Annotated in this window: 37 protein-coding genes (1 of these 37 cut by a window edge); 27 read left to right on the top strand and 10 right to left on the bottom strand. The window is 68.2% G+C overall.

Going from position 1 to position 40,973, the window contains the following annotated elements; translation table 11 throughout:
- Positions 1-111: 111 nt before the first annotated feature.
- The 4 genes from ACWCO2_RS17995 to ACWCO2_RS17980 all read right to left on the bottom strand — a co-directional run bounded on the left by ACWCO2_RS17995 (position 112) and on the right by ACWCO2_RS17980 (position 4,225).
- Entirely contained in the window at positions 112-981 is an 870-nt protein-coding gene (locus tag ACWCO2_RS17995) for a TIGR03619 family F420-dependent LLM class oxidoreductase (RefSeq protein ID WP_450128852.1), read from the bottom strand.
- Positions 978-2,138 (bottom strand): thiolase domain-containing protein, encoded by a 1,161-nt coding sequence (locus ACWCO2_RS17990; protein WP_450128851.1) that lies wholly within the window; start codon positions 2,136-2,138, stop codon positions 978-980. Before ACWCO2_RS17990 ends, ACWCO2_RS17995 begins: the two co-directional genes overlap by 4 nt.
- A complete protein-coding gene (locus ACWCO2_RS17985; protein WP_450128850.1) occupies positions 2,138-3,187 on the bottom strand; it encodes a thiolase domain-containing protein in 1,050 nt (349 codons plus the stop codon). Before ACWCO2_RS17985 ends, ACWCO2_RS17990 begins: the two co-directional genes overlap by 1 nt.
- Before the next feature lie 81 nt (positions 3,188-3,268).
- Positions 3,269-4,225, bottom strand: coding sequence for a Zn-ribbon domain-containing OB-fold protein (locus ACWCO2_RS17980; protein WP_450128849.1), 957 nt, complete (start codon positions 4,223-4,225; stop codon positions 3,269-3,271).
- Between the two features lie 88 nt (positions 4,226-4,313).
- Here ACWCO2_RS17980 and ACWCO2_RS17975 point away from each other — a divergent pair, with 88 nt between their 5' ends.
- The gene (locus tag ACWCO2_RS17975) at positions 4,314-5,363 is read left to right on the top strand and encodes an LLM class F420-dependent oxidoreductase (RefSeq protein ID WP_450128848.1); all 1,050 of its coding nucleotides are present in this window, start codon (positions 4,314-4,316) and stop codon (positions 5,361-5,363) included.
- A 238-nt stretch (positions 5,364-5,601) separates the two neighbouring features.
- Complete coding sequence (locus ACWCO2_RS17970; RefSeq protein ID WP_450128847.1) at positions 5,602-7,152, top strand: acyl-CoA synthetase; 1,551 nt, start codon at positions 5,602-5,604, stop codon at positions 7,150-7,152.
- A 149-nt stretch (positions 7,153-7,301) separates the two neighbouring features.
- On the opposite strand, the gene ACWCO2_RS17965 is transcribed toward ACWCO2_RS17970, so the two are convergent.
- Positions 7,302-8,105, bottom strand: a complete 804-nt coding sequence (locus ACWCO2_RS17965) for a crotonase/enoyl-CoA hydratase family protein (RefSeq protein WP_450128846.1) — start codon at positions 8,103-8,105, stop codon at positions 7,302-7,304.
- 144 nt (positions 8,106-8,249) lie between these two features.
- Here ACWCO2_RS17965 and ACWCO2_RS17960 point away from each other — a divergent pair, with 144 nt between their 5' ends.
- Positions 8,250-9,875: an acyl-CoA synthetase gene (locus tag ACWCO2_RS17960; RefSeq protein ID WP_450128845.1), complete on the top strand. Its 1,626-nt coding sequence runs from the start codon at positions 8,250-8,252 to the stop codon at positions 9,873-9,875.
- A gap of 108 nt (positions 9,876-9,983) precedes the next feature.
- Positions 9,984-11,087, top strand: coding sequence for an NAD(P)H-dependent flavin oxidoreductase (locus ACWCO2_RS17955; protein ID WP_450128844.1), 1,104 nt, complete (start codon positions 9,984-9,986; stop codon positions 11,085-11,087).
- Positions 11,088-11,196: 109 nt separating this feature from the next.
- Here the strand turns inward: ACWCO2_RS17955 and ACWCO2_RS17950 are convergent, their stop codons facing one another.
- Genes ACWCO2_RS17950 through ACWCO2_RS17940 form a run of 3 tightly spaced genes read right to left on the bottom strand, consistent with a single transcriptional unit; the run spans position 11,197 to position 15,055 of the window.
- Positions 11,197-12,759: a long-chain-fatty-acid--CoA ligase gene (locus ACWCO2_RS17950; RefSeq protein WP_450128843.1), complete on the bottom strand. Its 1,563-nt coding sequence runs from the start codon at positions 12,757-12,759 to the stop codon at positions 11,197-11,199.
- A gap of 1 nt (position 12,760) precedes the next feature.
- The gene (locus tag ACWCO2_RS17945) at positions 12,761-13,855 is read right to left on the bottom strand and encodes an acyl-CoA dehydrogenase family protein (RefSeq protein ID WP_450128842.1); all 1,095 of its coding nucleotides are present in this window, start codon (positions 13,853-13,855) and stop codon (positions 12,761-12,763) included.
- A 21-nt stretch (positions 13,856-13,876) separates the two neighbouring features.
- The gene (locus tag ACWCO2_RS17940; RefSeq protein ID WP_450128841.1) at positions 13,877-15,055 is read right to left on the bottom strand and encodes an acyl-CoA dehydrogenase family protein; all 1,179 of its coding nucleotides are present in this window, start codon (positions 15,053-15,055) and stop codon (positions 13,877-13,879) included.
- 367 nt (positions 15,056-15,422) lie between these two features.
- On the opposite strand from ACWCO2_RS17940, the gene ACWCO2_RS17935 reads away from it, so the two are divergent.
- The 13 genes from ACWCO2_RS17935 (at position 15,423) to ACWCO2_RS17875 (ending at position 28,762) form a co-directional block, all read left to right on the top strand.
- Positions 15,423-16,511: a Zn-dependent alcohol dehydrogenase gene (locus ACWCO2_RS17935; RefSeq protein ID WP_450128840.1), complete on the top strand. Its 1,089-nt coding sequence runs from the start codon at positions 15,423-15,425 to the stop codon at positions 16,509-16,511.
- A gap of 41 nt (positions 16,512-16,552) precedes the next feature.
- Complete coding sequence (locus ACWCO2_RS17930) at positions 16,553-17,440, top strand: 3-oxoacyl-ACP reductase (protein ID WP_450128839.1); 888 nt, start codon at positions 16,553-16,555, stop codon at positions 17,438-17,440.
- Between the two features lie 39 nt (positions 17,441-17,479).
- The gene (locus ACWCO2_RS17925; RefSeq protein ID WP_450128838.1) at positions 17,480-18,988 is read left to right on the top strand and encodes an aldehyde dehydrogenase family protein; all 1,509 of its coding nucleotides are present in this window, start codon (positions 17,480-17,482) and stop codon (positions 18,986-18,988) included.
- A gap of 219 nt (positions 18,989-19,207) precedes the next feature.
- On the top strand, positions 19,208-19,954 hold the full coding sequence (locus tag ACWCO2_RS17920; RefSeq protein WP_450128837.1) for a glucose 1-dehydrogenase: 747 nt from the start codon (positions 19,208-19,210) through the stop codon (positions 19,952-19,954).
- A gap of 112 nt (positions 19,955-20,066) precedes the next feature.
- Positions 20,067-20,798: an MlaE family ABC transporter permease gene (locus ACWCO2_RS17915; RefSeq protein ID WP_450128836.1), complete on the top strand. Its 732-nt coding sequence runs from the start codon at positions 20,067-20,069 to the stop codon at positions 20,796-20,798.
- Between the two features lie 4 nt (positions 20,799-20,802).
- Entirely contained in the window at positions 20,803-21,651 is an 849-nt protein-coding gene (locus ACWCO2_RS17910) for an MlaE family ABC transporter permease (protein ID WP_270951234.1), read from the top strand.
- Positions 21,648-22,970 (top strand): MCE family protein, encoded by a 1,323-nt coding sequence (locus ACWCO2_RS17905; protein WP_450128835.1) that lies wholly within the window; start codon positions 21,648-21,650, stop codon positions 22,968-22,970. Before ACWCO2_RS17910 ends, ACWCO2_RS17905 begins: the two co-directional genes overlap by 4 nt.
- Positions 22,967-24,001, top strand: a complete 1,035-nt coding sequence (locus tag ACWCO2_RS17900; protein WP_450128834.1) for an MCE family protein — start codon at positions 22,967-22,969, stop codon at positions 23,999-24,001. Before ACWCO2_RS17905 ends, ACWCO2_RS17900 begins: the two co-directional genes overlap by 4 nt.
- The gene (locus ACWCO2_RS17895) at positions 23,998-25,014 is read left to right on the top strand and encodes an MCE family protein (protein ID WP_450128833.1); all 1,017 of its coding nucleotides are present in this window, start codon (positions 23,998-24,000) and stop codon (positions 25,012-25,014) included. The genes ACWCO2_RS17900 and ACWCO2_RS17895 overlap by 4 nt, the downstream gene beginning before the upstream one ends.
- On the top strand, positions 25,014-26,213 hold the full coding sequence (locus ACWCO2_RS17890; protein ID WP_450128832.1) for an MCE family protein: 1,200 nt from the start codon (positions 25,014-25,016) through the stop codon (positions 26,211-26,213). The genes ACWCO2_RS17895 and ACWCO2_RS17890 overlap by 1 nt, the downstream gene beginning before the upstream one ends.
- Positions 26,214-26,227: 14 nt before the next feature.
- Positions 26,228-27,457: an MCE family protein gene (locus tag ACWCO2_RS17885; RefSeq protein ID WP_450128831.1), complete on the top strand. Its 1,230-nt coding sequence runs from the start codon at positions 26,228-26,230 to the stop codon at positions 27,455-27,457.
- Entirely contained in the window at positions 27,457-28,602 is a 1,146-nt protein-coding gene (locus ACWCO2_RS17880) for an MCE family protein (RefSeq protein WP_450128830.1), read from the top strand. The genes ACWCO2_RS17885 and ACWCO2_RS17880 overlap by 1 nt, the downstream gene beginning before the upstream one ends.
- Positions 28,603-28,627: 25 nt before the next feature.
- Positions 28,628-28,762 carry a hypothetical protein gene (locus tag ACWCO2_RS17875; protein ID WP_450128829.1) on the top strand — a complete coding sequence of 45 codons (135 nt, stop codon included), beginning with the start codon at positions 28,628-28,630 and terminating at the stop codon, positions 28,760-28,762.
- Here ACWCO2_RS17875 and ACWCO2_RS17870 read toward each other — a convergent pair whose 3' ends face one another.
- Positions 28,763-29,593: a class I SAM-dependent methyltransferase gene (locus ACWCO2_RS17870; protein ID WP_450128828.1), complete on the bottom strand. Its 831-nt coding sequence runs from the start codon at positions 29,591-29,593 to the stop codon at positions 28,763-28,765.
- Between the two features lie 88 nt (positions 29,594-29,681).
- Here ACWCO2_RS17870 and ACWCO2_RS17865 point away from each other — a divergent pair, with 88 nt between their 5' ends.
- The 8 genes from ACWCO2_RS17865 to ACWCO2_RS17830 all read left to right on the top strand — a co-directional run bounded on the left by ACWCO2_RS17865 (position 29,682) and on the right by ACWCO2_RS17830 (position 37,890).
- Positions 29,682-30,248 carry a helix-turn-helix domain-containing protein gene (locus ACWCO2_RS17865; protein WP_450128827.1) on the top strand — a complete coding sequence of 189 codons (567 nt, stop codon included), beginning with the start codon at positions 29,682-29,684 and terminating at the stop codon, positions 30,246-30,248.
- A 120-nt stretch (positions 30,249-30,368) separates the two neighbouring features.
- The gene (gene dnaK, locus ACWCO2_RS17860) at positions 30,369-32,192 is read left to right on the top strand and encodes a molecular chaperone DnaK (protein WP_450128826.1); all 1,824 of its coding nucleotides are present in this window, start codon (positions 30,369-30,371) and stop codon (positions 32,190-32,192) included.
- Positions 32,193-32,304: 112 nt separating this feature from the next.
- Positions 32,305-33,141: an ESX secretion-associated protein EspG gene (locus ACWCO2_RS17855; protein ID WP_450128825.1), complete on the top strand. Its 837-nt coding sequence runs from the start codon at positions 32,305-32,307 to the stop codon at positions 33,139-33,141.
- A 126-nt stretch (positions 33,142-33,267) separates the two neighbouring features.
- Positions 33,268-33,675, top strand: coding sequence for a hypothetical protein (locus tag ACWCO2_RS17850; protein WP_450128824.1), 408 nt, complete (start codon positions 33,268-33,270; stop codon positions 33,673-33,675).
- The gene (locus ACWCO2_RS17845; protein ID WP_450128823.1) at positions 33,672-34,253 is read left to right on the top strand and encodes a DUF3558 domain-containing protein; all 582 of its coding nucleotides are present in this window, start codon (positions 33,672-33,674) and stop codon (positions 34,251-34,253) included. Before ACWCO2_RS17850 ends, ACWCO2_RS17845 begins: the two co-directional genes overlap by 4 nt.
- Before the next feature lie 39 nt (positions 34,254-34,292).
- A complete protein-coding gene (locus tag ACWCO2_RS17840; protein ID WP_450128822.1) occupies positions 34,293-35,573 on the top strand; it encodes a PPE domain-containing protein in 1,281 nt (426 codons plus the stop codon).
- Positions 35,574-35,677: 104 nt separating this feature from the next.
- Positions 35,678-36,622, top strand: coding sequence for a YdcF family protein (locus ACWCO2_RS17835; protein WP_450128821.1), 945 nt, complete (start codon positions 35,678-35,680; stop codon positions 36,620-36,622).
- A 164-nt stretch (positions 36,623-36,786) separates the two neighbouring features.
- Positions 36,787-37,890, top strand: coding sequence for a VanZ family protein (locus ACWCO2_RS17830; RefSeq protein ID WP_450128820.1), 1,104 nt, complete (start codon positions 36,787-36,789; stop codon positions 37,888-37,890).
- Here the strand turns inward: ACWCO2_RS17830 and ACWCO2_RS17825 are convergent.
- Complete coding sequence (locus ACWCO2_RS17825; RefSeq protein WP_450128819.1) at positions 37,883-39,097, bottom strand: sensor histidine kinase; 1,215 nt, start codon at positions 39,095-39,097, stop codon at positions 37,883-37,885. The genes ACWCO2_RS17830 and ACWCO2_RS17825 overlap by 8 nt on opposite strands.
- A gap of 166 nt (positions 39,098-39,263) precedes the next feature.
- On the opposite strand from ACWCO2_RS17825, the gene ACWCO2_RS17820 reads away from it, so the two are divergent.
- On the top strand, positions 39,264-40,511 hold the full coding sequence (locus ACWCO2_RS17820) for a heparan-alpha-glucosaminide N-acetyltransferase domain-containing protein (RefSeq protein ID WP_450128818.1): 1,248 nt from the start codon (positions 39,264-39,266) through the stop codon (positions 40,509-40,511).
- 63 nt (positions 40,512-40,574) lie between these two features.
- Positions 40,575-40,973 carry the beginning of a LysR family transcriptional regulator gene (locus ACWCO2_RS17815; protein ID WP_450128817.1) on the top strand. 459 nt of this gene lie beyond the right edge of the window, so the window shows 399 of its 858 coding nt (coding positions 1-399); the start codon lies at positions 40,575-40,577; the stop codon falls past the right edge of the window.

Raw genomic sequence — 40,973 nt, 5'->3', positions numbered from 1 at the left:
GTCGACAACCCCGACGGGGTCTGACTCTCCACCATCCAGAGTGAGAAGCCCACCGGCCCCGACCGGGCCGGCCAACTGGGCGCGAAATTGACCCATCCCCGGGTGAACGGCTCAGAACTGGCTGAGGATTTCGTCGGCGAACTTGCGGATGGAGTCCTGCTTGGTGCTCAGATCGGCGTCGAAGCCGTGGCCGTCGAACAGCCAGGGGACCACGATCGCGTCCGTCACGCCGATTTCGGCCTGCTCGCGGTAGCCAGAAGCGCCGAAGCGGTCCACGCACACCGCCTGGATCTCGAACGGTGCGTCCGAACGGTCGTGGGAAGCGCGGAGTTCGGCGAGGCGGTCGATCGTGGTGCGCAGCTCCTCCAGCGTCATCATCGCCGACGCCCAGCCGTCGCCGATCCGGGCTGCTCGACGCAGCGCGGCCTCGGTGTGTCCGCCGATGTAGATCGGCACCGGACTGGCCGGCGCCGGGCTCATCTGCAGGCGGTCGAAATCGAAGAACTCGCCGTGGTGCTCGACCATCCCGCCGCCGAGGATCAGTCGCAGCACCTCGATCGCCTCGTCCACGCGCGCACCGCGCTTGGCGTACGGCGCGCCGCACCACTCGAACTCCTCCGGCGCCCAACCGAGCCCGATGCCCAAGCCGAAGCGGTCGCCGGTGAGAGCCGCGACCGACGCCAGCTGCCGGGCCAGCAGCACCGGATTGCGCGGTCCCAGCTTCAGCACCGAGGTGTAGAAGCGGATCCGTGAGGTGACCGCGCCCATCGCCGCGGCCGCGATAAGCGGGTCCGCCCAAGGGGTTTCGGCGTTCCACATCCGCGAGCCGTCCGGGGTGTACGGGTAGGCCGCGGAGACCTGCTCGGAGTAGAACAGCGAATCGGGCAGGGCGATGGCATCGAAGCCGCACTCCTCCGCGGTGCGGGCCAGCCCGGTGAGCTGGTCCAACGGGCTCATCGCCACCGACATCGTGAACTTCATCGTTCCCCCGGTTTCCGGGCGCCAACCACCCACATCGAGAAGTACTGCGAGCCACCGCCGTAGGCGTGGCCGAGCGCGGTGCGCGCGCCGTCCACCTGGTGCTCGCCTGCTTTACCGGTCACCTGCATCGCCGCCTCGGCGAACCGCAGCATGCCGGAGGCGCCGATCGGGTTGGACGACAGCACCCCGCCGGAGGGGTTCACCGGCAGCCGTCCGTCCAGCGCGGTTTCGCCGGCCTCGGTGAGCTTCCAGCCCTGGCCTTCGGCGGCGAAACCGAGGTTCTCCAACCACATCGGCTCGAACCAGGAGAACGGCACGTAGATCTCCGCAGCGTCCACTTCGGACAGCGGATCGCTGATCCCGGCCTCCCGCCACAGCGCTGCCGCCGCGTCCCGCCCGGCCTGCGGGTTCACCTGGTCGCGCCCGGCGAAGGTGGTCGGTTCGGTGCGCATCGCCGTCGCGTGGATCCAGGCCGCGGACCGCCCGGCCGCGCTCTCGTCGCCGATGACCACCGCGCACGCCCCGTCGGAGGACGGGCAGGTCTCGTCGTAGCGGATCGGATCCCACAGCACCTGCGAGGCCAGCACCGATTCCAGGGTGATGTCGCTCTGCTTGAGGTGCGCGTACGGGTTGCGCGCGCCGTTGCGGCGATCCTTGACCGCCACCATCGCGCCTATGTGCCCGGGCGCGCCGGAGCAGCGGATGTAAGAGCGCACGTGCGGCGCGAAGTAGCCGCCCGCTCCCGCGCCGACCGGCATGCTGAACGGCGGCAGGATCGACAGCGCCCACATCGCGTTGGACTCGGACTGCTTCTCGAAGGCCACCGCCAGCACCCGCCGGTGCACCCCGCCCTGCACCAGACTCGCCGCCACGTTGGCCGTAGAGCCGCCGACCGATCCGGCCGTGTGCACGCGGATCAGCGGTTTCCCGGTCGCACCAAGGGAATCCGCGAGGTGCAGCTCAGGCATCATCACGCCCTCGAACAGGTCGGGGGCTTTGCCGAGCACGACGGCGTCGACGTCCGGCCAGTCCAAGCCGGCATCGGCCAGCGCGCGCTCGGCGGCTTCCCGGCACAGCCCGGCGATCGAGACGTCGAGGCGTTTGCTGGTGTGGTGCGTCTGGCCGGTCCCGAGGACCGCCGCCAACCGCTTGCCCATCAGGACCTTCCCTCCATCACGCAGACCAGGTTCTGCTGCAGCGCCGGTCCGCTGGTGGCGTGCGCCAGCACCCGCGTCGCGGCGCCGGACATCACGCGGGAGGCGGCTTCGCCGATGCGCGCCAACCCTGCGGCGAACATCGGATTGCCGCACAGCGGGCCGCCTGACGGGTTGATCGCCACGTCGTCGCCGAGCCCGATCGCCCGGCGCAGCACGATTTCCTGGTGGGTGAACGGCGCGTGCAGCTCGGCGATCTCGACATCACCGACGTCGGCGGCTTGGGCTGCGGCGGTGGTCGACGGCGATCGGAGCAGGTCGCGGGCACCAAGGCTGCCGGATTCGATCCGGTGCTCCAAGCCGGTGATCCACGCCGGACGTTCGTGCAGTTCTCGGGCCCGTTCGGCGCTTGCGAGCACGACCACGCAGGCTCCGTCGGTGATCGGCGCGCAGTCGTGTTTGCGCAGTGGATCCGCGATGTGGGGCTCGGCCAGCAGGTCTTCGATTTCGACTTGGCCCGGGCGTTGTGCGTCTGGTCCGGCGGAAGCTCGGCTGCGGGCGGCGACTTCGGCCATGTCCCGTTCGGTCCACGCGCCGGAGTCCAGACCGAGGCGGGCCTGCAGGCCGGCGATGCTCACCGAGTCGGGCCACAGCGGCGCCGCGGTGTACGGGTCGAGCTGCAGGGCGAGCGTCCGGCGCAGGTCACCGGCCGAGGACTTGCCGAAGCCGTAGACCAGCGCGGTGTCGACCTCGCCGGTGCGGATCTTCACCCACGCCTCGTACAACGCCCACGCCGCGTCCATCTCCACGTGCGACTCGTTGATCGGGGGGAAAGCCCCGATGGCGTCGACCGCCGCGATGAACGAGAACGCCCGTCCCGCCAGGTAGTCCGACGAACCGGAGCACCAGAACCCGATGTCCTCGGTGCGCAGCCCGGTGCTGGTGAGGACGTCCCGGAAGATCGGGACCAGTATCTCGACCCCGTTGGTGGTGCCGTGGGTGGCGCGCACGTTCGGTGCCTGCGCGAACCCGATGACGGCTACGTCTACCACGGTGAACTCCTCGGCGTTCGGTTGCCACTCGGCCGGGTGAGCGCTGGTCAATTTCGCGAGAAATTGACCACCCGGCCAGGGCTAGAGGTGTTGGGCGTAGGTCTCGAACGGGGCATCGGGTTCGCCGGTGGGGCGGAAGTGGTCGATGTTCTGGAGCGTGTAGTTCCACTCCTCGCGGGGTTTCCACTCCGCGCGGACCCGCATGCCCATGCGGACTTCGTCGGCGGCGCAGCCCAGCACCAGGTGGAGGAAGGGGATGTCGGCGCCGTCGAGCAGGACGTAGGCCGACACGTACGGCGGTTTGATGCGCTGGCCCAGGAAGGGCACGTTGACGATGCAGAACGTCGTCACGATCCCGGTGTCGGGCAGCTCCACCTCTTCCTCGGTCGGCACACCGTCGGTCGGGCAAGCGCCGCGCGGCGGGATGTAGACCTTGCCGCACTCCGGGCAGCGCTGGCCGAGCAGCCGGCCCTCGGCGAGTCCGCGCAGGTAGCGGCTCTCCTCGGGGGACGCCGAGTGCTGGTAGTGCAGGTGCACTGGCGAGGTGATCATGGTGACCGGTTCGGGACTTTCCTCGGGCACGGCGGGGGATTCGCCGACCGGCTCGAAGCAGACGATGTCCCGAATCCCGTTGCCGCGCTGCGGTGACCAGCGGACCTGCACCCGCATGCCGGTGCGGATGGCGTCGGGTGAACCGACGTCCACGGCGTGCAGCATCGGGGTGTCCGCGCCGTCGAGCAGCACGAACGCCCAGGCGAACGGGTGCTGCAGCGGTTGGCCTTCCATCGGCTGCGGCATCCACGACCAGCTCAGCACGGTTCCGCTGGTGCCGACCGGGACGAACTCGTCGAGTGCGGCGGCGGTGTCCGGGTCGTACTCGACCGGGGGCACGTGCACCCGACCGTCGCTGCCGCGCACGCCGACTATGCGGCGGCCGCCCAGTTCGGTGGCGAACCGGCGGTGGACCGGTCCTAGGGAGCGGGTGTAGTCGAAGCCGACTTCGAGCGGTGCGCTGAGTGGTTCGGAGAGCCCAGTCACGAAACGCAGTGAAACATGTTCTCGATTTTGGGGCAATATGCGGGCAGGATGAGAACCGGTGGATCCATCGGGACGAGGAGGATCGCTGATGAGAATCGGACTTCAGCTCGGCTACTGGGGCGCGGCGCCGCAGTCGAACGCGGAGGAACTCGTTCTCGAAGCCGACCGCGCCGGGTTCGACTCGGTCTTCGCCGCGGAGTCCTGGGGTTCGGACGCCTTCACGCCGCTGGCCTGGTGGGGATCGCGGACCAGTCGCGTGCGGCTGGGCACGTCCGTGGCGCAGGTCGCCGCGCGCACCCCGGCTTCGTGTGCGATGCACGCGTTGACCTTGGACCATCTCTCGGGCGGTCGGTGCGTGCTCGGGCTCGGGGTGTCCGGGCCGCAGGTGGTGGAAGGCTGGTACGGCACGCCCTTCGCGAAACCCCTTGCGCGGACTCGGGAATACGTCTCGATCGTGCGCCAGGTGCTGGCACGCGAGGCCCCGGTGTGCAACGACGGGCCGCACTACCGGTTGCCCTACGACGGGCCGGGCTCGATCGGACTGGGCAAATCGTTGCGTCCGATCACCCATCCGCTGCGCGCTGACCTGCCGATCTGGCTCGGAGCGGAAGGTCCGCGCAACGTGGCGCAGACGGCCGAGATCGCCGACGGGTGGATCGCGGTCTACTTCTCGCCGCGCGTGGCCGGGATGTACGAGGACTGGCTGGGGGAGGGCTTCGCTCGGCCGGGCGCTCGCCGCAGTCGCGCGGACTTCGAGGTCGCCGCGAGCTGTCAGGTGGTGGTGACCGACGATCCGGCCGCCGAACGGGCGAAGCTGAAGCCTTCGCTCGCGCTCTACATCGGCGGGATGGGGGCACCGGGCATGAACTTCCACGCCGAGCTGTTCCGCCGGATGGACTACGACGAGGTCGTGGACGACGTGTTGCGCCTGTTCGGCGAGGGGCGGCGCGAGGAAGCAGCGGCCGCGGTGCCGGATGAGATGGTCGACGACATCGCGATCATCGGCGACGCGGAGACCGTGCGAACCCGGGTGGCGGAGTGGGAGAAGTCCGGAGTGGACACCTTGCTCGTCGGCTGCCGCACCGCCGACCACATCCACAACGTGGCAACAGCCCTCGGCCTCGCCGACGTCTGGTGAGGTTCCGCTCACGCTGGCGGGGGACAGGTGGTCAATTTCCGCGAAATTGGGCCAGCCCCTCGCCCGACCGCCGCCCCCAAGGTGACGCTTCGCGCCGATGTCATTTAGACCCAGAGGGTGGGTGTTTGGCTTTGCGAGTCCTAAGTGGATGGAAATGAGGGCTTGCTCCTGAGATGGAACAGGTTCTAGATTTGGGTAGCGTTTCCGATTCCCGCGTCGCCGTTGACAGGAGTTCGCCGTGTCCGACATCGGGCTGTGGAAGATCGCAGAGCAGGAGCCGAACCGGGTTGCCGTGATCGCCCCCGACGGCGGTGAGCTCACCTACGCCGAACTCGCCGCTGCGGCGGACCGCTACGGCCGCGGGTTGCAGAGCATGGGACTCGACGTGGGCGACAGCGTCGTGCTGATGCTGCCCAACGGGCCGGACCTGCTGGCCGCCTACTTCGCCGCGATGCAGTGCGGCCTGTACGCGGTCACGGTGAACTGGCACCTGGTCGGCGCCGAGGTCTCGTACCTGATCGAGGACAGCGGCGCGAAGGCGTTCATCGCGCACGAGCGCTTCAGTGCAACGGCTTCCGACGCCGCCGCGCGCTGCGGACTTCCGGGTTCGGCGCGGTTCGCGGTGGGGGAGATCCCGGGATTCCAGCAGTTGTCCCAGCTCGGCGCGCAGGAACCGCGGAATCGGCCGGACGTGCGCACCATGGGCTCGCCGATGCTCTACACCTCCGGGACCACCGGCCGGCCCAAGGGTGTCCGGCGGCCGCTGACCGGCGCTGATCCCGATGTGGTGCCGGCTGCGGCGACGTGGTTCTTCGGCATCTTCGGGATCGAACCCTTCGACGGGCACGTGCACCTGTGCGGCTCGCCGCTCTACCACACCGCAGTGCTCAACTTCGTCACCCACTCCATCCAATTGGGACACGCCGCGGTGCTGATGGACCGATGGGATCCGGCCGAGATGCTGCGGCTGATCGAGCAGCACGGCGTGACGCACACGCACATGGTGCCCACCCAGTTCCACCGGCTCTTGGCGCTGCCGTCCGAGGTCCGGCAGCGCTACGACGTGTCGTCGCTGCGCGCGGCGATCCACGGCGCCGCACCGTGTCCGCTAGAGGTCAAACGGGCAATGCTGGAGTGGTGGGGGCCGGTCGTGGTCGAGTACTACGCGGCGACCGAGGGCGGCGGCACGGCGATCGGCGCGGCGGAATGGCTGGACAAGCCGGGATCGGTCGGGAAGCCGTGGCCGGGCTCGACGGTCAAGGTCCTCGGTGACGACGGCGCGGAGCTGCCGCCGGACGAGATCGGTACGGTGTACATGCGGATGGGCGGCTCGAGCTTCGAGTACCACCGGGATGTCCGCAAGACCGAGCAGGCGCGCGTCGGTGACCTGTTCACCCTCGGCGACGTCGGCTACCTGGACGCGGACGGCTACCTGTACCTGTGCGACCGCAAGAGCGACATGATCATCTCGGGCGGCGTTAACATCTACCCGGCAGAGGTGGAGAACGCCCTCTCGGTGCACCCGAAGGTCGCCGACGTGGCGGTGTTCGGAGTCCCCAACGAAGACTGGGGAGAAGAGGTCAAAGCCGTAGTCCAACCAGCCGAAGGCGCACCGCCCGGCGACGATCTGGCGGAAGAACTGTTCGCCTACGCCCGCGACCGCCTGGCGAAGTTCAAAACACCCCGCACCATCGACTTCGTCGAAGAGCTCCCCAGAGACCCCAACGGCAAGCTCTACAAGCGCAAACTCCGTGCCCCTTACTGGGAGGACCAAGAGCGCGCGATCTGAACCCATCCGGCTCCGCCGTCCTGCCCACCGACGTCCGACCCGACCAGGTGACCACAGTTTCAATTGAGACTGTAAAACTCCACAGCGAAGTGATGGGTGAAGGGCGCCTTCGACCCTAAGTCGGTCGAAGGTGCCCTTCACCCGGAAATTCAGCGTCCTCGGAAGTCGGGGGTGCGCTTTTCGGCGAAGGCTAGGGGGCCTTCTTTGGCGTCCTCGCTGGTGAAGACTTCCATGCCCAGGCAGGCGTCCACTTTGAACGCTTCGTTCTCCGGCATGGCTTCGGTTTCGCGGATCGTGCGGAGGATTGCCTGGACTGCCAGGGGGCCGTTGGCTGCGATCAGTTCGGCCAGTTCCAGGGCTTTGGTGAGGGCTTGGCCGTCCGGGACCACGTGGCCGATCAGGCCGATTTCCTTGGCTTCGGCTGCGCGGATGTGCCTGCCGGTGAGGAGGATGTCCGCGGCCACGGTGTAAGGGATTTGACGGGGTAGGCGGACTGCGGAGCCGCCCAGGGGGAACAGGCCCCAGCGGGCTTCTGAGACGCCGAAGCGGGCGCTTTCGCCGGCCACGCGGATGTCGGTTGCTTGCAGGATTTCCGTGCCGCCCGCGATCGCCGGGCCTTCCACTGCGGCGATCAGGGGTTTGGTCAGGCGGCGGCCCTTGAGCAGCGGTTCGATGACGGACATGTCCATGTCCCGGGTGGTGTCGCCGGGATGGGACCGCGTCATCGCCTTGAGGTCTGCGCCCGCGCAGAACGCGCCGCCCGCGCCGGTGAGGATGCAGGCGCGGATCTCGTCGTTGCGGTCCACCTCGTCCCAGGCTTCCCGCATGATCTGAAGCATCGGGCCGGACAGCGCGTTGCGGGCTTCCGGGCGGTTCATCGTCACCACGAGCACCGGGCCGCGGCGCTCGAGCAGGCAGTGGGGTTGTTCGACGACCTCGGCGTTCGACGTCATGGGGAACCTTCCACTTGGCGGATTTCCCCATGTCAAGGGGAAACTGGGTCTGGATCGTCCAAGGAGCCTCGACACCGTCGGTGAAAACCGGTTGGGCTCAACGGGTCCTTGCCTCGAACGATAACACGTTCTACTTTCTTCAGGGTGGCGTACAACATCGCGGATCTTTTCGAGCACGCCGTCGATCTGGTGCCAGATCGCGTCGCCGTGATCTGCGGCGAGCGACGGTTCACCTTCGCGCAGCTGGACCAGCGGGCCAACCAGCTGGCACACCACTACACCGCTCGTGGACTCGGGCGCGGCTCGCACATCGGGATCTACTCGCGCAACGGGATCGAGGCGCTGGAAGCCATGCTGGCCGCCTACAAGATCCGCGCCGTACCGATCAACATCAACTACCGCTACGTACCAGCGGAACTCCGCTACATATTCGACAACGCCGACCTGGCGGCGCTGGTGCACGAACGCCGCTACAGCGACAACGTCGCGCAGCTCCGCCCGGAATTCCCGGGCCTGCGCGAAGTTCTCGTCATCGAGGACGGAACGGACGTCGAACACGGCGGGACCGAGTACGAATCCGCGCTGTCCGGTCAATCCGGCGAACGGGACTTCCCGGAGCGCAGCGCCGACGACCTGTACCTGCTCTACACCGGCGGCACCACCGGCATGCCGAAGGGCGTGATGTGGCGCCACGAGGACGTCTGGCGGGTGCTCGGCGGCGGTATCGACTTCATGACCGGTGAAGCGATGCAGGACGAGTGGCAGCAGGCGCGTGCCGGGGCCGACAGCGGCGGCTTGGTCCGCCTGCCGGCTGCGCCGTTCATCCACGGTGCCGCGCAGTGGGCGAGCTTCGGCAACCTCTTCGGGTGCAGCGCGGTGGTGTTCGTGCCGCAGTTCGACGCGCATGAAGTGTGGCGGGCCATCGAACGCGAGAAGGTCCACGTGCTGGCGATCGTCGGCGACGCGATGGCCCGACCGCTGATCGAGGCCTACCACGACGGCGGCTACGACGCCTCCTCGCTGCTGGCGATTTCCAGCAGTGCGGCGCTGTTCTCCCCGTCGGTGCAGCGGCAGTACCTGGATGAGCTGCCGAACGTGGTGATCACGGACTCCATCGGTTCTTCCGAGACCGGGTTCAGCGGTATCGGTGTGGTCTCCCGCGACACTGAGCAGTCCGGTGGCCCGAGGGTCAACGCCGACGCCTCCACGACGGTCATCCGCGACGACGGGACCTTCGCCGAGGTCGGCGAGGTCGGGTGGCTGGCGCGCAGCGGGCACGTGCCGCTGGGCTACTACAAGGACGAGGCGAAGTCGCGGAAGGTTTTCGTCGAGATCGACGGCACGCGATACGTGGTCCCCGGCGACTACGCCCGGATCGAGGACGATGGCACGGTGACGATGCTGGGCCGCGGTTCGGTGTCCATCAACACCGGCGGTGAGAAGGTCTTCCCGGAAGAGGTCGAGGCCGCGCTGAAGTCGCATCCGGACGTCTTCGACGTGCTCGTCGTCGGTGTGCCGGATGAGCGGCTGGGGCAGCGCGTCGCGGCGGTGGTGCAGCCGAGACCCGGGGCTGCGGCGCTCCTGGCCGACCTCGACGCGCACGTGCGGGAGCGGATCGCCGGGTACAAGGTGCCGCGCAGCCTGTGGCTGGTGGACGAGATCACCCGCTCACCCAGCGGAAAACCCGACTACACCTGGGCGAAGAAGCACACCGAGGCGCACCCGCCGGCGGAGGTGCGCGAGCCCGCGAACCGCGCGACCCCTGGCTGAGCCGCGCCGGACATCCCGCAATTTCCGTTGAAATCGGACGTCCGATTTCAACGGAAATTGCGTTCCCGCGGGTGCCCAGCGCACGCCGGATCTCGAGAGGACCGATCAATGCGAACGACACTGTGCGACACCCTGGGAATCGAGCACCCGATCGTCGGGTTCACCCCGTCCGAGCACGTCGCGGCGGCGATCAGCCGGGCAGGCGGGCTCGGGGTGCTGGGCTGCGTGCGGTTCAACGACCCCGACGAGCTGGACGCAGTGCTGGACTGGATGGACGACAACACCGACGGCAAGCCCTACGGGGTGGACGTGGTGATGCCAGCGAAGATCCCCACCGAAGGCGCGGCGGTGGACCTGGCGGAGTTCATCCCGCCCGAGCACCGGGACTTCGTCCAGCGCACGCTCAGCGAGTTGGGCGTGCCGGAACTGCCCGATGACGAGCAGCAGCGGGAAGGCGTGCTGGGCTGGCTGCACTCGGTGGCCCGGTCGCACGTGGACGTCGCGCTGCGGCACCCGGTGCGGCTGATCGCCAACGCGCTGGGTTCGCCGCCGGTCGACGTCATCGAGCAGGCGCACCGGCACGATGTTCTGGTGGCGGCGCTGGCCGGGAAGGCCGAACACGCGGTGCGACACGTCGACAACGGGGTGGACATCGTCGTGGCGCAGGGCCACGAAGCCGGTGGTCACACCGGGGAGATCGCCAGCATGGTGCTGGTGCCGGAGGTCGTCGACGCGGTCGGCGACCGGGCGCCGGTGCTTGCTGCCGGTGGCATCGGGTCCGGACGGCAGGTCGCGGCGGCGCTCGCGCTCGGTGCCAGCGGTGCGTGGATGGGGTCGTACTGGTTGACGACCGTTGAGTACCAGCAGATTCCGGGCAATTCGGCGACGCAGCGGGCTTTGCTGGAGGCCGGGTCGAGTGACACGGTGCGGTCCCGGATCTACACGGGTAAGCCGGCTCGGCTGCTCAAGACTCGGTGGACCGACGCGTGGACTGTGGACGGTGCGCCTGATCCGTTGCCGATGCCGTTGCAGAACATCCTGGTGAGTGAGGCGCATCAGCGCATCATGCGGGCTGAGGATCCGTCGGTGGTGTCGATGCCGGTGGGGCAGATCGTCGGCCGGATGAACCAGGTCCGACCGGTCGCGGATGTCATGGCCGACCTGCTGGCCGAGCTGGACGCGACGATCAACCGCCTCGACGACCTCCGCTAGCGCCGGTCCGCGCTGCTCAGCGGTCGGTCACGAGGGTGCGCAGCAGGTCGCGGAAGGTCTCCTGCTGGCCGGGCGTGAGCGGGTCCAGCGGGATCCGGGACGTGCGGCGTCATGTCCGGCGGACGTAGGCGGAGCCTTCGCGGTGGTAGATCGGGTCTGCGGTGTTGAGGGCTTCGGCCATCAGGCGGCGCTTGAGGATCTTGTGGGTCGCCGTGCGGGGCAGGTCGGCGGACAGGCGGATGTGGCGCGGCCACTGCTTCGGGCCCAGGTCCGGCTGGGCGGCCAGGAAGTCCGCGATGGCCTCGGGGGTGAAGTCGTCCGTGGTGACCAGGGCGGCCATCACCTGGTCGCCCGTCGTCGGGTCCGGGACCGCGTAGACCGCCGCTTCCCGGATTTCCGGGTGGCGCAGCAGGATTCGTTCGATCGGGGCGGTGGCGAGGTTTTCGCCGTCCACGCGGAGCCAGTCGGCGGTGCGGCCTGCGAAGCGGCAGAAGCCGTTGGCGTCCAGGTAGGCGAGGTCGCCGCTCCAGTACATGCCGTCGCGCATTCGGTCTGCGTCGGCGTCCGGAGCGTTGTAGTAACCGGCGAACCAGCCGGAACCGGTGGTGTTGACCAGTTCGCCGATGGCGTCGTCGGGGTTGAGCAGCTGTCCTTCGGGGGAGAATTCCGCTGTGGCGCAGGGCTTTCCGGTGTCCGGGTTCAGCACTGCCACGCCGTCCGGTAGGCGGCCGAGCGCGCCCTGCGGGGTGTCCGGTGTGCGGGCGATCGCGATGCCGCCCTCGGTGGAGCCGAATCCGTCGATCACCCGGCAGTCGAACCGCTCGGCGAAGCGCCGCACGTCCTGTTCGTTGGCCTCGTTGCCGTAGACCATGCGCAGCGGGTTGTCCGCGTCGTCCGGCTGCGGTGGGGTGGCTAGTACGTGGGAGAGCGGTTTTCCCACGTAGTTGGCGTAGGTGACGCCGAATTTCCGCACGTCGGGGAGGAAGCCGGAGGCGGAGAAGCGGCGGCGCAGCGCGATGGTCGCGCCGGCGGCCAAGCCGACCGACCAGCCCGCCATCAGGGCGTTGGAGTGGAACAGCGGCATCGCCACGTACGTCACGTCGTCGCTGGTCAGCTCGAAGCGGTCGGCCAGCATTCGGCCGGGGAAGGCGATCTTGCCGTGCGTGCAGCGGACCGCCTTCGGGTCGCCACCGGTGCCGGAGGTGAACACCAGCACCAGCAGGTCATCGGGGTCGGTTGCGACCGGGGCGAGTTCGGCCCCGGCGTGCTCGGCGAGCAGAGCTGACCACGGCGGCGTGTCGACCATCAGAACAGGAATGCCCAGGTTCAGGCCCGCGAGCAGGTCGGCGTGGGCGGTGTCGGTGAGGATCAGCTGGCAGTCGGTCAGCCACACGTCGCGGGCCAACGCCTCACCGCGCCGTGTCGGGTTCAACCCGACCAGCACTGAGCCGGAGAAGGCCGCGCCACCGAGCAGGAAGGTGAACTCCGGGACGTTGCCGAGCAGCACCCCGACGTGGAACGGGCCTGGGCCGAGCAGGGAGCTCAGCAGCGACGCGTACTGCGCGCTGGTGCGCACGACCTCGGCCCACGACCACGAGCGGTCTTCGAAGCGCAGGCCGCAGTGCTCGTCTTCGGTGCGCGCCAGCAGGAGCTCGGTCACTGTCGGCGTCATGTCAGCCTGCCAATGTGTCGCCGAGCCGACCGAGCTGCACCGCTGCGCCACCGAGGGTGAACTCGTTGCGCTTGGCCGCCACGAAGTAGCGGTGCAGCGGGTGGTCGAGGTCGATCCCGACACCGCCGTGCACGTGGACCGCGGTGTGCGCGACCCGGTGCCCGGCGTCGGCCGCCCAGAACTTCGCGGTGGCCAGTTCTGCCTCGCACGGCATGCCCTCGTCCAGGCGCCACGCGGCCTGCCACAGCGTCAGCCGGGCTGCTTCGACGTCGATGAATGCGTCGGCGAGCCGCTGGGCGACCGCTTGGAAGCTTCCGATCGGCCGCCCGAACTGCACCCGCTCCCGGGCGTATTCGCTGGTCATCTCCAGTGCGCGGGAGATGACGCCGACCTGGTGCGCGCACACTCCGATCGTGGCCCGGGTGAGCAGCCAGTCCAGCACCGAGCGATCGTGCAGGACGTGGTCGTCGTCGACCCGGACACCGTCGAGGTCGAGCCAGGCTTCGGTGTCGGAGTCGACGATGCGCTGGCGTTGCGCGGTCAGCTGGCTCGATCCGACCAGGAACACCCGCGGACCGTCCGGGGTCCACGCCGGGACCAGGACGAGATCGGCCATCGCACCGGCCGGGACGCCTGTCTTGCTGCCGCTGAGAGTCCATGCGCCGTCCTGGCGTTCGGCGCGGCATGCCGGAACGGTCGGGGTCGGGTTGTGCTCCTCGGCCAGCGCGGCGGTGAGCACCAGCTCGCCTCGGGCCGCCGGTGCCGCCCAGTCGCGTTTCTGCTGGTCCGTGCCGAACTGGGCGAGCGCGGACGCGGCGGTGGTGATCGAGTTCAGGTAGGGCACCGGAGCGACGGCGCGGCCGAGTTCGATCAGCACGCTGCACTGCTCGAGCAGGCCGAACCCGCCGCCTCCTACGGACTCCGGCAGTCCGGCGGAGAGCACGTCGGCCGTGGCCAGTCGTGTCCACAGTGCACGGTCGAAGCGGTCCTCGCCGCGCTCCACCTCGCGCAGCCGCTCGTTGGTGACGTGGTCGTCGAGGATCTTCCGGGCGAGCTCGGAGAGGTCGTCCTGAGCCTCGGTCAGTGCGAAGTCCACAAGTCCTCCTTCGAAGTGAGGTCAGCGCTTGGCGGGTGGGAGGCCGAGGCCTACTGCGGCGACGATGTCTCGCTGCACTTCGTTGGTTCCGCCGCCGAAGGTGAGGATCAGCGAGGAGCGGTGCATGCGTTCGATGCGGCCGCGCAGGGCCGCGCCGGGGGAGCCCTGGCGGATGTAGGCCGCGCTGCCGAGGATCTCCATCAGCAGGCGGTAGGCCTCGGTGGCGAACTCGGTGCCGAAGACCTTCGTCGCCGAGGCGGTCGCCGGGGCGGGCTGCTGCTCGATGGTGGTGGCGATCTTCCAGTTGACCAGCTTGAGGAACTCCGCCCCGGTGTGCACGCGGGCCAGGTGGTGGCGCACCCACTCCTGGTCGATCACCCGGCGCCCGTCGGTGAGTCGGGTTTCCCGCGCCCAGTCCAGCACTTCGTCCAGCGCGGAACGCAGCGGGGCGGCCGAGGTGAGCGCCACGCGCTCGTGGTTGAGCTGGTTGGTGATCAGCGGCCAGCCCTCGTTCTCGTTGCCCACCAGCGCGGAAGCAGGCACGCGCACGTCCTGGTAGTAGGTGGCGCTGGTGGTCGGCCCGGCGACGGTGTGCACCGGTGTCCAGGAGAAGCCGGGGGAGTCGGTGGGCACGATCAGGATGCTCAACCCGCGGTGCTTCTTGGCCTCGCGGTCAGTTCGGCAGGCCAGCCACACGTAGTCGGCGTACTGGATCAGGCTGGTCCACATCTTCTGCCCGTTGACCACGTAGTCCCCGCCGTCGCGGTCGGCGGTCGTGCGCAGCGACGCGAGGTCGGTGCCGGCTTCCGGTTCGGAGTAGCCGATCGCGAAGTGGGTCTCGCCTCCGGCGATCTTGGGCAGGTAGTGCGCTTTCTGCTCCGGGGTGCCGTACCGCATGATCGTCGGCGCGATGCTGTTGAGCGTCAGGAACGGAACCGGGGCACCGGCGATCGCCGCCTCGTCGGTGAAGATCAGCTGGTCGAGCGTGCTGCGGTTCTGGCCGCCGTACTCGGTGGGCCAGCCCAGCGCGAGCCACCCGTCGGCGCCCATCTGCCGAACGACCTGTCGGTAGGCCTCACCGTCGCCGTAGTCGCCGTGCGCGGCCAGTTCCGCGCGGATCTCAGGCGTCATGAGCTTGCCGAAGTAGTCGCGCAGCTCCTCGCGCAGCTGCTCCTGCTCGGGCGTGTAGGCGATGCGCATGCACCCCTCCTGCGATCGGAAGCGTGTGAAACATGTTTCAGTAACCATAAGCCGGGGAAGGCCGCCAGGTCGACACATCACTAGTGGGATCGGGTGGAGCTTTCGGCGTGGCGTGCGGGAACTGGTTCTACGGTGCGGCGGTGGAGCGAAATCGCGCCGAACGGAGCAGTCACGCTCGCTCCAATGGGTCGTTGAGCAGCTGAGCAGATGTTCCGAATGGGATCAATTAGAACGAGTTGCACGTTATGAGACGTGCGGAAAACTGTTTTTTCGAGGGTTTTTTCCATGAGTCTTGCCACGTTGAAAGAACACGTTCTACTGTGGTGCAAGTTACAGTCCCTGGCTATCGCGGTGAGGTGACCGACCGGTGAAGGCAGCGGTGCTCAAGCAGATCGGTGATGGCGAGCTGGACGTGCGCGAGGACGTCGTCACCACCGCCCCTGGACCGGACGAGGTGCGCGTGCGCATCAAGGCGGCAGGGGTGTGCCACAGCGATGTGTCCGCGATGAACGGCTCGTTGCCCGCACTGGCACCGGGCGTGATGGGACACGAAGGCGCTGGTGAGGTGCTGGAAGTCGGCAGCGGGGTGACCGATCTGCAGTCCGGTGACCGCGTGGTGCTCTCGTTCGTGCCGCCGTGCGGACGCTGCGCGTACTGCCTGGGCGGACAGCCGAACCTCTGCGAGGTGCACACCGTGGCAGCCTTCGTCACGCCGCGTTTCGAAGTCGGCGGCGAACCGGCGTTCGGCTTCGGCGGTTGCGGGGCCTTCGCGGAAGAAGTCGTGGTGCCCAGCGCCGGCGCGATCAAGGTCGACCAGGACGTTCCCTTCGAGATCGCCGCGCTGATCGGTTGCGGGGTGCTCACCGGTGTCGGTGCGGTGCTCAACACCGCGAAGATCGAGCAGGGATCCACTGTGGCCGTCATCGGCTGCGGTGGTGTTGGGATCTCGGTGATCCAGGGTGCTCGGTTGGCCGGTGCGGCGCAGATCGTCGCGGTGGACCCGGTGGCCGAGAAGCACGCTGCGGCAAAGCAGTTCGGCGCCACGCACGCCACCACGCCGGAAGGCCTGGAGGACGTGAAGAACGAGGTCACCGGGGGTCGCGGGTTCGACTACGCCATCGAGGTCGTCGGCTTGGCGGAGACGATCCGCTCGGCCTACGACGTGACCCGGCGCGGTGGCAGCGTGGTCGTCGTCGGTGCTGGTGGCCCGGAGCAGACGGTCGAGTTCAACGCGCAGGAATTGTTCATCAACGAGAAGAAGATCCTGCCGTCCTTCTACGGTTCAGTCGATCCGCGACGCGACACCGCCCGAATGGTGAACCTCTGGCGCGCCGGACGTCTCGACCTGGACGGCATGATCTCCCGCCGCATCAAGCTGGATCAGATCAACGACGGATTGGCCGTCCTGCAGAAGCAGGGCAGCGCGCTGATCCGCCAGATCGTGACCTTCGACTGAGAATCCGTCCCGAATCGGGACGCACGACGAAGCGAGGAGTGGTGGTGCGGAGCCTGGAAGGCAAGGTCGCGGTCGTCACCGGGGCGGGTGCCGGGTTGGGGCGCGCGGAAGCGCTGGCGCTGGCCCGGGCCGGAGCCGACGTGGTCGTCAACGACGTCACCGAACGTGCGGCGGAGGTGGTGGCCGAGATCGAGGAGATCGGCGGCAAAGCAGCCGCGGTGCTCGGCGACGTCTCGGCCAGCGAGACCGCGCAGGAACTGGTGTCCACCGCGGTGCAACGATTCGGCGGTCTGCACGTGGTGGTAAACAACGCCGGCGTGCTGCGCGACCGGATGTTGTTCAACATGACCGATCAGGAGTGGGACGACGTGATCCGCGTCCACCTGCGCGGCCACTTCTTGTTGTCCCGCAACGCTGCTGCGTTCTGGCGCGATCAGTACAAGCAGGACGGGAAGACCTACGGCAGCGTGATCAACACGGCGTCGGAGGCCTCCCTGCTCGGCGCTGCGGGGCAGCCGAACTACGCGGCGGCCAAAGCCGGAATCGCCGCGCTGACGGTGTCCACCGCGCGCGCCCTCGCCCGCATGGGCGTGCGGGCGAACACGATCTGCCCGCGAGCTCGGACGGCGATGACTGAGGAAGTGTTCGGCCCGGCGCCGGAGGACGGCGTCGATCCGCTGTCGACGGATCACGTCGCGCCGCTGGTCGCCTACCTGGCCTCGCCCGCTGCGGAGCGGATCAGCGGGCAGGTGTTCGTCGTGCACAGCGGGATGATCGCGCTCATGGCCGCGCCGGTCGTCGAGCAGCGCTTCGACACCGGTGGACCACTGTGGACCGCGGATGAGCTCGCCGACACCGTCGGGTCCTACTTCGCCAAGCGAGACCCGGAGCGGAACTTCGCCGCCGCAGAACTGCTCTCGCTTCCCTAGACGAACCACGCCGAACCCGCTGTGCAGGGAGGATTTTCGATGGCGCTGACCGTGCAGCAGCATCGCGACGCTGCTGGGCTCAAGGACGGATTGCTGCTAGTCGACGGCCAGTGGCGGCAGGCCCGCGCGGGCCGGACCTGGACCCACTACCACCCGGCGACCGGCGAGACAATCGGGGACATCGCCGTCGCCGATGTCGAGGACGTCGACGAAGCGGTGCGAGCCGCGCGGCGCGCGTTCGACGAGAGCCCGTGGCCGACGATGCGGGTGGGGGAGCGTTCCCGGCTGCTGCGCCGCTGCGCGGATCTGCTCCGGGACAACGCCGACGACCTGCGGGCGCGGCAGGCACTGGACAACAGCGTGCCGCTGTCGTTCGCCACCGTCTACGCGGGCTCGGTCGACGTGGCCGCCGACGTCTTCGACCACCACGCCGGGTGGATCGACAAGGCCGGTGGCGAGACCTTGCCGCCGTACCAGGGCGGCGACCACCTGGCGATGACGCTGCGCGAACCGATCGGCGTGGTGGCCGCGGTGCTGCCGTGGAACGCGCCGTTCCTGCTGTTCGCGCAGAAGATCGCGCCCGCGCTGGCCGCCGGCTGCACCGTGGTGATCAAGCCGTCCGAGTACGCGACGTTCTGCGTGCTGCGGATGGTGGAACTGCTGCAGGAGGCCGGAATTCCGGACGGCGTGGTCAACGTCGTGACCGGGCCCGGCGATCCGACCGGCGAAGCGCTGATCACCCACCCGCTGGTGGACAAGGTCAGCTTCACCGGCAGTCGCGAAGTCGGGCGACGGGTCATCGAGGCCTCAGCGGGCACCATGAAGCGGGTGTCGCTGGAGCTCGGCGGCAAGAGCCCGGCGATCGTGTTCCCGGACGGCGACGTCGGGTTGGCCGGCATGACCGCGATGGGCATGGTCACCCTCGGGCTGTCCGGGCAGGCGTGCGTGGCGACCACCAGGGCGCTGGTGCACCGCGACGCCTACGACGAGTTCGTCGGCGCGGCGGAGATGATCGCAGGCGCGGTGACCTACGGCGACCCGTTCGACCCCGGCGTGCTGTCCAGTCCGCTGATCAACCAGCGCCAGTTGGACCGGGTGCTCGGCTTCATCGAGCAGGGCCAGCAGGACGGTGCCCGGCTGGTCACCGGAGGTGGGCGAGCTGACGGCGACCTCAGCGCCGGGAACTTCGTGCAGCCGACCATCTTCGCCGACGTGGCCAACTCGATGACCATCGCGCAGCAGGAGATCTTCGGTCCGGTGCTGACGGTGGTGCCCTTCGACGACGAGGACGAAGCGGTGCGGCTGGCCAACGACACCGAGTACGGGCTCGGCGCCGGGGTGTACACGAAGGACGTGCAGCGGGCGTTCCGAGTGGCCAAGCGGATCCGCTGCGGAACGGTCGGCATCAACGGATTCCAGGTGGAGCCGCACCTGCCCTTCGGCGGGTACAAGCAGTCCGGGCTCGGCCGCGAGGGCGGGCGTTCTGCCTTCGAGGCCTACACCGAGCTCAAGACCGTCCTGTTGCCGCTGACCGAGGAGTTGATTTGAACCCTCCCCCTCGCCAGCGAGGGGGATTCCTGGCTCACGCTGCCTGGTCGCCAAGCCGACGATCAGGTCTTCCACGATCAACACCAGCCGGGTTGGAACCAGCCCGGTTTCCCCGAGGATCGGAGGTTGTTGTGCTGACTTGGTTCTCGTTCAGCACGTCACCAGGCTATCACCGGGCTCACATGCGCAGATTTGCTCTTCGCCTAGGGGGCTGGTGACGTGAGGTTGGCGGGCAAGGTTGCCATCGTCACCGGTGGCGCGCGGGGGCAGGGGGCGGCAGCCGCGCGGCGGTTCGTCGCCGAAGGCGCGCGGGTCTTGGTGGGCGACGTGGCCGACGAGCAGGGCAAGGAGCTGGTCGACGAGCTCGGACCGTCCGCCGTCTACCAGCACCTGGACGTCTCTTCCGAGGACGACTGGGTCGACGCGGTGCGTGCGGCGGGCGAGCTGGGCCGGATCGACGTGCTGGTCAACAACGCCGGGGTGCTGCACCTGTCGGAGCTGGCCGACACCAGCCTGGCCGACTACGAGCGGGTGATCCGGGTCAACCAGATCGGCACCTTCCTGGGCATGCGGGAGGTGATCCCGGCGATGTCCGACGGCGGCGGCTCGATCATCAACGTGTCCTCTGTGGAGGGCATCGGCGGGATGCCGCTGCTGGTGGCGTACTCGGCGAGCAAGTTCGCCATCCGCGGCATGACCAAGGTCGCGGCGATGGAGCTGGGCAAGCACGGCATCCGGGTCAACTCGGTGCACCCCGGGGTGATCGACACCCAGATGATCTCCGACGCAGCGGGCGGCCCGGTCCCGATGGACCACGTCGGCAAGCGAGTCGCCCTCGGCCGAGTCGGTCAACCTTCGGAGATCGCGGACCTGGTGGTGTTCCTCGCCAGCGACGAGAGTTCTTACTGCACCGGCGCGGAGTTCATCGCCGACGGCGGTGCGACGGCAACGCACTCACTCGTGTGAACGGGCGGGTGACGGGGAGTTCCTGGTGATGGCCCCGGATCGACGTTGATCGGGAGGTGGGCTGGTGGCGGTGCGGAGTGCTGGGACGGGTGCGTTCGTCCAGGTTGGACGGATGGCCACGTTGGGCTGGGAGGTGCTGCGGACAATGCCGCGGCGGCCCTTCCAGGTGCGGGAGGCCGTTCAGCAGGCGTGGTTCTTCGCCAGCGTGACGATCCTGCCGACCGCGATGGTGGCGATCCCGTTCGGCGCCGTCATCGCCATGCAGCTCGGGTCGTTGACCCAGCAGATCGGGGCGCAGTCGTTCACCGGCGCCGCCAGCGCGCTGGCCATCCTCCAGCAGGCCAGCCCGCTGATCACCGCGCTGCTGGTGGCCGGGGCGGGGGGCTCGGCGGTGTGCGCGGACATCGGTGCGCGCACCATCCGCGAGGAGATCGACGCGCTGCAGGTGCTGGGCGTCTCGCCGATCCACCGGCTGATCGTGCCCCGCGTGGTCGGCGCCATGCTGGTATCGCTGCTGCTCAACGGCATGGTCAGCGTCGTCGGCGTGCTCGGCGGCTACTTCTTCAACGTGATCCTCCAAGGCGGCACGCCCGGCGCCTACCTGGCCAGCTTCAACGCCCTCGCGCAGCTGCCGGACCTGTGGATCAGCGAGTTCAAGGCGCTGCTGTACGGGTTCGTGGCCGGCGTGGTCGCGGCCTATCGGGGGCTCAACCCGTCCGGCGGACCCAAGGGCGTGGGCGACGCGGTCAACCAGGCCGTGGTGATCACGTTCCTGCTGCTGTTCCTGATCAACCTGGTGCTCACCGGGATCTACCTGCAACTCGTGCCGACGAAGGGGTTGTGAGCCGATGGCCGTCGTCGAAGCCGCTTCCCCGGCGCGAAACCGTTTCTTGCGCGGACCTGGTGACGCGCTGGCCGACCTGGGCTGGCAGCTGTCGTTCTACCTGCGCGCTCTGGCTCTCGCCCCGGTCGCGCTGCGCCGCTACTCGCGCGAGACCGCGCGGCTGCTGACCGAGGTGGTGTTCGGCAGCGGGGCGCTGGCCGTCATCGGCGGCACCCTCGGCGTGATGATCGGCATGACGGTGGCCACCGGCGCGGTCGTCGGTCTGCAGGGCTACTCCTCGTTGGACCAGCTGGGCACCTCCGCGCTGACCGGGTTCATCGCCGCCTACTTCGACACCCGCGAGGTCGCGCCGCTGGCGGCAGGCCTGGCGCTGTCGGCGACCGTGGGTTGCGGGTTCACCGCGCAGCTGGGCGCGATGCGGATCTCCGACGAGATCGACGCGCTCGAGGTGATGGGCGTGCGGACCGTGCCGTACCTGGTGACCAGCCGGGTGCTGGCCGGGGTGACCGCGGTGATCCCGCTGTACGTGGTGGGGCTACTCGGTTCCTACTTCGCCTCCCGGCAGATCACCGTGTGGTTCTACGGCCAGTCCGCCGGTACCTACGACCACTACTTCCACCTGTTCCTGCCGCCGGAGGACGTGTTGTGGTCCTTCGGCAAGGTGATCGTGTTCAGCATCGCGGTGATCCTGACGCACTGCTACTACGGCTACACCGCGCGCGGCGGCCCGGCCGGGGTCGGCGTCGCCGTGGGTCGCGCGGTGCGCACCTCGATCGTGCTGATCTCGGTGCTGGACTTCTTCCTCAGCCTGGCGATCTGGGGTTCCACCACGACCGTGCGGATCTCGGGATGAGGGCCGGGCGGAGCAGGCGCCGCTACCAGGCGCTCGGGGCGGTGTTCCTGCTGGTGGCAGGGGCGTTCTTCGCGGGCACCATCGCGGTCTACCGCAAGGCGTTCACCTCGGTGGTGGCGGTGAGCCTGGAGACCGACCGGATCGGCAACCAGATGCGCGTCGGCGCCGATGTGAAGGCGCGTGGCGTGGTGGTCGGTGAGGTCCGCAACGTGCGCGCAGTCGGCGATCACGCGGTGCTGGACCTGGCGCTCAAGCCCGATCAGGCCGAGCTCATTCCGGCCAGCGCATCGGCGCGACTGCTGCCCAAGACGTTGTTCGGTGAGCGCTACGTTTCCTTGCAGATTCCGGAGAACGCCGGTTCGCAGGTGCTGGCCGAGGGCGATGTGATCCCGCAGGACCGCAGTGGTTCGGCGATCGAGGTCGAGAAGGTGCTCGACGAGCTGCTGCCTGTGCTGCAGGCGGTGCAGCCGGAGAAGCTGTCCACGACGCTGACCGCGGTGTCGCAGGCGCTGGACGGTCGCGGCGAGCAGCTGGGCGACACGTTGGTGCAGCTCGACGACTACCTGCAGCGGCTGAATCCTTCGCTGCCCAAGCTGGAGTCAGTCATCTCGCGCATCGACGACGTCGCTGACATCTACCACCAGGCAGCGCCGGATCTGGCGCAGGCGCTGGGGGATCTGACCATCACCAGCCAGACCATCGCCGAGCAGCGCACGCAGCTCCAGCACATGATCGGCGGCGTCACCAGCAGTGCTGACAGCCTCAACCGGTTCTTGGACCTGAACAAGAACAACCTGATCAACCTGACCAGCACGTCGCGGTCCACTTTGGAACTGCTGGCCGAGTACTCGCCGCAATACCCGTGCATGCTCAAGCAGTTCGCGGACTCCATCGAGCCCGGCGAGCGCTCCTTCGGCAAGGGCAGCGAGAACCCGGAGATCGCCAAGTTCACCATCGAGATCACCGGCAGCCGCGGCAAGTACGTGCCCGGGAAGGACGACCCGAAGTACCTGGACCAGCGGGGGCCGCGCTGCTACCCGTGGGTCGAGCCGCCGGACACCTTCCCGCAGTACCCGCCGGACGGACCGGTGCAGGACGGCTCGACGTTCCCGGAACCACCGCGCGACCGCGACGAGGTGTTCCCGTGGTCGTCGCCGGCGTCGACCACGACGCAGTCGGTGGCGAACTCGTCCGCTGAACGCGACCTGCTCTCGACATTGCTCGCACCGCAGATGGGCGTGGCCCGGGATGACGTGCCCGGCTGGAGCGGGCTGCTGGTCGGGCCGGTCTACCGCGGGGCGGAGGTGGAGGTCAAATGAGGTCGATCACTGCGCCGCTGCTCAAACTGGGGCTGTTCGCGCTGGTCACGGTGGTGTTGACCAGTGTGCTGGCGATGACCATCGCAGCGCAGACGTCCAGTTCGTCCAGCACCTACACCGCGCGGTTCGTCGACGCCTCCGGGCTCAACCTCGGCGACGACGTGCGGATGGCCGGGGTCAAGGTCGGCCGGGTCACCGGGCTGGAGGTCGTCGACGGCAAGCACGCGCTGATCAGCTTCGACATCGATGCGGACCGCCGGCTGCCGGGGGATGCCTCGGCGACGGTGAAGTACCGCAACTTGGCCGGGCAGCGGTACCTGGCGCTGGACGCGGCGATCCGCAACCCCGACGACGTGCTGGCGCCGGGCGGGGAGATCCCGCTGGAGCGCACCCACCCGGCGTTGAACCTCACCGCGCTGTTCAACGGGTTCAAGCCGCTGTTCCAAGCGCTTTCGCCGCAGGACGTCAACCAGCTCTCCGGTGAGATCGTGCAGGTGCTGCAGGGCGAATCGGGAACTGTGGACAGTCTGCTCGCGCACACCGCGTCGCTGACCACCACGCTCGCCCGCAAGGACGAGGTGATCGGCCAAGTGATCGACAACCTCAACACCGCGGTCGGCGCGGTGAATGCGCGCGGCCCGCAGCTGGGCGATTTGATCAACTCGTTGCAGCAGCTGACCAGCGGACTCGCCGAGCAGCGCAAACCCGTCGGTGAAGCCATCTCCGCGCTGGACGAGCTGGCCGGAACCACCGGCGATCTGCTCGCGCAAGGTCGAGAACCGTTGCGGCGCAACATCGTCGAACTCGACCGGGTCACCGGCGTGCTCAACGCCGACATGCCCAAACTGGAGCACGACCTGCAGACCGTGCCGGAGCGGCTCAACGCGCTGACCCGCACGGTCAGCTACGGGAGCTGGTTCAACTTCTACCTGTGCCGGATGTCGGGCACCGTCGGCATCTCCGACCTCAACATCAAGGTCCCGATCGTGCCCGTGCCGTTCTCGGAGATGCCGGAGAGGTGCCAGTCGTGAAACCGTTGCGGGAGCGGAACCAAGCGGCCGTCGGGCTGGTTACGGTCGTGCTGCTGCTGTGCGCGACGACGGGCGCGTTCTTCGCCAAGGACCTGCCGGTGTTCGGCGGGCGCACCTACCAGGCCTACTTCACCGAATCGGCCGGCCTCGACGCCGGCAACGACGTGCGGATCGCCGGAATCCGCAGCGGCGAGGTCACCGACGTCTCGCTGGAGAGCAACCGGGTGCTGGTGTCGTTCCGCGTGGACGACGCCGAGGTGGGCGACCGCAGCAAGGCCGGGATCGAGATCAAGACGCTGCTCGGCGAGAAGTTCCTGGCGCTGCAACCGGAAGGCGACCAGGAGCTGTCCGAGCCGATCCCGGTGGAGCGCACTGCTGCGCCGTACGACATCCCCGATGCGCTGGACCAGCTCACGCGCACCGCGGACCAGGTCGACACCCAGCAGCTCGCGCAGAGCTTCCGCACGCTCGCCGACACCTTCCGCGGCGCGCCGGAGCACTTCGGCGAGGCGGTGGACGGGCTTTCCGCGCTGTCGCAGACGATTTCCTCGCGCGACCAGCAGCTGGCCGAACTGCTGCGCAACACCAGCGGCGTCAGCAAGATCGTCGCCGACCGCGACGAACAGGTCCAGCGGCTGATCGCCGACGGCAACCTGCTGCTCAGCGAATTGCAACAACGCCGCAGCGCGATCTCCTCGCTGCTGAGCGGGACGCAGAAGCTCTCCGACGAGCTGCGCGGTCTGGTCGCCGACAACCAGGCGCAGCTGCGGCCGACGCTGGACAAGCTCAACCAGCTGACCGAGATGTTGCACCGCAATCAGGACAACCTGAGCCGCACCATCGAGGCGATGGCGCCGTACGTGCGCGGGTTCAACAACACCGTCGGCAACGGCCGGTGGTTCGACGGCTACATCTGCGGGTTGTTCCCGCCCCCGATCAACGCCGGTCCGCTGCAGACGAACAAGACCTCCTGCGAGCTGCCGGTGCCGAGCCGACCCGTCGGAGGTGGCTGATGTCCGAGCCGGACGAGTCGCGACCCCGCTCCAGAACGTTGAGCGGCAAGGTGATCGGCCTCGGGTGCGTGCTGTTGCTGCTGGTCAGCGCAGGTGTGTGGTGGGTGTCCAGCGGGTCGGGCAAGCAGCTGACCGCCTACTTCGACAAGGCCGTCGGTGTCTACGCCGGGTCGACCGTGCGGGTGCTCGGCGTCGAGGTGGGGCGGATCGACGCCGTGGTCCCGCAGGGCGAAGTTGTCCGGGTGGACCTGCACGTCGACGAGGACGTGCAGATCCCCGCCGACGTCAAGGCCGTGGTGGTGGCGCCGAGCCTGGTCAGCGACCGGTACGTGCAGCTCACCCCGGCCTACTCCGGTGGCCCGGAGCTCGCCTCCGGCGCGGTGCTGGAGAAGGACCGAACGGCAACCCCGGCTGAGCTGGACGAGCTCTACCGCAGTGCCAGGACGCTCGCGCAGGCGCTCGGGCCGGACGGGGCGAACAACACCGGGGCGTTGACGGACGTGCTGAACACCTCGGCCGCGGCATTGAACGGCAACGGCGCGGACCTCAACACCACCGTCAAACAGCTCGGCGACCTGGCCGGAACTCTGCAGGAGAACCAGGGCGACCTGTTCGCCACGGTGGACAACCTCAACAAGTTCACCGCCGCGTTGGCCGCCAGCGACGGGCAGATCCGGCAGTTCAACGGACGTCTCGCCGACGTCGCCGGGTTCCTCGGTAGCGAGCAGGAGCAGATGGGTGCAGCGCTGGGGTCGCTTTCCGGGGCGTTGGGCGACGTTTCGACGTTCATCCGGGACAACCGCGAGCAGATCGCATCCAATGTGGACAACCTGGCCGGCGTGACGCAGGCGCTGGTGGAACAGCGCAAGGCGCTGGGTGAAGTGCTCGACGTGGCGCCGTTGGGCGCGACGAACTTCATCAACGCTTACGACGCGGCCTCCGGCAGCGTGACCGTGCGCGGCCACATCAACGAGCTGACCAACCCGCCGATCATGATGGTGTGCAAGCTGATCCAGTACAGCATGCCGGAACCGGTGCCGGACGAGCTCAAGAAGGCGTGCGACGAAGTGGCGCCGGTGCTCGACGGCAAGCTCGGGCTGCCCTCGATCGGCGAGACCATGCACTACCTCCAGCAGGGCGAACTGCCACCGCTGCCGTTGCCGCTGGTGGACGCCAACCGCAAGGGAGGCGGCCAATGAGAGTCCGTCGGCGTATGCCGTCCGCGCTTGTGGAAGCGGCGTCAGCCGCTCAGCGACCACCCAAGCAGCGCAACCACCAACAAGCTCTGAGGCGAGGCGCGCTGGTCCTGGTGCTGTTCATCGTGTCCGGTTGCTCTGCGGGCGGGTTCACCGGTCTCTACAACGCGCCGTTGCCCGGCGGTGCCGAGCTGGGCGACCGGCCGTACCGGGTGAGCGCGCAGTTCGCCGACGTGCTGGACCTGGTGCCGCAGTCCAGCGTGAAGGTCAACGACGTGCCGGTCGGCCGGGTGGAGAGCATCGAGCTCGGCCCGGACAACACCACGGCGCTGGTGTCGATGTCGGTCAACGGTGACGTGCGGTTGCCGGCCAACGCCGACGCCCGACTTCGGCAGTCCAGCTTGCTGGGGGAGAAGTTCGTCGAACTCGCCGAGCCCGCGAAGCCCGCATCCGACGAGCTCGCCGACGGTGCGGTGATCCCGCTGGAGCGCACCAACCGCAACCCGCAGGTCGAGGAGGTGCTCGGCGCGCTGTCGATGCTGCTCAACGGCGGTGGGGTGGCGCAGGTGCAGGACATCGTGCGGGAGCTGAACAAGGCCTTCACCGGCAACGAGCCGGAAATCCGCTCCCTGCTGAACAACCTGAACGAGACGGTGTCCAGGTTGGACGGTCAGAAGGAGAACATCACCCGGGCCATCGATGGGCTCGACCGGCTGTCGACGACGCTGCGGGAGGAAACCGGCACGGTTTCCGACGCGCTCGACAAGATCGGGCCGGGTTTGCAGGCGCTGAACGAGCAGCGCGACCAGCTGGTGGGGATGCTGCAGTCGCTGGACCGGCTCTCCGGCGTCGCGGTCGACACCGTCAACCGCAGCAAGGACGACATGCTCGCCGACCTGCGCGCGCTGACGCCCACGCTGCAGAAGCTCGCAGACACCGGCGCCGCGCTGCCGGACGCCATCGGCTATCTGGCGACCTACCCGTTCCCGGAGTACGTGATGAAGCCGCTCAAGGGCGACTTCGTCAACGCCGACGTCCGCTTCGACCTGGACCTGAGCGGCATCGTGGAGAACCTCACGCGCTCCTCCGGGCCGCTGATCCCGATCCCCGGCATCAGCGACTCCGGGCAGTCGGGCCTGCGGCTGCCGCCACCAGCGGAGCAGCTGCCACCGCTGCCGCTGCCGGCCCCGTCGGAGCCCGACCCGAAGCCGCTGCTCCCCGTCCCACCGCTGCCGGGAGGCCAGTGATGTTCAGTCGCAAGACCAAGGTGCAGATGGCGTTGTTCCTGGTCCTGGCTGTGGTCGGCGTCGGCTACACCGGTGGTCGCTACGCCGGGCTGGACCGGTTCTTCGGCGGCAGCGGCTACTCGGTGACCGTGCAGCTGGCCGATTCCGGCGGGCTGTTCACCAACTCCGAGGTCACCTACCGCGGCGTGGCGGTGGGGCGGGTCACCGCGATGCGGTTGACCGCGTCCGGCCTCGACGCCGAGCTGCACATCGACGACTCCGCCCCGCCGATCCCCACCGACACCCGTGCGGCGGTGGCCAACCGGTCGGCGGTCGGCGAGCAGTACCTGGACCTGCGGCCGGGCCGCGACGGCGGTCCGCACCTGGCGGACGGGGCGGTGATCGCGCAGGACCGCACCGACGTGCCGCTGCCGCCGGAGTCGTTGCTGGTCGACCTGGACCGGCTGGTCGGCAGCGTTCCGGTCGACGACCTGCGCACGGTCGTCGACGAGGTCGGCACCGCCTTCGACGGCACCGGCGCGCACCTGCAACGCCTGCTGGACGCGACCAGCTCGGTCACCGCCGCGGCCCAGCAGCATCTGCCGCAGACGACAGAACTGCTGGACAACAGCGACGTCGTGCTGCGCACCCAGCAGGAGCAGGGCGAGCAGATCAAGTCGTTCAGCAGTGGCTTGCGGCAGATCTCCGGGCGGCTCAAGGAATCCGACCCTGACCTGCGCGGGATCATCCGGGATGCGCCCGTGGCCAGCCAGGAGGTCCAGGGGCTGCTGGACAGCGCGGGCACCGACTTCGGCGTGGTGACGGCCAACCTGCTGACCACGATGAAGATCACCGAGGTCCGCACGGCGGGCATGGAGCAGCTGCTGGTGGCGATGCCGGTGATCTCGGCGTTCTCGCACACGCTGTCCCCGGACGGCACCGGTCACCTCGGCCTGGTCCTGAACTTCTTCAACCCGATCGCCTGCACCAGGGGCTACGAGGGCACGCCCCGCCGCCCCGGCAGCGAAACGGCCCCCGGCCCGACCAACGAGGACCTGCACTGCGCCGAACCCCCGGGCAGTGTGATCAGCGTCCGCGGCTCCCAGAACGCACCGCGCGAGCCGATCCCGGACCCGGTCGAACCTCCGCCGCCGTTCAAGCCGTAGGGGACCCGTCGGCACCGGCGACACCGTGCGCTACGCAACCGGCCAGCCGCAGGTGATCAACCCGCGCGGCAACGACGTCTCCCAGGGGCGGCTCCGCGACCTCCTGAGTCCGGCGGTGGGTGCGATCTCGCGGTTGGAGCTCTGCGAGATCGCGCCCTGATCAAGCCGGTTTGCGTCCGAAGTGGACTGTTTTCGCGGTGAGCAGGAACAGGTCCGAGCGCCGGTCGATGCCCGCCGGATCGGTCGGATCGAGCAGCCGGTCCAAGGTCGCGAGGTCCTCGGCGTCCAGCTGCCCTTCGAGGCCGTGGCGGTAGCGCTCGACAGTTCCCCGCACCCATCGCCGGGTGTCGTCGTCCAGCGGGGCCGGGCGGTCCACCAGGAACGTCTTGCTGCGAGTCTCGACGAGTCCGGCCGTCCGCAGCATGTCCGCCCAGGTCTCCACGGCGGCGACTGATCCGGGCAGCTCAGCGCGCATCTGGTTGAACCGCTCGGACATCGCCGCGTCGATCCGCGCCTGCAGGCCGGGTCGGCCGAAGCCGAGGTCGTTCGGCAGCCACCGGGTCGGCAACCCGCCCTCCACGACCGCCAGCACTCCGTCCGTCGTCAGCAGTCGTGCCATCCGGTTCAGCGCGTCCTGCTGATCGCCGACGTGGTGCACGGCCTGCGCCGACCAGATCAGGTCCGCGGCCTCCAACTCGTCCAGGCCAGTCGGGAACTCTGCCTCTCGGGTGCGCAGCTCAACGCCGAGCAGCTTCGCCCGCTGCTCGGCCCGCGCCAGCAGCTCCGGCGTGCCGTCGACCGCGGTCACCTCGGCCTTCGGGAACGCCGCCGCCAGCTGGCAGGCAGCCACACCGGGACCGCTGCCGATGTCCATGATCCGCTTCGGCTCCAGGTGCGCCAGCTCCGCCAGCGCCTGCTGCACGTACGGGCGGTTCGCCTCGCCTTCGAGCTCCATCACATCGGCCATCGCGGCCCAGTCGAGGTCGGTCATCTGCACTCCAATCCGTGATGTTCCGACACCACGATGCGCGCGCCCCGGCCGGCTTGACAAACCTTGTTGCTGTTTCTGCAATGAGGTCATGGACGAAGTGCTCGCCGCGGTCGGACCGCGCCTCAGAGGGATCCGCCAGCAGCGCAACTGCACCCTGTCGGCGCTGTCGGAGAAGACCGGGATCTCGGTCAGCACGCTCTCGCGCCTGGAGTCCGGGCAGCGCAAACCGAGCCTGGAGCTGCTGCTGCCGATCGCCCACGCCCACCAGGTGCCGCTGGACGAGCTGGTCGGCGCGCCGCCGGTCGGCGACCCGCGAGTGCGGATGAAGCCGGTCAAGCACGGCGACGCCACCACGGTGGTGCCGCTGACCCAGCAGCCGGGCGGGCTGCAGGCGTTCAAGATGATCATCGGTCCCGCGCGCAGCGAGCCGGACCCGCGCACCCACGAGGGCTACGAGTGGCTGTACGTGCTGAGCGGGAAGCTGCGGCTGGTGCTCGCCCAGCACGACGTGGTGCTCAAGGTGGGGGAGGCCGCCGAGTTCGACACCCGCCTCCCGCACTGGTTCGGCAGCACCGGTGACGCGCCCGTTGAGGTCCTGAGCCTGTTCGGGCCGCAGGGCGAGCGGATGCACGTCCGGGCCAAGCCGGCCTCGTGAGCGTCCCTCACCACTCGCGAACCTCGCGCCACTCCCGCACCTGTTTGCCCAGGTGGACGCACCTGCGAGCAGTTCCCATACTGAGGATGTTGGCCTCGCGGGACTCGAGAGGGGTGCGTGATGGGGCGCGCGGTAGGTATCGACCTGGGGACGACGAACTCCGTGGTGGCCGTGCTGGAGGGCGGCGAAGCCACCGTGATCGCGAACTCCGAGGGCTCGCGGACCACACCGTCGGTGGTGGCCTTCGCGAAGAACGGCGACCTGCTGGTCGGTCAGCCAGCGAAGAACCAGGCGGTCACCAACGTGGACCGCACGATCCGGTCGGTCAAGCGGCACATGGGCACCGACTGGAGCGTCCAGATCGATGACAAGGCCTACACGCCGCAGGAGATCAGCGCTCGCGTGCTGATGAAGCTCAAGCGGGACGCCGAGGCGTACCTGGGCGAGGACGTCACCGACGCGGTGGTCACGGTGCCCGCCTACTTCGACGATTCGCAGCGGCAGACCACGAAGGAAGCCGGTCAGATCGCCGGGCTCACCGTGCTGCGGATCATCAACGAGCCAACCGCCGCGGCCCTGGCCTACGGGCTGGAGAAGGGGGAGAAGGAGCAGACGATCCTGGTCTTCGATCTCGGCGGTGGAACCTTCGACGTCTCGCTGCTCGACGTCGGTGAAGGGCTGGTCGAGGTCAAGGCCACCTCCGGCGACACCCACCTGGGCGGCGACGACTGGGACGAGCGCATCGTCGAGTGGCTGGTCGAGCGGTTCCGCGCGTCCGCTGGCATCGACCTGACCAAGGACCGGATGGCCATGCAGCGGATCAAGGAAGCCGCGGAAAAGGCCAAGATCGAGCTGTCCAGTTCCTCGCAGACCAACATCAACCTGCCCTACATCACGGTCGACGCGGACAAGAACCCGATGTTCCTGGACGAGACGCTGTCCCGCGCCGAGTTCGAACGGATCACCTCCGACCTGCTGGAGCGCTGCCGCAAGCCGTTCGGCAACGCGATCCGGGACGCCGGGATCAAGGTCGGCGACATCAACCACGTGGTGCTGGTGGGCGGCGCGACGCGGATGCCGGCGGTGACCGACCTGGTGCGCGAGCTGACCGACGGCAAGGAACCGAACAAGGGCGTGAACCCGGACGAGGTCGTCGCCGTTGGCGCCAGCCTGCAGGCCGGTGTCCTGCGCGGTGAGGTCAAGGACGTCCTGCTGCTCGACGTCACCCCGCTGTCGCTGGGGATCGAGACCAAGGGCGGGATCATGACGAGACTGATCGAGCGCAACACCACGATCCCGACCAAGCGCTCCGAAACCTTCACCACGGCTGAGGACAACCAGCCGTCGGTGATGATCCAGGTGTTCCAGGGCGAGCGGGAAATGGCGGCGCACAACAAGAAGCTCGGCATGTTCGAGCTGACCGGTCTGCCGCCGGCGCCGCGCGGGCTGCCGCAGATCGAGGTCACCTTCGACATCGACGCCAACGGCATCGTGCACGTCTCCGCCAAGGACCTGGGCACCGGTCGCCACCAGTCCATCAAGATCAGCGGTGGCTCGGCGCTGCCGAAGGACGACATCGACCGGATGGTCAAGGACGCCGAAGCGCACGCGGAGGAAGACCGAAAGCGCCGCGAGGAGGCCGAAACCCGCAACCAGGCCGAAACACTCGTCTACCAAACGGAGAAGGTCCTCACCGACAACGCGGACAAGATCCCGGCCGACACCCGGACGCAGGTCCAGGATGCGATCAAGGGCGTCAACGAAGCGCTGAAAGGTGATGACGTGGAACGCATCCGATCGGCGGTTGACCACTTGGCGACCGCATCCCAGGCCATCGGGCAAGCCATCTACGGCCAAGCGCCGCCGAGCGCGGAACCGGAAGCCGGGGACGAGGACGTCGTGGACGCCGAGATCATCGACGAGGACGACAAGAAGAAGGACTGACGAACTGGTCTGTTCCAGTGAAACCCCGAGCTTTCGCTATGCGTTCCAGTGGTTCTGGATAACCTGATAGGTCCTCGAAAGATCCCGTGCGAGCGGCATTGCGAGGTCTGGGGTGGAGTGCAGCTTCTGGGAATTCGGCGCGATCGTGCGGCACGAGAAGGCCCGCCACGACACCGGGGGCGTCTCGTCTGCGGAAGCACAGCGCAGGTTCGACATCCCGGCATTCGTCACGTCCCGCGACAGCGGACTGGAACAGCCGGAAGACCCGAAGGCAGTGCTGGAAGCAGCCGAGGACAGCGTGCGAGCCAAGGGCTGGATCGACCACGGTCGTTTGAACGACGAGTGGTACGAGATCGTGTCTGCCCTGGCCTACGGCCACTCGCTTACGTACCTGTACCTGACTGAGCCCGACGAGCCGGAAACCCGCGCGATGACGGCGGTGAACAACCTGGCGTTCCGCATCGTCCTGCGAGGTGACCGCGTGCGGATCGATGAAGTCGGCACGGCCGCGGCGGAACGATCGGTCGTGGAGTGCCTACCCGATGTCAACCCGGCGAACGGGCGAAGTGTCCTCGTACCAACGGAAATCCTCTCGGCAGCAGCACTAGAAGCCGAGAACCACAAGGCAGACCAAGGCGATTGGATAGCCTACGAACTCGGCCAAGCAGACGTGGACCCGTCCGACGCTCGAGAAGTGGGCCGGCTCGCGACACTAGTCGACCGAGTCATCGGGCAGTTCAATGTCGCCAGCAGGGATGTCGTGGGTCGAAACCACATCGCTCCGTGGGTGATCACGGCGCACCACGGTTCCTCGGGGCGCGTTGTACAAATTCCGCAACCGCCGTCCGGTGCAGAAGTACTGGTCACTCCAGGGGATTCGGAGCTCATCGCTGATTCCTTGCGCATCTACCATGACGAGCTCGCCCTGTTTCGCGAACGGCGACAGTGAACACGAATGCGCTGGTGTAGTACACGTCCGGCGTATTCAGCTAGGCAACTTCTTGCCAAGGCTCTTATTTCCTGGCTTTATGTGACAATATCAGCTGCCCCCTCGGGATTCGGGAGGCGATCAGGTGTGAGTGCCCCGGTGCCACCGCAGCGAGCGGTGGAAACATCTGCTGAGGGCGAGGATCTGACCTCGTTCCACCCGCTCACCGGCGCGGCGTTGATCGAATCCGGAACGCAAACATTTCACATTCAGCCCGATCGGCTTCCGCGGGTTCTCGCCGGATTGGACGAGGTTCTCGCTAAATACGAAAACATTTACAACATGGCGCTGCGGCTCTCGAGTGCCGGTCCGCCCTTCTTGGATGACGTGACGGTCAACGAGATCAAGAGAATTCGTGAACGGGCCCGCGGCGGCGATGGAAGCTTGTCCGACTTTGCTCGGGGCATGGCTGACTGGGTCATGGGCTTCCAGGATGCGGTGCAGCGAGCGGTCCAGGACCACCAGCGCATCGATGAAGAAAGCAGCATGGGATGACCCGGCGCGGCGCAGCGGTTTTGCTGGTAGCGGTCGGCGGGGTGCTTGTAGCGGTGATAGTCGGATGGTTCGCCGCTACATTCAGGGCTTCTGAGCAGATGATTGCTGGCCGCCCGACGACGGTGGCAAATGACCCGTTCCGCATCGATCAGCCGAAAGAGCTCAACGCGATCCAGGATCCTTGCCGACTGTTGAATCCGCAGCAGCGAGAGCTGCTTGCTGCTCTGCCGACCGGCGCGACTGAGCCGACCCCGTGGGGGCAGCAGGCTTGCCTTTGGCGGAATCAGCGGATCACGGTCAGCGTCGCCCCCAATACGGTCCAGAGAGACGGGCTGAGGTACGCGGCGAAGGTGGTCGCTGATGGTGAGCCAACTGCGCAGGTCGCCGGGTATCCGGCAGTACACGACGGGGTCAGCAGCGGGGCTTGTGGAACCGTTGTGGGCACGTCGGACACTGCGGTCGTGCTGGTTAGTTTTCAGGTCGGGCCTGAAGGGCGTGGAAATCCGGATTATGCGGATCCTTGTGCGATGTCCGACAGGATCGCGGAGATGGTGCTGTCGAACCTCCCTTCGCGCTGAGGGAGAAGCTCCTGCAGGACGATAGGAATCGAGGCGGCGATGGGGGCGTTCGACTGGTTGTTCGGCGGGCGGGAAGTGGCCCCACCGGGGCAGGTGGAGTTCGTTCACGCGAAAATCTACGGCGAGGTCAAGGGCGGCCCCGGAGTGGATTCGCTGTCGGGTGCTGGGAAATCCTGGATAGACGTCGGAACAGCGTTCAACGACGCAGCTGCTGCACTCGCTCGGGTGTTGAAGGACTCCGAGATCTTGATGCAGGGCAGCGCAGCTGATCAGGCGCGAGAGGCAGTGCTGCCGTTGGCGAAGGCGACGGCGGAGGCGGCCGACATCGCGGCGGCGACCGGTGCCGCTTTGAGGCAACAGACAGACATGTCATCGGACTTCTACTTCTCCTTCGTAGCCCCGTACGAGGTTCCACCCGACAACATCGGCTGGAGTGACTACGTCAATCCTGTGGCGTTTGCGGTAAAATCTGGGGTTCGAATTGTCCACGAGGACGTTCGTGATCAGGTCGAGGCGCACGCGCGTCAGCAGTATGAGGCTTACACGCAGAGCACTAACGAGCGCGTGAACGGTCTCCAAGCGTTCGCGCCGCCGCCGACGTTCACCGCTGATGTCGCAGCGGCAGAGACCACTCCGGTGCGCAAGGTCGATCCGATCAACGGCTACGAAGACGTAAGTGATACCCGCACCGGAACGGAAGCCAGCCAGCTCCCGGGACCGCGGACACCGGCTGATCCGGTACCGGCGCCGGATCCGGTGGCGCCGGACGAGCAGCCTCCGGAGGACACAGTGTCGGAGACGCCGACTGAGTCGAATTCGGCGTGGGCACCGCCTGTCGGGGGCGGCAATCCGGTGGCCGGTGGAGGTGTTCCCGTTCAGGGGCCGATCGGGACGGGTGGCGGCGTAGTCGGTGGAGTTGTTGTGCCGCCGGGAGGACCTGGCGGTCGTTCGGGCTCGGCACTGCCCAGGCCGGGTTCTGGCATCGGGCGAGGCGGCGGACCTGGGGCAGGGCGGGGTGTTTCGGGTAAGCCTGGCGGAGGTGGACGTTCTGGCACCGGAAGCGGCACACCCGCGCCGGGCGCTGTGGGCTCCAGTGGTCCGGGGGTGCGGGGAGCTTCCGGTGGTCTTGCGGCCGGTGGGCCTGCGTCGGGTGGGCGGGGGAAGCGGGAGGAGGACAAGGAGCACGGGCGGAAGTTCGTCAAGGGTGGCAAGGACGCTTGGGACGATCTCGAGATCCCCAAGGTCGCTCCGCCGGTGTTCGGCGACTGGGAGGCCGAGGCGCTGCGGGGCAAGCCGCCGCGGCCGTCGGAGGAGAAATAGCCGGGCGGTGTGCTGGCGTCGAGATGATTGGGGTCGGTTAGCCTGCTGCCGTGCTCTTCTTCGTGATCGCTGCTTTACTGCTCGTCATCTTTGCGATTGGTTTCATGCGCGACCGCCGACGGGTGCGCAACGGCGTCTACCTGTTCCTCGCCTTGATGTTCTCGCTGGCTGGGCTGCTGTTTAAGCTCGCCATGGTTTCGGACATGGCGGCGTCGGTGATTTTCCTGGCGCTGGTGTTCCTGATCTCGGTGACGGTGCTCGTGCTCGCCGGGTTCCTGATCGCCAACGGGATCACGATGATGCGCCGCGAGGGCAGGCGGGTGGCGAACCTGCTGTCGTTGGCAGCCGGCGTCGGGATCATCGGGTTGATCGCGTTGAGCCTCATGGCGAACCTGCTCCAGTGGACGCTGCTCCAAGCGGTCGTGAGCGCCACGAACAGCGTGCTGTTCTACGTGTCGTTCCTGTTTGTGTGCTTCCTGCTGTACTCGTTCGTCTACGGCAAGTTCCCGCACAAGACCCAGGTCGACTTCATCGTGGTGCTCGGGTCGGGGCTGCTCGGTTCCCGGGTGCCGCCGCTGCTGGCCAGCCGTCTCGACCGGGGGCGCGAGGTGTTCGACGCCGAGCGCGCTCTGGGGCGGCAGCCGTTGCTGGTCACTTCCGGTGGCCAGGGGCCCGGTGAGGACCTGCCCGAGGCGCGCGCCATGGCGGACTACCTGATCGAGCGCGGCGTGCCTGCTGATCAGGTGCTGGTCGAGGACCAGTCGCGCACCACCGACCAGAACCTCCGGTTCAGCAAGGCGATCATGGAGCAGGCCAAGCCGGACTTCCGCTGCCTGGTGGTCACCAACAACTTCCACGTCATGCGGGCCGCGCGGATAGCCCGGGCGGAGAAGGTCAACGGTCAGGTGATCGGTTCGCCCACCGCCCGGTACTACTGGCCGAGCGCGACGATCCGCGAGTTCGTGGCGATCTTCCTGTCGCACAAGGTGATCAACGGCGGTATTTGCCTGCTGCTGTTCCTCGGCGGTCTGAACGTCGCCGAGCACTGACCGTCCGAAGAGGACTCCAGCGGTTCGGAGCGCCGTCCCGAGCAGTGCCGCATAGGGTCCATCGAGTCCGTTCGCAGAGCACTGATGCCTGCGCAGTTTTCGTTTTCTTCACAGGTAGGGGAGTTTTGAGTACGCGGTTGGTTCCGGCTGTGGTAGCGGTCATCTTGGCAGCCTTCCTGGCTGTCGTCCTTTTTGTTCCCTATGTCGCACGGCAGTACCGCAGACGTGGCGAACTGGGCATCGGCAACCTCGCACTGGCCCTCGTCGGTCTCGTCTACACCCTCGCGCTGTTCGCCTACGTGCTGCTCCCGCTGCCCGGGCTGCGGCCGGACTTCTGCGCGGTGTACGGCACGAGCGGTCCACAGTGGATTCCGTTCAACTTCGTCAACGACATGGAGAAGGACGCGATCGGCATCGGGATCGCCGCCACGTTGCGCAACCCGGCGCTGACCCAGGTGCTGCTGAACGTCGCGCTGTTCGTGCCGTTGGGCATGTTCATCCGGTACATGTTCAAGCGCAGCGTGCTGGCCACCACGGCCATCGGCCTGGGTGTTTCGCTGCTGATCGAGGTCACGCAGGGCTCCGGCATCTGGTTCCTGTACCCGTGCGCGTACCGGCTTTTCGACGTGGACGATCTGATCGCCAACGGGCTGGGCGGGTTGATCGGCGCGCTCGTGGCGCCGGTGCTGCGCGCCGTGCCGGGACAGCGCCTCGACGCCGACCCCGGCCAGCCGCGTCCGGTCACCAAGTCGCGGCGACTGCTCGCGATGGTGTGCGACCTGATGGCGTACCAGTTCGCCGCCGTCCTCTGCGTCGTGTTCGCCGACGTGATCCTGCTCGCCGTGCACGGTGAGCTGCTCAGCGCTTCCGACACCCCGGTGATCGAGCTGCCCGGGTACACCGCGGTGAACGTCGTGAGGCTGTGGGTGCCGTGGTTCCTGCTGGCGGTCGTCGTTCCGCTGGTGGGCAAGGCGCCCAGCCTCGGGCAGCGCATCGTGCGGTTGCAGGCCACGACGCGCGACGGGCGACCGGTGGGGGCGGGCACCCGTCTGGCGCGCAGCCTGGTCGGCATCGGTGGTTACGTGCTCATCTCGCAGCTCGCCGACCTGCCGGGGCTGGGCTTGCTGGGGCCGGTGTCGTCCGTCTTCGGCCTGGCGTCGCTCATCGCGATCTTCACCACGGCCGGGCACCGCGGTCTCTCCTGCGTCTTGACCGGACTGAGGTTGACCGACTCCCGAGCCGTCGCTCGCGTCGACGTGCTCAGCTGACCTCGCGCGCGGGGAGCGTGGCCGACACCTCGAAGCCGCCGTCGGGCAGCTGGCCGGAGCTGATCTTGCCTCCGGCCAGCTGCACCCGTTCGGCCAGACCGATCAGGCCCTGACCACCGCTGGGCAGGCTGCGCTGGAAACCCGCGGCCGGGCGGCCGTTGCGGATCGAGACCGCGAGCTTCTTCTCCCGGTACTCGAGCGAGACCATCGCCCGCGCGCCACCAGCGTGCTTGTGGACGTTGGTCAGGGCCTCCTGCACGACCCGGTACGCGGCGCGTTCCACCTGGTCCGACAGGTTGCGGCGGTCGCCGGTGATGGTCAGCTCGATGTCGAGCCCGGCTTCGCGGGAGGCGGACACGAGCGCCTCGACGTCGTCGAGCTTCGGCTGCGGCGGTTCCGGGGTGTCGTCGCCGGGGTTGGCGCGCAGCACGCCGATCATCTGCCGCAGTTCGTCCAGCGCGCCGCGCCCCACCTGCTGGATGGTCGACGCCGCGCTGGCCGCCTTCTCCGGGTCGTTCTTGGCGACCATCTCCAACGCGCCGGCGTGCACGACGACCAGACTCACCTGGTGCGCAACGGAATCGTGCATCTCCCGGGCGATGCGGGCGCGCTCCTCGCTGCGCGTCCGCTCGGCGATCAGGGCCCGTTCCCGCTCAGCGCGCTCGGCCCGCTCCACCCAGTGCACCAGCCTGGCCCGGCGGCTGGCCATGTAGCGGCCGATGATGACGGGGAAGCTGTAGAGCAGCGCCTGCATGACGATGCTGGTGATGAGGGTCTGGGTATCCAGCTTGAACAGGTCACCGAGCTGGGCCAGCTGCAGGGCGTTGATCGCCGTGATGCCCCAGATCTGCCAGCTCTTCCGGCCGTAGGCGCCCAGCGCGTACAGCGCGGGGAACAGCGCCAGCGACCCCAGCGGCGACACGAAGTGCAGAACCGTGTTCGCGATGGCCACCGCAGTCGGGAACCGGCGCATCCCCAGCAGTGCCAGTGATCCGGCCAGTGCCGCCACCAGCAGGGGCAGCGCGTCCAGGAACTCCGGTCGGTTCTGCAGGACGCTCCAGGCGGAGAGGAAGCAGAAGATCGCACTGATGGCGGCCAGCGCCACCCACCTGGGCAAGCGCGCCAGCCAGGACGGTCGCGAGCCGACGAACGGTGCTTCGCCCGGTTCGGCGGTGTTCGAGGACGCGTTCAACTTCTCCGTGGCCACGCCGCGAAGCCTATGGCAACGCGCGCCGCGCGGATGAACCCCGGGTCGTACGCCTGGGGTATGACGTGGTCGCGTTGCGTTCGATTTCCCTGCGCCTGGCGGATGATCGGCGAATGGGCCCGCAGTGCGACGACCGCGCAGCACTTCCGGCCATAGCTTTCGCAGCATGGTTTTCACTCACGAGAACTCGCCCACGGTCCGGATGACGACCGCGGCGCCGGTTCGCACCCGCCTCGACGGCGTCGACATGGCCAGGGGACTGGCCGTGCTGGGGATGTTCGTCGCGCACATCGGCCCGGCGGTGATCAACCCGACGGCCGGCGGTGCGGCGGACTTCCTCGCGATGTTGAGCAATGGGCACGCCTCGATCCTGTTCGCCACGCTGGCCGGGGTGTCGCTGGCGCTGCTGACCGGCGGTGACCGGCTGCACCAGGGGCTGGCGCTGCGCAGGGACCGGGTGCGCATCGGCGTGCGCGCGATTGTCCTCTTCCTGCTGGGCATGGCGCTGACCGCGCTGGACACCCCGATAATGGTGATCCTGTCGTTCTACGCGCTCTACTTCCTGCTGGCGCTGCCGTTCCTGCGGGTGCGGCCCGCGGTGCTGTTCGTGGTCGCGGCGGTGTGGGCGGTCGTCGGGCCGGTCGCGTCGTTCTTCCTCCGCACTGCGATCAGCGGGGAGACCGCAGGGGGTGCGCTGTCGTTCACCGATCTGACTTCGCTGTCCAGCGCTGGTGCGGGCATCCAGCGGCTGCTGCTCGACGGTGCCTACCCGGTGCTGACCTGGATGCCGTTCGTGTTCGTCGGCCTGGCGGTCGGGCGGTTGGACCTGCGGTCGACCGCGGTGCGTCTGCGGCTGCTGGTCAGCGGTGTCGTCCTGGCCGTGGTCGGCGCGGGCGGTTCCTGGCTCGCGCTGAACGTCTTCGGCGGAATGCGCGCTCTGCAGCCGGTCCTGGACACCCTGCGCCCGATCGCCGAGCAGATGGGCAAGGACCCGCTCGACGTGCTGCAGATGGTGGGCTTCGGCACCGCGCCCACCACCACGCCGGCGTTCCTGCTGATCAACGCGCCGCACACCGGGACGCCGTTCGAGATCGTGGCCTCGACCGGTGCTGCGCTGGCGGTCCTGGCGGTGTGCCTGTTCGCGGGTGACCACCTGGGCAAGCTGTTCGCACCGCTGTCGGCGGTCGGTGCGCTGGCCCCGACCGTGTACGTGGCGCAGGGCGTGGCGCTGAAGGTCCTGATGGACTCCGCCGGACCGGAGCTGGCGGAGCAGCCGTGGCTGCCGCTGCTCGGTTTCACGCTGGTGTCCTTGGTGTTCTGCGCACTGTGGCGCCCGTTCCTCGGTCGCGGTCCGCTGGAGCGGGTCATGCACTGGACGTCCACCAAGACCTCCGACGCTCTCGTTCGCGCCTGACGCGAGCAGTTTCGCGGGGAACCGGTGCTCTGTGCCGGTTCCCCGAAGTGGTTTGATCGGGTCGTGGATCTGCTTCGCCATCTCCGGTTCTTCGTGGCGGTCGCCGAGGAGGGCCACTTCGGGCACGCCGCCGATCGGCTCGGCATGACCCAGCCGCCGATCTCCCAGGGCGTGCAGCGGTTGGAGACCAAGCTCGGCGTCACCCTGCTCACCAGGGGTTCGCGCGGTGTGCAGCTGACCACTGCCGGAGCTGAACTGCTGCCTCGTGCGCGAGCGTTGCTCGACGGTGCTGACCAGTTCGAGGAAGAAGCCCGGCGGCAGCGGGAGAACCGCGGCGCGGTGCGCATCGGCGTCATCGCAGCGTTGAGCGACTGGCAGGTCGCCGCTTGCGCCGCAGCCGTACGGGCGGCGGCGCCGGATCCGGCCACCCGCACCGTGATCACCACGACCGCGTCGACCGTC

This window comes from Saccharopolyspora sp. NPDC002376, assembly GCF_053593195.1.
Note: the sequence above shows the minus strand (reverse complement) of the source record. Positions and strands in the feature narration are given on the sequence as shown.

What these genes read in the sequence shown, in the direction of transcription:
- ACWCO2_RS17990 (WP_450128851.1), bottom strand. Translation starts at nt 2,138, where the DNA reads ATGGGCAAGCGGTTGGCGGCGGTCCTCGGGACCGGCCAGACGCACCAC.
- ACWCO2_RS17955 (WP_450128844.1), top strand. Translation starts at nt 9,984, where the DNA reads ATGCGAACGACACTGTGCGACACCCTGGGAATCGAGCACCCGATCGTC.
- ACWCO2_RS17880 (WP_450128830.1), top strand. Translation starts at nt 27,457, where the DNA reads ATGTTCAGTCGCAAGACCAAGGTGCAGATGGCGTTGTTCCTGGTCCTG.
- ACWCO2_RS17865 (WP_450128827.1), top strand. Translation starts at nt 29,682, where the DNA reads ATGGACGAAGTGCTCGCCGCGGTCGGACCGCGCCTCAGAGGGATCCGC.
- ACWCO2_RS17940 (WP_450128841.1), bottom strand. Translation starts at nt 15,055, where the DNA reads ATGCGCATCGCCTACACGCCCGAGCAGGAGCAGCTGCGCGAGGAGCTG.
- ACWCO2_RS17835 (WP_450128821.1), top strand. Translation starts at nt 35,678, where the DNA reads ATGCGCGACCGCCGACGGGTGCGCAACGGCGTCTACCTGTTCCTCGCC.
- ACWCO2_RS17910 (WP_270951234.1), top strand. Translation starts at nt 20,803, where the DNA reads ATGGCCGTCGTCGAAGCCGCTTCCCCGGCGCGAAACCGTTTCTTGCGC.
- ACWCO2_RS17870 (WP_450128828.1), bottom strand. Translation starts at nt 29,593, where the DNA reads ATGACCGACCTCGACTGGGCCGCGATGGCCGATGTGATGGAGCTCGAA.
- ACWCO2_RS17925 (WP_450128838.1), top strand. Translation starts at nt 17,480, where the DNA reads ATGGCGCTGACCGTGCAGCAGCATCGCGACGCTGCTGGGCTCAAGGAC.
- ACWCO2_RS17890 (WP_450128832.1), top strand. Translation starts at nt 25,014, where the DNA reads ATGTCCGAGCCGGACGAGTCGCGACCCCGCTCCAGAACGTTGAGCGGC.
- ACWCO2_RS17840 (WP_450128822.1), top strand. Translation starts at nt 34,293, where the DNA reads ATGGGGGCGTTCGACTGGTTGTTCGGCGGGCGGGAAGTGGCCCCACCG.
- ACWCO2_RS17975 (WP_450128848.1), top strand. Translation starts at nt 4,314, where the DNA reads ATGAGAATCGGACTTCAGCTCGGCTACTGGGGCGCGGCGCCGCAGTCG.
- ACWCO2_RS17845 (WP_450128823.1), top strand. Translation starts at nt 33,672, where the DNA reads ATGACCCGGCGCGGCGCAGCGGTTTTGCTGGTAGCGGTCGGCGGGGTG.
- ACWCO2_RS17820 (WP_450128818.1), top strand. Translation starts at nt 39,264, where the DNA reads ATGGTTTTCACTCACGAGAACTCGCCCACGGTCCGGATGACGACCGCG.
- ACWCO2_RS17995 (WP_450128852.1), bottom strand. Translation starts at nt 981, where the DNA reads ATGAAGTTCACGATGTCGGTGGCGATGAGCCCGTTGGACCAGCTCACC.
- ACWCO2_RS17905 (WP_450128835.1), top strand. Translation starts at nt 21,648, where the DNA reads ATGAGGGCCGGGCGGAGCAGGCGCCGCTACCAGGCGCTCGGGGCGGTG.
- ACWCO2_RS17950 (WP_450128843.1), bottom strand. Translation starts at nt 12,759, where the DNA reads ATGACGCCGACAGTGACCGAGCTCCTGCTGGCGCGCACCGAAGACGAG.
- dnaK (WP_450128826.1), top strand. Translation starts at nt 30,369, where the DNA reads ATGGGGCGCGCGGTAGGTATCGACCTGGGGACGACGAACTCCGTGGTG.
- ACWCO2_RS17885 (WP_450128831.1), top strand. Translation starts at nt 26,228, where the DNA reads ATGCCGTCCGCGCTTGTGGAAGCGGCGTCAGCCGCTCAGCGACCACCC.
- ACWCO2_RS17915 (WP_450128836.1), top strand. Translation starts at nt 20,067, where the DNA reads ATGGCCACGTTGGGCTGGGAGGTGCTGCGGACAATGCCGCGGCGGCCC.
- ACWCO2_RS17965 (WP_450128846.1), bottom strand. Translation starts at nt 8,105, where the DNA reads ATGACGTCGAACGCCGAGGTCGTCGAACAACCCCACTGCCTGCTCGAG.
- ACWCO2_RS17900 (WP_450128834.1), top strand. Translation starts at nt 22,967, where the DNA reads ATGAGGTCGATCACTGCGCCGCTGCTCAAACTGGGGCTGTTCGCGCTG.